Source organism: Nonomuraea sp. NPDC049141 (assembly GCF_040648415.1).
GTDB lineage: Bacteria > Actinomycetota > Actinomycetes > Streptosporangiales > Streptosporangiaceae > Nonomuraea.
Genome location: NZ_JBEZDR010000006.1, coordinates 536474 through 593485, shown reverse-complemented (window position 1 = coordinate 593485; position 57012 = coordinate 536474). Strand labels below are relative to the sequence as shown.

The 57012-nt window shown below is 69.1% G+C and carries 51 protein-coding genes and 2 pseudogenes (2 of these 53 only partly in view); 30 read left to right on the top strand and 23 right to left on the bottom strand.

What is annotated here, in order from left to right:
- Together AB0B91_RS21640 and AB0B91_RS21635 are read right to left on the bottom strand one after the other, a co-directional pair.
- Positions 1 to 40, bottom strand: the start of a protein-coding gene (locus AB0B91_RS21640) for an epoxide hydrolase family protein (RefSeq protein ID WP_358322221.1). Its footprint begins 1025 nt before the window's first position; only the first 40 of its 1065 coding nucleotides appear in the window; the start codon lies at positions 38 to 40; the stop codon falls past the left edge of the window.
- Positions 40 to 738: an alpha/beta fold hydrolase gene (locus AB0B91_RS21635; protein WP_358322167.1), complete on the bottom strand. Its 699-nt coding sequence runs from the start codon at positions 736 to 738 to the stop codon at positions 40 to 42. Before AB0B91_RS21635 ends, AB0B91_RS21640 begins: the two co-directional genes overlap by 1 nt.
- Before the next feature lie 85 nt (positions 739 to 823).
- On the opposite strand from AB0B91_RS21635, the gene AB0B91_RS21630 reads away from it, so the two are divergent.
- From AB0B91_RS21630 to AB0B91_RS21615, 4 genes and pseudogenes are all read left to right on the top strand, one after another.
- Complete coding sequence (locus tag AB0B91_RS21630; protein WP_358322164.1) at positions 824 to 1771, top strand: YafY family protein; 948 nt, start codon at positions 824 to 826, stop codon at positions 1769 to 1771.
- A gap of 15 nt (positions 1772 to 1786) precedes the next feature.
- Positions 1787 to 2347 (top strand): recombinase family protein, encoded by a 561-nt coding sequence (locus tag AB0B91_RS21625; RefSeq protein ID WP_358322218.1) that lies wholly within the window; start codon positions 1787 to 1789, stop codon positions 2345 to 2347.
- 477 nt (positions 2348 to 2824) lie between these two features.
- A pseudogene (locus AB0B91_RS21620) lies at positions 2825 to 3744 on the top strand (ABC transporter ATP-binding protein).
- Positions 3745 to 3772: 28 nt separating this feature from the next.
- Entirely contained in the window at positions 3773 to 4330 is a 558-nt protein-coding gene (locus AB0B91_RS21615) for an ABC transporter permease (protein WP_358322161.1), read from the top strand.
- 366 nt (positions 4331 to 4696) lie between these two features.
- On the opposite strand, the gene AB0B91_RS21610 is transcribed toward AB0B91_RS21615, so the two are convergent.
- Positions 4697 to 8890 carry a WD40 repeat domain-containing protein gene (locus AB0B91_RS21610; protein WP_358322158.1) on the bottom strand — a complete coding sequence of 1398 codons (4194 nt, stop codon included), beginning with the start codon at positions 8888 to 8890 and terminating at the stop codon, positions 4697 to 4699.
- A gap of 911 nt (positions 8891 to 9801) precedes the next feature.
- On the opposite strand from AB0B91_RS21610, the gene AB0B91_RS21605 reads away from it, so the two are divergent.
- Both AB0B91_RS21605 and AB0B91_RS21600 read left to right on the top strand, forming a co-directional pair.
- Positions 9802 to 10344, top strand: a complete 543-nt coding sequence (locus AB0B91_RS21605; RefSeq protein WP_358322155.1) for a sensor histidine kinase — start codon at positions 9802 to 9804, stop codon at positions 10342 to 10344.
- Positions 10341 to 10994 (top strand): response regulator transcription factor, encoded by a 654-nt coding sequence (locus AB0B91_RS21600; protein ID WP_358322152.1) that lies wholly within the window; start codon positions 10341 to 10343, stop codon positions 10992 to 10994. Before AB0B91_RS21605 ends, AB0B91_RS21600 begins: the two co-directional genes overlap by 4 nt.
- 233 nt (positions 10995 to 11227) lie before the next feature.
- On the opposite strand, the gene AB0B91_RS21595 is transcribed toward AB0B91_RS21600, so the two are convergent.
- Both AB0B91_RS21595 and AB0B91_RS21590 read right to left on the bottom strand, forming a co-directional pair.
- Entirely contained in the window at positions 11228 to 14275 is a 3048-nt protein-coding gene (locus tag AB0B91_RS21595) for a Tn3 family transposase (RefSeq protein ID WP_358322149.1), read from the bottom strand.
- Between the two features lie 414 nt (positions 14276 to 14689).
- Complete coding sequence (locus tag AB0B91_RS21590) at positions 14690 to 16234, bottom strand: SDR family oxidoreductase (RefSeq protein ID WP_358322147.1); 1545 nt, start codon at positions 16232 to 16234, stop codon at positions 14690 to 14692.
- A 217-nt stretch (positions 16235 to 16451) separates the two neighbouring features.
- On the opposite strand from AB0B91_RS21590, the gene AB0B91_RS21585 reads away from it, so the two are divergent.
- Genes AB0B91_RS21585 through AB0B91_RS21560 form a run of 6 tightly spaced genes read left to right on the top strand, consistent with a single transcriptional unit; the run spans position 16452 to position 22472 of the window.
- Positions 16452 to 17798, top strand: coding sequence for a sugar ABC transporter substrate-binding protein (locus AB0B91_RS21585; protein WP_358322144.1), 1347 nt, complete (start codon positions 16452 to 16454; stop codon positions 17796 to 17798).
- Complete coding sequence (locus AB0B91_RS21580; protein ID WP_358322140.1) at positions 17795 to 18715, top strand: sugar ABC transporter permease; 921 nt, start codon at positions 17795 to 17797, stop codon at positions 18713 to 18715. Before AB0B91_RS21585 ends, AB0B91_RS21580 begins: the two co-directional genes overlap by 4 nt.
- Complete coding sequence (locus AB0B91_RS21575) at positions 18712 to 19524, top strand: carbohydrate ABC transporter permease (protein WP_358322137.1); 813 nt, start codon at positions 18712 to 18714, stop codon at positions 19522 to 19524. Before AB0B91_RS21580 ends, AB0B91_RS21575 begins: the two co-directional genes overlap by 4 nt.
- Positions 19521 to 21269, top strand: a complete 1749-nt coding sequence (locus tag AB0B91_RS21570; RefSeq protein ID WP_358322134.1) for a glycoside hydrolase family 36 protein — start codon at positions 19521 to 19523, stop codon at positions 21267 to 21269. The genes AB0B91_RS21575 and AB0B91_RS21570 overlap by 4 nt, the downstream gene beginning before the upstream one ends.
- The gene (locus tag AB0B91_RS21565; RefSeq protein WP_358322131.1) at positions 21266 to 22258 is read left to right on the top strand and encodes a LacI family DNA-binding transcriptional regulator; all 993 of its coding nucleotides are present in this window, start codon (positions 21266 to 21268) and stop codon (positions 22256 to 22258) included. Before AB0B91_RS21570 ends, AB0B91_RS21565 begins: the two co-directional genes overlap by 4 nt.
- Before the next feature lie 19 nt (positions 22259 to 22277).
- Entirely contained in the window at positions 22278 to 22472 is a 195-nt protein-coding gene (locus AB0B91_RS21560) for a hypothetical protein (RefSeq protein WP_358322128.1), read from the top strand.
- A 403-nt stretch (positions 22473 to 22875) separates the two neighbouring features.
- Here AB0B91_RS21560 and AB0B91_RS21555 read toward each other — a convergent pair whose 3' ends face one another.
- Entirely contained in the window at positions 22876 to 24105 is a 1230-nt protein-coding gene (locus AB0B91_RS21555) for a transposase (protein WP_358322125.1), read from the bottom strand.
- Between the two features lie 142 nt (positions 24106 to 24247).
- Here AB0B91_RS21555 and AB0B91_RS21550 point away from each other — a divergent pair, with 142 nt between their 5' ends.
- On the top strand, positions 24248 to 24565 hold the full coding sequence (locus AB0B91_RS21550) for a hypothetical protein (protein ID WP_358322122.1): 318 nt from the start codon (positions 24248 to 24250) through the stop codon (positions 24563 to 24565).
- Positions 24566 to 24607: 42 nt separating this feature from the next.
- Entirely contained in the window at positions 24608 to 24847 is a 240-nt protein-coding gene (locus AB0B91_RS21545) for a hypothetical protein (RefSeq protein WP_358322119.1), read from the top strand.
- 7 nt (positions 24848 to 24854) lie between these two features.
- Here the strand turns inward: AB0B91_RS21545 and AB0B91_RS21540 are convergent, their stop codons facing one another.
- On the bottom strand, positions 24855 to 25871 hold the full coding sequence (locus AB0B91_RS21540; protein WP_358322116.1) for a substrate-binding domain-containing protein: 1017 nt from the start codon (positions 25869 to 25871) through the stop codon (positions 24855 to 24857).
- Positions 25855 to 28284: a glycoside hydrolase family 3 N-terminal domain-containing protein gene (locus AB0B91_RS21535; protein WP_358322113.1), complete on the bottom strand. Its 2430-nt coding sequence runs from the start codon at positions 28282 to 28284 to the stop codon at positions 25855 to 25857. Before AB0B91_RS21535 ends, AB0B91_RS21540 begins: the two co-directional genes overlap by 17 nt.
- A 195-nt stretch (positions 28285 to 28479) precedes the next feature.
- On the opposite strand from AB0B91_RS21535, the gene AB0B91_RS21530 reads away from it, so the two are divergent.
- From AB0B91_RS21530 to AB0B91_RS21520, 3 genes are read left to right on the top strand one after another with little or no spacing between them, the layout of a single operon-like run.
- Positions 28480 to 29898, top strand: a complete 1419-nt coding sequence (locus AB0B91_RS21530; protein ID WP_358322110.1) for an extracellular solute-binding protein — start codon at positions 28480 to 28482, stop codon at positions 29896 to 29898.
- A complete protein-coding gene (locus tag AB0B91_RS21525; protein ID WP_358322107.1) occupies positions 29895 to 30821 on the top strand; it encodes a sugar ABC transporter permease in 927 nt (308 codons plus the stop codon). The genes AB0B91_RS21530 and AB0B91_RS21525 overlap by 4 nt, the downstream gene beginning before the upstream one ends.
- Before the next feature lies 1 nt (position 30822).
- Complete coding sequence (locus tag AB0B91_RS21520; protein ID WP_358322104.1) at positions 30823 to 31713, top strand: carbohydrate ABC transporter permease; 891 nt, start codon at positions 30823 to 30825, stop codon at positions 31711 to 31713.
- Here AB0B91_RS21520 and AB0B91_RS21515 read toward each other — a convergent pair.
- Positions 31682 to 31951, bottom strand: coding sequence for a hypothetical protein (locus AB0B91_RS21515; RefSeq protein WP_358322101.1), 270 nt, complete (start codon positions 31949 to 31951; stop codon positions 31682 to 31684). The two genes, AB0B91_RS21520 and AB0B91_RS21515, sit on opposite strands and share 32 nt — an antisense overlap.
- Before the next feature lie 220 nt (positions 31952 to 32171).
- Here AB0B91_RS21515 and AB0B91_RS21510 point away from each other — a divergent pair, with 220 nt between their 5' ends.
- Together AB0B91_RS21510 and AB0B91_RS21505 are read left to right on the top strand one after the other, a co-directional pair.
- Entirely contained in the window at positions 32172 to 32798 is a 627-nt protein-coding gene (locus AB0B91_RS21510) for a helix-turn-helix domain-containing protein (RefSeq protein ID WP_358322098.1), read from the top strand.
- A 129-nt stretch (positions 32799 to 32927) separates the two neighbouring features.
- Positions 32928 to 33254 (top strand): STAS domain-containing protein, encoded by a 327-nt coding sequence (locus AB0B91_RS21505; protein ID WP_358322095.1) that lies wholly within the window; start codon positions 32928 to 32930, stop codon positions 33252 to 33254.
- A gap of 45 nt (positions 33255 to 33299) precedes the next feature.
- Here the strand turns inward: AB0B91_RS21505 and AB0B91_RS21500 are convergent, their stop codons facing one another.
- From AB0B91_RS21500 to AB0B91_RS21470, 7 genes are all read right to left on the bottom strand, one after another.
- The gene (locus tag AB0B91_RS21500) at positions 33300 to 33941 is read right to left on the bottom strand and encodes a hypothetical protein (RefSeq protein WP_358322092.1); all 642 of its coding nucleotides are present in this window, start codon (positions 33939 to 33941) and stop codon (positions 33300 to 33302) included.
- Positions 33942 to 34006: 65 nt separating this feature from the next.
- Positions 34007 to 34600 (bottom strand): TetR/AcrR family transcriptional regulator, encoded by a 594-nt coding sequence (locus tag AB0B91_RS21495; protein WP_358322089.1) that lies wholly within the window; start codon positions 34598 to 34600, stop codon positions 34007 to 34009.
- Between the two features lie 31 nt (positions 34601 to 34631).
- Positions 34632 to 35885 carry a cytochrome P450 gene (locus tag AB0B91_RS21490; RefSeq protein WP_358322086.1) on the bottom strand — a complete coding sequence of 418 codons (1254 nt, stop codon included), beginning with the start codon at positions 35883 to 35885 and terminating at the stop codon, positions 34632 to 34634.
- 220 nt (positions 35886 to 36105) lie between these two features.
- Positions 36106 to 37164 carry a hypothetical protein gene (locus tag AB0B91_RS21485; protein ID WP_358322083.1) on the bottom strand — a complete coding sequence of 353 codons (1059 nt, stop codon included), beginning with the start codon at positions 37162 to 37164 and terminating at the stop codon, positions 36106 to 36108.
- Positions 37165 to 37573: 409 nt separating this feature from the next.
- Entirely contained in the window at positions 37574 to 37963 is a 390-nt protein-coding gene (locus AB0B91_RS21480; RefSeq protein ID WP_358322080.1) for a hypothetical protein, read from the bottom strand.
- 218 nt (positions 37964 to 38181) lie between these two features.
- A complete protein-coding gene (locus tag AB0B91_RS21475; protein ID WP_358322077.1) occupies positions 38182 to 38613 on the bottom strand; it encodes a cupin domain-containing protein in 432 nt (143 codons plus the stop codon).
- 9 nt (positions 38614 to 38622) lie between these two features.
- Positions 38623 to 39177, bottom strand: coding sequence for an EF-hand domain-containing protein (locus AB0B91_RS21470; RefSeq protein ID WP_358322074.1), 555 nt, complete (start codon positions 39175 to 39177; stop codon positions 38623 to 38625).
- Positions 39178 to 39405: 228 nt separating this feature from the next.
- Here AB0B91_RS21470 and AB0B91_RS21465 point away from each other — a divergent pair, with 228 nt between their 5' ends.
- Together AB0B91_RS21465 and AB0B91_RS21460 are read left to right on the top strand one after the other, a co-directional pair.
- Complete coding sequence (locus AB0B91_RS21465) at positions 39406 to 40626, top strand: cytochrome P450 (RefSeq protein ID WP_358322071.1); 1221 nt, start codon at positions 39406 to 39408, stop codon at positions 40624 to 40626.
- Positions 40623 to 40829, top strand: a complete 207-nt coding sequence (locus tag AB0B91_RS21460; protein ID WP_358322068.1) for a ferredoxin — start codon at positions 40623 to 40625, stop codon at positions 40827 to 40829. Before AB0B91_RS21465 ends, AB0B91_RS21460 begins: the two co-directional genes overlap by 4 nt.
- A gap of 2 nt (positions 40830 to 40831) precedes the next feature.
- Here the strand turns inward: AB0B91_RS21460 and AB0B91_RS21455 are convergent, their stop codons facing one another.
- Positions 40832 to 41485 (bottom strand): TetR/AcrR family transcriptional regulator, encoded by a 654-nt coding sequence (locus tag AB0B91_RS21455; RefSeq protein ID WP_358322216.1) that lies wholly within the window; start codon positions 41483 to 41485, stop codon positions 40832 to 40834.
- Positions 41486 to 41651: 166 nt separating this feature from the next.
- Between AB0B91_RS21455 and AB0B91_RS21450 the strand changes: the two genes are divergently transcribed.
- Both AB0B91_RS21450 and AB0B91_RS21445 read left to right on the top strand, forming a co-directional pair.
- Entirely contained in the window at positions 41652 to 43106 is a 1455-nt protein-coding gene (locus tag AB0B91_RS21450; RefSeq protein WP_358322066.1) for an MFS transporter, read from the top strand.
- 42 nt (positions 43107 to 43148) lie between these two features.
- Complete coding sequence (locus AB0B91_RS21445; protein ID WP_358322063.1) at positions 43149 to 43823, top strand: helix-turn-helix domain-containing protein; 675 nt, start codon at positions 43149 to 43151, stop codon at positions 43821 to 43823.
- A 9-nt stretch (positions 43824 to 43832) separates the two neighbouring features.
- Here the strand turns inward: AB0B91_RS21445 and AB0B91_RS21440 are convergent, their stop codons facing one another.
- The gene (locus AB0B91_RS21440) at positions 43833 to 46709 is read right to left on the bottom strand and encodes an AAA family ATPase (RefSeq protein ID WP_358322060.1); all 2877 of its coding nucleotides are present in this window, start codon (positions 46707 to 46709) and stop codon (positions 43833 to 43835) included.
- Positions 46710 to 47096: 387 nt separating this feature from the next.
- On the opposite strand from AB0B91_RS21440, the gene AB0B91_RS21435 reads away from it, so the two are divergent.
- Positions 47097 to 48371: an MFS transporter gene (locus AB0B91_RS21435; RefSeq protein WP_358322057.1), complete on the top strand. Its 1275-nt coding sequence runs from the start codon at positions 47097 to 47099 to the stop codon at positions 48369 to 48371.
- 44 nt (positions 48372 to 48415) lie between these two features.
- Here AB0B91_RS21435 and AB0B91_RS21430 read toward each other — a convergent pair whose 3' ends face one another.
- Positions 48416 to 48823, bottom strand: a complete 408-nt coding sequence (locus tag AB0B91_RS21430) for a RidA family protein (protein ID WP_358322054.1) — start codon at positions 48821 to 48823, stop codon at positions 48416 to 48418.
- 96 nt (positions 48824 to 48919) lie between these two features.
- Between AB0B91_RS21430 and AB0B91_RS21425 the strand changes: the two genes are divergently transcribed.
- The gene (locus tag AB0B91_RS21425) at positions 48920 to 49300 is read left to right on the top strand and encodes a helix-turn-helix domain-containing protein (RefSeq protein WP_358322051.1); all 381 of its coding nucleotides are present in this window, start codon (positions 48920 to 48922) and stop codon (positions 49298 to 49300) included.
- Positions 49301 to 49314: 14 nt separating this feature from the next.
- Here the strand turns inward: AB0B91_RS21425 and AB0B91_RS21420 are convergent, their stop codons facing one another.
- Positions 49315 to 49524, bottom strand: a complete 210-nt coding sequence (locus AB0B91_RS21420) for a hypothetical protein (protein WP_358322048.1) — start codon at positions 49522 to 49524, stop codon at positions 49315 to 49317.
- A 137-nt stretch (positions 49525 to 49661) separates the two neighbouring features.
- Between AB0B91_RS21420 and AB0B91_RS21415 the strand changes: the two genes are divergently transcribed.
- Positions 49662 to 50060, top strand: a complete 399-nt coding sequence (locus AB0B91_RS21415) for a hypothetical protein (protein ID WP_358322214.1) — start codon at positions 49662 to 49664, stop codon at positions 50058 to 50060.
- A 286-nt stretch (positions 50061 to 50346) separates the two neighbouring features.
- Here the strand turns inward: AB0B91_RS21415 and AB0B91_RS21410 are convergent, their stop codons facing one another.
- Positions 50347 to 50916 carry a hypothetical protein gene (locus AB0B91_RS21410; protein WP_358322046.1) on the bottom strand — a complete coding sequence of 190 codons (570 nt, stop codon included), beginning with the start codon at positions 50914 to 50916 and terminating at the stop codon, positions 50347 to 50349.
- A 648-nt stretch (positions 50917 to 51564) separates the two neighbouring features.
- Between AB0B91_RS21410 and AB0B91_RS21405 the strand changes: the two genes are divergently transcribed.
- The gene (locus tag AB0B91_RS21405) at positions 51565 to 52716 is read left to right on the top strand and encodes a hypothetical protein (protein ID WP_358322043.1); all 1152 of its coding nucleotides are present in this window, start codon (positions 51565 to 51567) and stop codon (positions 52714 to 52716) included.
- Positions 52717 to 53748: 1032 nt separating this feature from the next.
- Positions 53749 to 54102: a hypothetical protein gene (locus AB0B91_RS21400; RefSeq protein ID WP_358322040.1), complete on the top strand. Its 354-nt coding sequence runs from the start codon at positions 53749 to 53751 to the stop codon at positions 54100 to 54102.
- Positions 54103 to 54710: 608 nt separating this feature from the next.
- Here AB0B91_RS21400 and AB0B91_RS21395 read toward each other — a convergent pair.
- On the bottom strand, positions 54711 to 54995 hold the full coding sequence (locus AB0B91_RS21395; RefSeq protein ID WP_358322038.1) for a hypothetical protein: 285 nt from the start codon (positions 54993 to 54995) through the stop codon (positions 54711 to 54713).
- A gap of 59 nt (positions 54996 to 55054) precedes the next feature.
- Here AB0B91_RS21395 and AB0B91_RS21390 point away from each other — a divergent pair, with 59 nt between their 5' ends.
- Together AB0B91_RS21390 and AB0B91_RS21385 are read left to right on the top strand one after the other, a co-directional pair.
- Entirely contained in the window at positions 55055 to 55249 is a 195-nt protein-coding gene (locus tag AB0B91_RS21390) for an S-4TM family putative pore-forming effector (protein ID WP_358322035.1), read from the top strand.
- A gap of 337 nt (positions 55250 to 55586) precedes the next feature.
- A pseudogene (locus tag AB0B91_RS21385) lies at positions 55587 to 55854 on the top strand (response regulator); the annotation flags it as partial.
- Positions 55855 to 56652: 798 nt separating this feature from the next.
- On the opposite strand, the gene AB0B91_RS21380 reads toward AB0B91_RS21385, so the two are convergent.
- A protein-coding gene (locus AB0B91_RS21380) for a hypothetical protein (RefSeq protein WP_358322034.1) crosses the window boundary here: on the bottom strand, positions 56653 to 57012 show its end. The gene runs 861 nt beyond the window's last position; 360 of the gene's 1221 nt are visible here — the last part of the coding sequence; its start codon lies off the right edge, out of view; its stop codon occupies positions 56653 to 56655.

The following is a 57012-nucleotide window of genomic DNA, read 5'->3' as shown; positions in this document are numbered from 1 at the left end:
CCAGGCTCTCCTGCGCAATCTTCACCCGATACGGCCGCATCATGACCGGGCCGCCTCGTCCAGCACCCGGGCCAGCGACTCCGGTTCGGTGATCATCGGCCAGTGTCCGGAGTCCAGCGTGATCACCTCCATGCCCGGCATGCGCGGCGGGCCGCCTGGGTCGGCCGCGCAGGCGATGTAGGTGCGGGGCAGCCTCTGCGCCGCGCTGAGGTCGGCCGGCGCCGGGTCCTGGTAGGTGCCGATGGGCTGGCCGGCGCCGCGTGCCCGCAGCCAGGCCCGGTCCTCGGGGGTGAGCCCGTGCTCGCCGAAGTTGGCGTCGATGACCTCGTCGTTCATCACCGGGATCCGCCCGTCCCGGACAGTCTGCGTGATCGCTTCGACGACGGGCGCGGGCGTGCTGTCGAACAGGCTCTGGCCCGGCTCGGGCAGCAGCGCGGCGAGGTAGATCAGCCGGGCGATCCGTCCGGGAATCGTGGTGGCGGCGATCGTGGCCGGGGCTCCGCCGTAGGAGTGCGCCACGAGTACCACCTCGCGCAGCCCGGCGTACTCGATCGCGGCCGTGATGTCGCGGGCATGCGTGGTGAGCGTCGTGTCCGGCGAGCCCAGATGCGCGCGGTCGCCGAAACCGGTGAGCGTCAGCGGATGCACCTGGTGGCCGTACGCGGTCAGCAGCGGCGTGACGCGCTCCCAGGCCCATGCGCCGAGGAACGAACCGCCGACAAGAACGATGGTCGACACGGGTCGACTCCTTTCGATCGATCTCTTACCGGCGCAAGGCTATGGAGGATTGTGGACGCTTTCTGCCCTCATTAGGATCTCGACCGTGTCCCGTCCCGCGACTCGCGTCCTGGCACTGCTGGAGATCCTGCAAGACCGCGGCCTGGTGCCCGCCGACGAACTGGCCAGGCGCCTGGACGTCGACGCCCGCGCCGTCCGCCGCTACATCTCCGCCCTGCGCGACATGGACATCCCCGTCGAGTCCGTCCGCGGACGCTATGGCGGCTACCGGCTGGCCCGCGGCGTACGCCTGCCGCCCCTGATGCTCGCCGATGACGAAGCGGTCGCCGTCGCGGTCGCGCTGGCCACCGGCAAGCAGCACGAACAGGTGGGAGAGCCCGGCCCGACCGACCGGGCGCTGGTCAAACTCAACCGCGTCCTGCCCGCGCCCCTGCGCCGGCGCGTCACCGCGTTGATCGCCGCCACCTCGGCGACGGCAGGCCCGCTGACCCCCGAACCACACCTGGCGCTGACGCTGGCCGCGGCCGTCCACGCGCGGCACACCGTCCGGATCGAGCACACGCGCGGCGCACGCGAGGTGGACCCGTACGGGCTCGTCGTGCACGCACGCCGCTGGTACCTGGTCGGACACGACCATCTGCGCGCCGCCATCCGCATGTACCGCCTGGACAGGATCAGCGGCGCCGCCGAACTGCCCGGCACATTCACCCCGCCCGACGGTTTCGACCCCGTCACCCACGTCCTGCGCACGTTGACGCTCGGCGCCTGGACCCACCGCACCGAGGTATGGCTCGACACCGACCTGGACACCGCCCGCGACCAGTTGCCGGCCACCTTCGGCGACCTGCACGCCTGCCCCGACGGCGGCGTGCTCCTGGTCAGCGGCGCGGAGAACATGCCCGCCATGGCGCGCATCCTCACCGGCCTGCCCTGGCCCTTCACCGTCCGCCATCCACCCGCGCTGGTCACGGCGCTCGCCGAGCACGTCACCGCGCTCACCCTGGCCGTCGCCCGCTCCCATCCCGCACCGTAGCCGTCGGCGCCTCACATCCCCGCTGAGCGGCGGCGTCATCGTCGCCGGCACTCTCGCCCACGAAACAGCGATCTCCATCTGGAAAAGGCCAGTGGCGCCAAGGCCTCCCGGCCCAGCCTCGACCTGGTTCTCAAGCTGCTGCGCGAGGGCGACACGCTGAAGGTCACCCGGCTGGACCGGCTGTCGCGCTCAGTTCTGCACTTGGTCACCCTCGGGGCGGGCTTGCGCGAACGCGGGGTGGGCCTGCATGTGATCGAGCAGGGCATCGACACCGACACGATGGAGGGTCGCGCGATGTTCGGCATGCTGTCGGTCCTGGCCGAGCTGCAGCGTGAGCTGATCGTGGCCAACACGATGGACGGCCTGGCCGCCGCCCGTGCCCGCGGCCGGGTCGGCGGACGCCGGCCGAAGCTCACCGCCGACCAGGCCGCCCTCGCCCAGCAGCTGTACGACACGCGGGACAAGACCGTCCAGCAGATCGCGGACTTGTTCGGGGTGCCGCGCTCGACGGTGTATGGGCACCTGAAGGGCGACACCGTGCCCCGCCAGCCAAAGAAGACCCTGTACAGGGCGTAGTCAGGGCGCGGGGTGTGTTTGTTCTGTTGTGGCCAGCGTCTAGCCGCATGCCCCGCGTGGCCAGACACCGGTAATCGCTGACCTTTGTGGGGCTGTTGCGCCGTACCTCGAACCCGAGGGCGGAGTCCCTCACATCGATCGCTCTGCTGGCCGCCTTCCTAGGGCAATCAGTGAACGTCGCGTAGTGATCAGGCTGCGTGTCTCACGCCTGTAGGCCGGTATTCCCATGCGCGTCTCACACGGCGCCCTCATCAGTCACCGGTGCCCGGCTGTCTACTGATCGTTACGGCCCTCGCTGTCTCGTGCCCATCGGCCTTACTCGTCATCAGGCCAGTCTCGCCACCTCATGGTGTCCGTCGTCTGGCGGACAGCGATCCACCGATCGGTGGATCGCCAGGTCCCGACCGCTGGTCGATGCCGGAAAAGCGCTGGTCATAGCAGGCTGAGGAGCCACAGCACATCGCCGGAAGGACAGGCATGCCACCAGTGATCGAGGTACGCAACCTCCACAAGCGCTATGAGGACAAGGTCGCGGTCGACGATGTCTCGCTCACCGTTCAGGAGGGTGAGATCTTTGGCATCCTCGGCCCGAACGGCGCCGGCAAGACGACGACCGTGGAGTGCATCGAGGGCCTCCGCATGCCGGATCGCGGTGAGATCAGGGTGCTCGGGCTCGACCCCTCCGCGACCATGCCGAGCTGACCCGGCGGCTCGGCGTCCAGTTGCAGGCCGGCCACCTCCCCGAGCGGCTCCAGGTCGCCGAGGCCCTGGAGCTCTACAGCTCCTTCTACCCCGAGCCCGCCGACTGGCGCGCGCTGCTGGACGGCCTCGGCCTGGCGGACAAGGCCAAGACCAGGTACGCCAAGCTGTCCGGCGGCCAGAAACAACGGCTGTCGATCGCGCTGGCGCTCATCGGCAGCCCCCGGGTGGCGATCCTCGACGAGCTCACCACCGGTCTCGACCCGCAGGCCCGGCGCGACACCTGGGACCTGATCGAGGGCGTGCGCTCTCGCGGGGTGACGATCGTGCTGGTCACCCACTTCATGGAGGAGGCCGAGCGGCTGTGCGACCGGCTCGCGCTGATCGACGCCGGCCGCGTCCTCATGGTGGACACCCCGACCGGTCTGACCGAGCGGGCGCGCATCGAGCAGCGGATCCAGTTCCGCCCGTCCAGGCCGATGGACGACCGCCTGCTGACGAGCCTGCCCGACGTCTCCAGCGTCACCCGCCAGGGCGATCTGGTCATCGTCAACGGCAACGACAACGCGCTCAACGCCGTCACCACCGTGCTGGCCCGCAACCAGATCGTGGCCGAACGGCTGCGCGTCGAGCAGGCAAGCCTAGAGGACGCGTTCGTCCAGCTGACCGGCAAGCGCCTCGAACCCGGCCCCCGGTAACACATCACAGAGAAAGGACCTCATACCCATGTCAGCCCTGCGCACCACCGCACCCCCCGTCACCGCCGAGCGAGGTTCCGCGACGTGGCGGCTCATCAAGGCCGAGAGGACGTTGTGCGTCCGGGACAAGGTCGCCCCCCTCTGGGGTATCGGCTTCCCGCTGGTCCTGTTGATCGTCCTCGGCAGCGTCTCCGATCTGCGGGAGCCCGTGGAGGGCGGCGGCGGCCTGACGTACTTCGACCTGTACGTCCCTGTTCTGATCCTGTTCAGTCTGGCCATCCTGGCCACGGCCTCCCTGCCGATCACGCTCGCGGGATACCGGGAGAACGGCGTGCTGCGGCGCATGCGGACCACGCCGGTCGGCCCGGCCCGCGTGCTCGCCGCCCAGCTCGTGGCCAACTTCGCCATCGCGGTCGTCGCGATGGTCCTGTTCCTCGCGGTGGCCGGGTTCGGCTTCGGCGTCGACCTGCCGAAGCACCTTCTCGGTTTCGCCCTCGCCTGGCTGCTCGCGGCGGCCGCGCTGCTCGCATGTGGGCGTTCCAGGACGCGTACGTGGGTCACTTTCCGTCCGCCGTGCCGCTGCTGACCCTGGCGGCCTATGCGACGGTGTGCGCGTTCATCGCGGTCCGCTGGTTCCGCTGATTATCTGGGGTGCCGAGAAGACGTCAGGCATGTCAGGCAAGTGGGCTTCAGACGAACATGCCTGACACGTTATCTGGGGTTGTCAGGCACGTTCGTTACCTGCGGAATCTCGTCAAGGCTCAGTCGATGAGTCGTACATCAGCCTTGCCGTGGTCACGCCACCTCAGGCGGCCAATCGATCGCCCCAGCCCGTACAGGAGCCCGGCCACCACCAGCGATCAAGCCCTGGAGGTGGCTGCCTTTCGAATGGAGAAGACGCACAGCCGTGCCTCCCCAGTAGGGAGATAGCGATCTGTCGGCCTCCGTAGTATCAAGGGCAGGTCATTATGAGTTCCCCCTGGCCCACATATTGATCCCATTCATCCTGAGTGAGCGAGCGCCGCCCGGCAATCGCACAAACTGCTCCGAAGAGGTTCGATGGAGAGGCCACGTCCCACAGCCGCACCGTCCCGTCGCCGCCGCTGCCGGAGGCCAGGATCGTGCCGTCCGGGTTGAACGCCACCGACGACACGCCGCCGGTGTGGCCGGTGAGGGGGGCGCCGAGCGGCCTGCGGGAGGCCACGTCCCACAGCCGCACCGTCCCGTCGTCGCCGCCGGAGGCCAGGATCGTGCCGTCCGGGTTGAACGCCACCGACGACACGCCGCCGGTGTGGCCGGTGAGGGGGGCGTCGAGTGGCCTGCGGGAGGCCACGTCCCACAACCGCACCGTCCCGTTGCCGCTGCCGCTGCCGCTGCCGCTGCCGGAGGCCAGGATCGTGCCGTCCGGGTTGAACGCCACCGACGACACGCCGCCGGTGTGGCCGGTGAGGGGGGCGCCGAGCGGCCTAAGCGAGCGCACGTCCCACAGCCGCACCGTCCCGTTGCCGCTGCCGCTGCCGCTGCCGCTGCCGCTGCCGCTGCCGGAGGCTAGGACTGTGCCGTCCGGGTTGAACGCCACCGACGACACGCCGCCGGTGTGGCCGGTGAGGGGGGCGCCGAGCGGCTTATGCGAGCGCACATCCCACAGCCGCGCCGTCCCGTCGTCGCCGCCGGAGGCCATGACTGTGCCGTCCGGGTTGAACGCCACCGACGACACCGGGGCGGTGTGGCGGGTGAGGGGAGCGCCGAGCGGCCTACGGGAGCGCACATCCCACAACCGCACCATAGCGTCGCCGCTGCCGGAGGCCACGACCGCGCTGTCCGGGCTGAACGCCACCGACGCCACCCCGCCGGTGTGGCCGGTGAAGGGAGCGCCGAGCGGCTTATGCGAGCGCACATCCCACAACCGCACCGTATCGTCGCCGCTGCCGGAGGCCAGGATTGTGCCGTCCGGGCTGAACGCCACCGACCGTACCCCCCTGGTGTGGCCGGTGAGGGGGGTGCCGAGCGGCTTATGCGAGCGCACGTCCCACAGCCGCACCGTAGTGTCGGTGCCGCTGCTGCCGGAGGCCAGGATCGTGCCGTCCGGGCTGAATGCCACCGACTCCACCGAGGCGGTGTGGCCGGTGAGAGGGGCGCCGAGCGGCCTGCGGGAGCGCACGTCCCACAGCCGCACCGTATCGTCGGTGCTGCCGAAGGCCAGGACCGTGCCGTCGGGGTTGAACGCCACCGACGACACCGGGGCGGTGTGGCGGGTGAGGGGGGCGCCGAGCGGCCTGCGGGAGCGCACGTCCCACAGCCGCACTGTCGCGTCGCCGCCGTCGCTGTTGCCGCTGCCGGAGGCCAGGATCGTGCCGTCCGGGCTGAACGCCACCGACGACACGCCGCCGGTGTGGCCGGTGAGGGGGGTGCCGAGCGGCTTATGCGAGCGCACATCCCACAACCGCACCGTATCGTCGACGCTGCCGGAGGCCAGGACAGTGCCGTCCGGGCTGAACGCCAGCGACGACACCGGGCTGGTGTGGCCGGTGAGGGGGGCGCCGAGCAGTTTGCGGGAGCGCACGTCCCACAGCCGCACTGTCCCGTCGTTGTCGGTGTCGCCGGTGCCGGAGGCCAGGACCGTGCCGTCGGGGCTGAACGCCACCGACAGCACCGGGCGGGTGTGGCCGGTGAGGATGGCTGGTCCGGGGTTCCTGAAGGCGGCATGCATGCCGGCTCGGGTTTCGGGGGTGGAACTGATCTTCTCGGCTGTTGCCGCGAGCATCGCGGACAGCGACGGGTCGGCGGCCGTCAGTTCGCTCTGTGTTACCAATCTGCGGGCGAGGGCGACATCGCGTTCGGTGGTCCTGGCCTCTTGGACGGAATAGGCCACGACCGCTGCGCTCACCGCCGCCATCAGGAGAATGACCAGGATGGTCAGCAGAGTTCGGCGGCGGCGGGTGCTCTGTTTCTCGGCTCCGGCGCTGGTGTGAAGGAAATCCTGCGGGATGGCAGGGAGCGGGGGGTAGCGGTGGGGATCGCTCCGCCAGCGGGCCAGGACCTGCCGGAGAGCGGTAAGGCGCTCCCCCCGATACAGGTAGGCCGTCTTCCTGCCGTGCTGCTCCCATTCGTCGGCGTCCTCGAGGAGCTGGCTGTACTGGGCGTTCTCGGTCAGATCGGTCTCAAGCCAGGAACGCAGCCGGGGCCAGGCCACCAGCAGAATGTCGTGGGAGATCTGCAGCGACTCCCCGTCGACGACCAGGAGCCGCTGCCGGGCGAAGGACTCCACGACCAGGTCGACATCATCGCCCGCTCTCCCGGCGCCGTCGGTGACTGAGGAAGTCCCGTCCTCATCAGCGGCGGAGGGAGCGGTCATCGCGCCTGGTGGAGAATGGGCCGATGACGTGTCGGCATGGAGGCTGCCGCTGTGAAGGGCCTGGCTGTCGTGGCGGGTGATGGTACGGCGGGTGAGGGCGCCGGTGCGGGAGACCAGCGTCAGCTGGTGAAACAGCCGACGGGTGATCTCCTGACCGGTGACGGTGAGGGCGGTGTAGGCGGTCTCGGCGCTGGTCGCGACGGCATGCTGCACACCGCCGGTGCGGGCGTAACCCCGGCTGGTGAGCCGGTTGCCCTGGCGGTGCTGCCAGATGGTGAGCAGCGCCTGCGACAACAGCGGCAGCGCACCCGCCTCATAACCGCCGCCCGGGGCCCGCAGTTCGGCCAAGATGGTATCGGCGAGGCCCGGTTCCAGGTCGAGACCGGCGGCGTCGGCCGGGCCGGTGATCACGCAGCGCAGGTCGATCTCGCTCATCGGGCCCAGGATGAACGGCCGGGCCAGCGCGGAGGCGAGCGGGGGGTGCTCGGCGCAGCGGTCGACGAAGTCACCGCGGACCGCCAGCACCACCAGCGCGGCGGGCATGTCGTTCGGCCCGCACACGTTGGTGGCCGCCGCGTGCAGGGCGGCGATGAATGCGGTCCGCTCCGCCACCGCGGCGGCCTGCTCGTGCGGTTCGCCGCGTTGGGTGAAGACCTCCTCGAACTGGTCGACGACCAGCACCAACTGGCAGTCCGCCACAACCTCCTCGCTGAGGCCGCGTCGGCGCGCGTCGGTCTCGACGGCCTGGCGGACCAGCAGATGCGCTTGCCCGGGGTGGTGGGTGAGACCGTGCAGAACGGTCAAGGCGTCCAGGCCCGCCATCCGGGCCAGCAACGTGGCCAGATGGGAGAGTGGGGCCAGGGTCGGCTGGTCGATGACATGCCGGGGCCAGTGACGAGCCGCGTCCGTCAGTTCGCCTCGACTGATCGCCGGCATCAGTCCCGCCCGCAGCAACGAGGACTTGCCTGCCCCGGAGGTGCCCGTCACCACCAAAATCCCGGGCTCGGCCAGATGCCGCGACAGCGTGGTGACGAGCTGGGCGGTGACGATCTCCCGCCCATAGAACACCTCCACATCAGCTTCATGAAAGGCCACCAGGCCCCGATACGGGCAGCCATCGCGCCAGCGAAGCCCCGCTACCGCCCCCGGCTCCTCACCATGTAGCCGGGTACGCCGCTCGATGGAGGACACCTGCTCGGCCATCAGCCGCAGATCGGTCGCCTGGCGATACTGCAATCCCATCGACAGCTGCAGATCCGCGCTCTGGCGATCGACGGCATCACGCACCAGCCGCAGCTGCACCCCCAGCTCCGCCAGCACGAAGCCGAACTCGCCGAACTCCGCCCCCAACTCCGCCAGCCCGGCGGCCAGCCGCGACTGCAGTTCACGATCACCACTGGCGACCGCCGCCTCGATCGCCGCCCCCACCGCCTCGGTCTGTCGCAACACCCGCGCGATCTCCGCGCGTAACCCGGCCGCCTGGTCCCCGCCGGCCAGCAGGATCTCCTCAATCCGCCGCTCCAGCTCGGCCTCCAACTCGACGCTGGAGGGCTTCACCCCGCGATCGTCCAGCCGGGCCACGCCCGCCTTCACCACATCGGTCAGAATGTTGCCCCCGACCGAACCGGCCACCCCGGCCCAGGCCACCGCCATCCCGGTGGCACCGACCGCCGTCGCCAGCACCGGCCCCAACGCGCCTGCCGCCAGCACCGCCACCAGCGCCGTCGGCGTCCATCGACGAGCTTTGCCCCCCACCAACCGCGCCACCCGAGCCCGGACTCCGGCCCGCATCAACCCCGACGGTTCATCTGGCCCCTCAACTCCCACCCACCCACTATCACCGCCGAGGAGGCGGTTTACGAGCCGATGAGCGAAATGTCGTAGCGTGATCAGGTGGGTCTGTGGCGTTACGACCGGGCTGCGGGCCTGGGCGTCCAGACTCGCCCGGAGTACCGAGCCGCGAAACACCCACCGAAAGATTAACGGGCTGGGCATACCTCGACATGCGCCCCGAGGACGGCGACCGGATCGGCCGGAAGCCGTTTCACTCCAGGAAAGGATCAGCCCATAATCGTTAGCGCCCCCACCGAAAGCCAGACTCTCGTTTCCGTTGGCGGCAAGGTCGCCCCCCCGTCATCGCGCGGTCGGCCGAAACACCTGGCCAGGTTATCGATGCAACATGCCTTCAAGATCGACGAACATGCCTTACATGCATGAAAAGATCATCTCACTCTGACCTGCGAGAAGAGCCAAGAACCCTAGATAACGATCGGAGTAGGCGCCGGGAATAGAATCTCGCGGGGAGAGGGAGTTTTGAGCAGGAAGATTTCGCAACAGCCGCCGTTCCTTCTGGTCAACGTGGTGCCGTACGCGCTGCTGGCGCTCCTCGTCGCGATCTTGATGATCGTGGAGGACTGGTCGGGCGGTGCCCTGCTCATCGACCTCGGCCTGTGCGGGCTGGCGGCCGCGTGGATGCTCGGCATATTCACCCTGCGTCCCGGCTGGTGGGACCAGCCACGGATCATGGGGGTGTTCGTCGCGGGACTGCTCGTGATCACCGCGGTCCTGGTGGCCCGTCACCCCGCTTTCGGGCTCTTCACCCCTGCCGCCTACATCTACTCCTTCACGGTGCTGCGCTGGCCGTGGCGGCTGCTGGGCGTGGCCGCCGCGGCGGTCAGGGGCTCACCGGGATCATCGCGCAGTTGCAGGCGGCCGAGCAGATGCACGAGGTCCCGGCGCCGTGGCGCCGGCCCTTCAACGCCGTCAAGAACCTGGCCAGGGAAAGCCTGGCCGAGGCACGGCGCTCGGTCGACGCACTGCGGCCCGAACCGCTGCAGACCGCGCGCCTGAGCGACGCACTCGCCGACGTCACCGACCGGTGGTCGAAGCTGCACGGGGTCACCGCCCAGGTCACGACGACCGGCACGGCGCGCCCGCTGACAACGGAGGCCGAGTTCGCGCTGCTGCGCACGGCACAAGAGGCGCTGGCTAACGTGGCCAAACACGCGCACGCGAGCAGAGCCGGGGTGACGCTGTCCTACCTGGAGAACGAGGTGGCACTAGACGTGCGCGACGACGGCAAGGGCTTCGACCTGGCGTGCCTTGAGGCCGGCGGGTTCGGCCTGACGATCATGCGGCAGCGCGTGGAAGAGCTGTCCGGCAGCCTGCGTGTCGAGTCCGAGCCCGGCGCCGGCACCGGCATCTCGGCCTGCGTCCCTTGTCCGCTGACCGGGAGCGGCGCATGACCGGCACCCCGATCCGGCTGCTGATCGCCGACGACCACCCTGTTGTCAGGGATGGGCTGAGCAGCATGTTCGCTTCCGCGCCCGGATTCGAGGTGCTGGGCGCGGCCTCTGACGGCGCTGACGCGGTGCGGCTGGCCCAGGAACTGCGGCCCGACGTAATTCTGATGGATCTGCGCATGCCGGGTATGGACGGGCTGGCCGCGATCATCGAGTTGACCCGGCTCGGCGTCACCGCGCGCGTGCTGGTGCTGACGACCTACGATTCCGACACCGACGTCCTGCCGGCGATCGAGGCGGGCGCGACCGGCTACCTGCTCAAGGACTCCCCCCGGGAGGACCTGCTGCGTGGTGCGCGGGCCGCGGCCAGGGGCGAGAGCGTGCTGTCTCCCTCGGTGGCGGCCCGGCTGATGAACCGGATGCGGGCACCCGCGCCGCAGCTGCTCAGCCCCCGCGAGCTGGAGGTCCTCGAACATGTGGCGGCCGGGAACACCAACCGCGAGGCGGCCGTCCGGCTGTTCATCACGGAGGCCACTGTCAAGTCCCACCTGCTGAACATCTACACCAAGCTTGGGGTGAACGACCGCGCCGCCGCCGTCACCGAGGCGTTCAACCGCGGGCTGCTCGTTCCGCGGACGCCCGGACAGCCGTGACCCGCGGACTCCTCAAGGTTTTCCGCTCAGGTGTTGAATCGGAAGATGGCGTGTGGGCGGTGCTGATCGCCGTCGTCCTCATGTTCGCGCAGATGTTCGCCCCTACCCTGCCTGAGGGTGCCTTTCTACGGCTGCGAGACGGGCGGCGGGGGACGCCGTCCCACGCCCTCCCCCAAGATCGCCGTTGTGGCTCATGAGGCTCGCCTCGGTCTAACCCCAAGGTCGCTCGTCGCTCAGAGCGGGTCATCTGACCGTTGGCCCTCGGTGCTCGGCCCCGGCCCGAGGTCGAGTTGTTTGCTCATGTCGAGCTCGAACCTGCCGTACAGGTTCAGATGGGACCAGAACAGAGCCGACAGGGCGCGCCGGTCGGCGTCGGTGAGCTTCTTTCGCCACTTTGGCTCGGCCAGGACGATCTGTACCATCCTGGTGTTCAGGTAGACGATCGCCGCCTGGACCAGGTGAAGGGCCAGCGCGGAGACCTCGACATGCTCACGATCGTCGCCGGTCAGATCACCGGCCTTGCCGTAGAAGATGTCCTTGTTGGCCGAGTTCCAGTTCTCCACCACGTTCAGGCCCTCGTGGATCTCGCGGCGCAGTTCCTCCGCGGCCAGATAGTCGCAGATGAAGACGGTGCGGATCACCCGGCCGAGTTCCTCGATGGCCCGGTAGGTGGGGTGCTTGGGGCCGCCGCGGGTGAAGCGGCGCAGCATCTGATGGGCCTCGGCGGTGCCCAGCCGTAGCGCCGTCGCGTACTTGATCATCTGGTCGTACTGGTTGGCGATCAATTCGAAGTCGATCGTCTCGCCCGACAACACGCTGTCCAACTGCGGCCAGACCTCGCCCTCGGTCAGGCCCGGCCGGTACAGGCGGGCCGAGCCGATGTTCTTCAGCCGGGGCAGCAGCTTGAAGTCCAGCAGGTGCGAGAACGCAAAGCCAACGATCGAAGCTCCGTGCGTATCGGTGTACTGGCGATCGATCTCCGCGCTGGTCAGATGACGCAGCAGGCCCTCGATCATCGAGGCGACCTCGGAATCCGTGGTTGATCGCACCTGGCTGTAGATGCACACGTTCTTGCGTTCTACGTGCCAATACACCATGATCCCGGCACCGCCGTAGCGCTGGTGCCACTCGGTCATGAAGTTCGCCGACCAGGAACCGAACTTGCGCGAGTCCGACGCGCACGCCGTACCCGGCCCCCACAGCGAGACGTCGCGCACCTCCAACGTCTTGTTGACCACCGTGCGGATCGCGGCACGCAAGTTGTCGCGGTTGACGAACAGCCGGCGGGTCCGGCGCAGCGCGGCCTCGGTGTCGGCCTCCATCCCTTCGATCGCCGCGGTGCCGTCGGCGACCCGTTTGATCCCCATATTCGTGCCAAGCCCGAACGTGCACAGCAGCAGCCGGCGGCGCAGCACCTTCTCGTCGGTCACCGTGCGCGAGGCCACCGAGGTGAACTCGCCGGTGAACTTCGTGGCGTGGTCGACGTTCTTAATCAGGTCTAGCAGGTCGATCACGCCCCAGCGGCGGGCGATCTCCTCCTTCAGCGCCTCCAGGTTCTCCGGCTCGATCTGTTTGCCCAGGGGCGGGACGCTGATCCACGGCTCGCCCTTTCTTCTGGTGATGCTCACGCCGCCCGTGGTGGCCTTCTTCAGGCCCTTGTTCAGCCGGTCCAGCGCCGCCACGTGCCGCTTCTTCAGGTCGGCGATGAAATCGGCCGGGTCGCGGGGCTTGGCCAGCGCCTCGTAGTGCACGTCCCGGTTGTCCTCGAAGTCAGCGGGCAGATCCTCATCGGGGTTGCGCCAGGTGTTGGCGCCCTCCACCCAGATCTCGCGGCGCCGGATGGCCTTGCGCAGCGCGACCAGCACGCACAGCTCGTACGGGATGCGCTCCACCAGGCCGCTGTCGGGGTCCAAGACCGCGTCACGCCAGTCCTCCGGCACCACGTGCTCCAGCGGCACCGCCTCGGCGGCCGCGTAGAAGTCGGCGTCGGAGCCGTCATAGCGCTTCAGCAGGTCCAGCGCGTCCATCACCGGCTTGAAGGTGTCGTTGCTGGAACGGAACCTCACCGCTTTGAGCAGCCCTCGCCGGTAGTGGTGGGAGTAGGAGCCGCGCAGCTTGGTCCGCACCCGGGTGCGCAACTCCTTCTCGTTCGCCTTGGCCTCGGCGATGACGTCTTCCAGCGTCCGCTCACCGACCACCGGATACAGGGCCTTGCGGACGATCTCCTCCGGCAGCGCCAGCGCCGCCGTGGCGAGCTTCACCAAGATCCCGTTCTTGCCCTGCACCCGCCGGAACTCGGCGTTGAGCTCGCCCTCGACCTTCTTCTCCGCCCGCACGCTGATCTTGTGCACAAGGTGGATCAGCAGCTCCACCAGCCCGTCGATCAGCTCAGCCTGCCGCACCTGGCACAACGCCGCCACCAGGGTGAGGCGCACCGGCGGCGCCGCCGCCTCGAAATCGGATGGGTACATCTTCATCGCCCGGGCCCGCCAGCCCGCCACGACCTTCTCCGAAACCCCCTCGAACAACGTGGCCGGCAGACCGACCGCCTTGACCCGCTCCAGCTTCACGATCTCCGCCAGCAGCGTCTCCAACTGCAGCGGCCCCGGATCCTCCTTCAGTTCCTGCAAGAACGCGCGCCGGCCGCCGCTGGCGACAGTGACGGCCTGAACCTGCCCGTCCCCTTGCGGGGCGTCCTGTCCGGCGACCGGGGCGCCGGCCCAGGCAGATTCGGCGACGATCAACTCTTCCAGCTTGCCGACCGACTCGAACGACAAGCGCTGCACGGTCGTGGCGGTGAAGTTCCGCTCGAACATCGCCTCGGCCGCGCCCAGCACACGTTCGATCCGGGTCGTCTTCGGCGGCTCGATCCGGTCTTCGCGGCAGCGCGCCAGCAGCGCCCCGCGCAGCCGATCCCGCGACATCTCCACCGGACAGATCTTGGTGGCCAGCCAGTCGGCGAGCTTGTCCTCATCGCCGACCGTCGGCTCGCGGAAGTCGTGGAACTTCCTGATCTGCGCCCGGTGGTACTCGATCGTGCGCCCCGACCAGTCGTAGGAGGCGAACAACTCCGCGTCCACCTTGACCTGTCCCGCCATGAACTCCACCGCTGGGCGAGGCACGTCCTCCCGGCGAGGGAACCTCGCTTCCAGCTCGAAGAACTTCAGCATCAGACCGAAGCCGAGCCGCGTCGCCCCGGACTTGTTCGCCAGTAGCGCGAACTCCTCCTCTTCCAGCGTCCAGCACTCAATCAGGTCCTCTAACTCCCATTCGCGCCGCATGTCCCGCACCCCTTCTCCCGGACCTTCAACGAAAGTCAGGAGAAACATGGTTTGTAATCACCCGGCTACCGACTGGTATGTCGCACCTGTGGTGGCGACGCAACGCGCCAGAGACATAACGCTTTGCTACTTTGCGGCCAGGCTCGCAATGGAATCCATGGCCAAATCGCACAACGTTGCTTACAGAGCGTTACTTTGCGGCTGGTGACGCGGACCCGAGTGGGGGGCCTCGTCGGGGGCGAGGAGGGCGGGCACCTTGACGGTGACAGCGTCCGGTTGGTCCATAAATGGCCAGGTTTGCCGAGCGGCAAAGCGGGCGTTGGTCTATTCCTGACACTGGTCGTCATGGCGCCGCCGCCGGGCCGGTCAACGTTGGAGTACCGTTAACCGGCCTGTCGCTGGTGGCGGGGCGAGCTACCTGGAGCTGAACCGTTCCGACCGCGCTGCCGCGGCGGCCATGTTGACCGGGATCCGTCCGAAGATCAGCCCGTGGAACGGCGAGATCGCCCACCAGTACAGGTGGCCGAGCAGCCCGCGCGGATGGAAGATCGCCCGCTGCGTGTAGAACGTGCGGCCCTGCGCCACGCTGACACCCAGCTCCAGCCAGGCGAGGCCGGGCAGCCGCATCTCGGCGCGCAGGCGCAGCAGCCGGCCCGGCAGCAGCTCCTCCACCCGCCAGAAGTCGACCGAGTCGCCCACGCGCAGCCGGTCGGGGTCGCGTCGGCCGCGCCGCAGCCCCACGCCGCCGACGAGCCGGTCGAGCAGGCCGCGCAGGCGCCACGCGACAGGCAGGGAGTACCAGCCGTTCTCGCCGCCGATGGCCTCGATGACCCGCCACAGGGCCTCGGGACTCGCGTCCACCGGGGTGCCGCGGCGGTCGATGTAAAGGCTGCCACCGGCCCAGCCAGGGTCCGTCGGCAGCGGATCGCTGGGCGCGCCCGGGGTGGACGCCGAGGACCAGCGGGTGGCGACGTCGGCCTCCTTGATCTTCATGAGGGCCAGGGAGACGGCCTGGCGGAACCCGATCAGCCCCTCCTCCGGATCGGGTACGTAACGGGCGATGTCGTGCTCGTGGCAGATGGCCGCGTTCCGCACGGACTCGACCAGCGGACGCGCGATGCTCGCGGGCACCGGGGTGACCAGGCCGACCCAGAGGCTGGACAGCTTGGGGGTGAGCACCGGCACCGGGATGATCACCCGCGGAGGCAGACCGGCCACGGACGCGTAGCCGTGCATCATGTCGGCATAGGTCAGCACGTCGGGGCCGCCGATGTCGAAGCCCCTGTTCACGCTGCCGGGGACGGCGGCCCACGCCACGAGACAGCGCAGCACGTCGTGTACGGCGATGGGCTGCGTGGAGCTGCGTACCCAGCGTGGGGTCGTCATGACCGGCAGCCGTTCGGTGAGATGGCGCAGCATCTCGAACGACGCGGAACCGGAACCGATGATCACTGCGGCGCGCAGCACCACCGCCGGTACGCCCGCCCGCAGGAAGATCTCGCCCACCTCGGCGCGCGAGCGCATGTGCGGGGAGAGCTTCTGGCCGGCGGTGAGATCGTCAGTGAGGTCGGAGGTGGGTCCGGCGGTGGGTCCGGCGGTGGGTCCGGCGGTGGGGTTGCCGGTGAGCCCGCCGAGGTAGACGATCCGCCGCACGCCCGCCCGCTCGGCCGCCGCCGCGAACGTGCGCGCGGCCAGACGATCCCGGTCGGCGAATCGGCCGGCGGTGCCCATGGCGTGGATCAGGTAGTAGGCGACCTCGACCCCTCGCAGAGCCTGGAACGTTCGCTCGGGATCGGTGGCATCCGCTTCGACGACCTCGCTCCGCCCGACCCAGGGCAGGTCGCGCAGCCTCGCCGCCGAGCGCACCATGCACCGGACGTCGTGACCGGCGGCCAGCAACTCGGGGACCAGCCGTCCCCCGATGTAACCGGTCGCCCCCGTGACCAGGCAGTGCGCCATCGACGCTCCCTCGCCGTCCGCAGCCCTCTGACCTGCTCCGTTCCCTGTCACTCCGTCCTCATGCCTTGAGGGCGGAGAGCGGCAGGGTGTCCGTAGCTTGCGTCAGACTTCCGGTTTCTGCCTGAAAGTTTTCGCTGAAGTATTGCAAGCGCGCGAAACGCGGATGTAACGTCACGCGGCAACAGGCCAAACCTCCTCATCCCCCAGGAGTTCGACCATGGCCCACCTCGACCGACGCCGATTCCTCCAGCTCAGTGCCCTGGCCGCCGGTGGGGCCGCGATGTCCGCCTGCGGTGGTGGCGGCGCCGCCCCGGCGGCCGCTCCGGCGGGTCCGACCGGCACGGCCGCCAAGGGCAACGTCACCGTCTGGAGCTGGCAGGGCCCGGCCGCGATGATGAAAGAGCTCGTGCCCGGTTTCCAGAAGCAGTTCCCCGGCATCAAGGTCGATGTCCAGGACATCGGCAATCCGGCCATCTGGGACAAGATCACCGCCGGGATGGCCGCGGGCGGTCAGGGGCTCGGCGACGTCCTGCACATCGGCGTCGACTACCTGCCCGCCTACATCGAGAAGTTCCCCGGCGGCCTGGCCGACCTCGTGCCGCTCGGCGCCGACCGGCACAAGACGGAGTTCGCCCAGGGGATGTGGGAGACCGTCAGCCGCGACGGCAAGGTCTACGCGCTGCCGTGGGAGGCCAACTCGGCCGGTTTCTACTACCGGGCCGACCTGTTCGAGAAGGCCGGGATCGACGCGGAGGCCCTGAAGACCTGGGACGAGGTCATCGAGGCCGGGGTCGAGCTCAAGAAGAAAACCGGCGTCCAACTGCTCGGCATCGACAAGCCCGCCTCCCAGGCCGACTCCGCCAACTTCTTCCAGATGCTGCTCCAGCTCCAGGACACCTTCTACTTCGACATGCAGGGCAACGTCACGCTCGACTCGCCGCAGGCGGTCACCGCGATGACGATCATCAAGCGGCTCAACGACGCCGGCCTGGTCGCCGACATGTCGGGCGGCTGGAACACGATGATCAGCCAGCTCAAGAGCGGCAAGGTCGCGGTCCAGTCCATGCCCACCTGGTTCGGCGGTGTCGTCGAGGAGAACGTGCCCGACCAGAAGGGCAAGTGGAAGGTCCGCCTCCCACCCGCCGTCACGGCGGGCGGCAAGGTGTCGGCGACGGTCAACTCCACGCACCTGGCCGTGGCGGGCACCAGCAAGGTCAGGGAGGCCGCGTACGCGTTCGCCGAGTTCGTGCTCACCCGGCCGGAGAGCCAGGTCGCGATCTATCGCGGGAAAGGCATCGCGCCCGCCCTCATGTCGGCGTACGACGACCCGATCTTCCACGAGACGTCCGCGTTCTTCAGCGGCCAGAAGAAGGGCGAGGTCTTCCTCGACGCGCTCAAGCGGCCCTCCTACGTGACCAACTACTCCGCCGACTACCCCCGCGCGCTCAAGGCCGTTACGGACGCCCAGACCAAGGTGCTGCTCAAGGGCGCCGACCCGGCCACCGTGCTCAAGGAGGCCGCCGACCTGATCGCCCAGCAGACCGGGCGCAAGGTGCTGCGGTGACCGCCGTCACCGAGCGGGTGGCCACTGTTCCGCCGGGCCGTCGCGTGCCCGTCCGTGGGTGGCAGGGGAGGGGGCTCGCGCCGTACCTGTTCGTGCTGCCCGCGCTGGCCCTGTTCGCCGCGTTCAAGCTGTACCCGATCGTGTGGTCGTTCTGGCTGAGCCTGTTCAGGACGGACGGCGCGCTGCAGACCTTCGCGGGAGCGGGGAACTACGAGCGGCTGGTCGCCGACCCGCTGTTCTGGACCGCGCTGCGCAACACCGCGGTCATCCTGCTCGTCCAGGTGCCGATCATGCTGGCGCTGGCGATCGGGCTGGCGGTGGCGCTCAACTCGCGGCTGCTGAGGTTCCGAGGGTTCATCAGGCTCGGGTTCTTCATGCCGATGGTCACCGGTCTGGTGGCGTACGGGCTGCTCTTCGCGGTGCTGCTGAACCCGCAGTTCGGCCTGGTCAACTGGGCGCTCGGACTGGTCGGCGTCGCTGCGATCCCGTGGCTGACCGACACGCTGTGGGCCCGCATCGCCATCGGCCTCGCGCTGACCTGGCACTACACGGGCTACAACGCGGTGATCTACCTGTCCAGGCTGCAGTCGCTGCCGCAGGACCACTACGACGCGGCCGCCGTGGACGGAGCCGGCGCCTGGCACCAGTTCCGGCACGTCACGCTGCCGGGACTGCGCCCGGTCATCCTGCTCACGCTCATCCTGTCCACGATCGGCACCCTCCAGCTCTTCGACGAGCCGTACGTCATGACCAACGGCGGCCCCGTCAACAGCACGCTGACCGTGGGGCTGTACCTGTACAACAACGGCTTCAAGTACTTCGACTTCGGCTACGCCTCGGCCATCGCCTACGCGCTCGCCGTGATCATCGGGCTGCTCGGCATGGCGCAGTTCCGCTTCCTGGGAGACCGGTCGTGACCCGCCGGCTGATGCTCACGTCGTCGCTGCTGATCACGGTCACCGTGGTCCTGGCACCGTTCTACTGGCTGGTCGTCGCCAGTACGCACAGCACCGCCGAGGTGTTCGGCAACCCGCCGCCGCTGCTGCCCGGCGGGCACGTGCTGGACAACCTGGCCACGCTGGAGTCGACCATCGGCTTCAGCAGGGTCGTGCTCAACTCCACCCTGATCGCCACCGTCTACACCCTGCTCGCGGGGCTGGTGTGCACCATGGCCGGGTACGGCTTCGCGAAATACCGCTTCCGCGGCAGGGAGCTGATGTTCGGGCTGCTCATGCTGGGCCTGGTCATCCCCAGCCAGGTGACGCTGGTGCCGCTGTTCAAGATGATGCTGGCGCTCGACTGGCTCAACACCTACCAGGCGATCATCCTGCCCAACCTGGCCCTGCCGTTCGGGATCTTCCTCATGCGGCAGTCGATGTCGGCGCTGCCCGACGAGCTGCTCTCGGCCGGGCGCGTCGACGGCTGCGGCGAGCTGCGGCTGTTCTGGCGGGTGGTGCTGCCGCCGATGCGGCCCGCGCTCGCGGCGCTCGGCATCTACCTCTTCCTCTACCAGTGGAACGACTTCGTCTGGCCGCTCATCGCGCTGCGCACGCGTGACGCCTACACGATCCCGCTGGCCATCGCGTCCATGCAGGGCGCCAACGAGACCGACTTCGGCGCGATCCTCGCGGGCACCGCCGTCGCCGCGATCCCGATGGCGGTCCTGTTCCTGCTGCTGCAACGCCATTTCATCTCCGGACTTCTCGCGGGAGCTGTGAAAGAGTGAGCGTCACGACCGCCGGGCTCGCGCCCGCGCCCACCGAGCCCCTGCTCGACGACGTACGGCTGGCCGTCCTGACGCACACACCGGGCGCCGTGGTTCGTCACGAGTGGTCGGCCGATGTGCTGGAGATCCACTCCGACGGCGACCTGGAGATCAGGCTGTCGGTCCCGCTCGGCGACGCGGCCGGCTTCTGGCACCCTGACGCCGGGTGGACCCGCACGATCGTCGCCGACTGGGCGGGGCTCGCGCGGGTCTCGCTGGTGAGCGGCGCCGTGGCCGGCTGCCTGTACGACAGCGGCGGCGCGTCCATGCTGACCTTCGCCGCACTGGACCCGGTGCCCGAGACCACCATGCGCTACGGGGTGTCGGAGGAGAACAAGACGTTCGTGGTCCACCTGCGCGTGCCCGCGGGACGCTCGCCGTACCGGATGGCCTTCGCCCGCACCTCGCCGACGGTCGCGACCGCCCTGCGCAAGGTGCGCGGCGCGCTGGGGGCGGGACCGGTCGCGGTGCCGGAGGGGGCGCGGGTGCCGGTCTACTCGACCTGGTACGGCTTCAACCAGGCGGTCGAGGCGTCGGCCGTGGAGGCGGAGGCGGGGCTGGCGGCCGAGCTGGGCTGCGGGACGATCATCCTGGACGACGGCTGGCAGGAGCTGGGCAACCGGCGTGGATACCACGGAGTGGGTGACTGGCGCCCCGATCTAACGAAATTTCCGGACTTCGCGGGGCATGTGGGCCGGGTCCGTGAGCTGGGGCTGAACTACGTCGCCTGGGTGGCCCCGCTGCTGCTCGGCACGGAGGCCGAGTGCTTCCCCGCGCTCGCCGCGTACGCCCCCGAGACCGGGGGAGTGCCCGGCGCGCACGTGCTCGACCCGCGCATCCCCGAGGTGCGCGAGCACGTCGTGCGGACCTGCGTCAGGCTCGTCCGGGAGTACGGGCTGGACGGGCTGAAGATCGACTTCCTGGACACGGCGATGACCTACGCGGGCACACCCTCGCCCGGCGACCTCGCCGACGTGGGCACCGCCATGCGGGCCCTGCTCGCCGAGCTGGTCGCGGAGGTCGAGGCGGTGCGGCCCGGCGCGCTGATCGAGCTCCGCCAGCCGTACGTGGGGCCGGGCATGACGCCGTTCGGCACCATGCTCCGCGCCAACGACTGCCCGGCCGACGCGGTGGCCAACCGGGTGCGGACCATCGACATCGGGCTCCTGGCCGGGGCCGGCGCCGTACACGCGGACATGCTCATGTGGGACCCCGCCGCCCCCGCGCGGGCCGCCGCCCGCCAGCTGATCGGCGCGCTGCACTCCGTGCCGCAGATCTCGGCGCGGCTGGGCGAGCTGAGCGGCGAGCACCGCCGGATGGTGGCGTTCTGGTTGCGGCGCTGGCGGGAGCTGCGGCCGGTGCTGCTGGACGGAGAGGTCGAGCCCGGCCGCCCGGACGAGCTCTACCCGGTCGTGCGCGCCTCGCTCGGCGACCGGTGCGTGATCAGCGTGACCGCCGACCGGGTGGTCACGGTCGACGCCGCCCGGCACGCCAAGATCACCGTGGTCAACGGCACCGCGTCGGATCGGCTCGTGCTGGAGGTCGGCGGCGGGACCTTCGACGTGGCCGCGATCTTCGCCGCGGACGGCTCCAGGGTGGACGACTCCGGCTCTAGGATCGAGCCGTCGGACCGGCGGCTGGGGCCGGGCCTGTGCGTGCTCGACGTCCCGCCCTCGGGACAGGCTGATCTGGAGGTGACGCGGTGAAGATCGGCATCACCGAGGTGGCGGCCATGGCCGAGGTGAGCGAGGCCACCGTCAGCCGGGTCGTCAACCGGCGCGCCGGGGTGTCGGCCAAGACCCGCGAGGCGGTCGAGCGGGCCATGGCCGAGCTGGGCTACGAGCGCTCCACCCGCGGCCAGCTCGTCGCGGTGATCACGCCGGGGCTGTCCAGCCCGTTCTTCACCGACGTGGCCGAGCTCATCGAGGCCGCGCTGGCACCGCACGGGCTCAAGGGAGTGATCTGCCCGGCTATGCCCGGCGGCATCCAGGAGCGCGAGTTCGTCTCCGCGCTGGCCGAGCACGGCGTGGCCGCGGTGGTGTTCCTGTCGGCCAGCAACACGCTCGACGACGCCGATCCCGAGACCTGCGACGTGCTGGCCGCGCGGCGAATCCCGTTCGTCGGGGTCAACGGCGGTTTCGACGGGCACGACATGCCGGTGCTGTCGACCGACGACCAGCTGTCGGCCGAGCTGGCCGTCGACCACCTCTGGTCGCTGGGCCACCGCAGGATCGGGCTGGCCTCGGGCCCCGCCGGCAACCGGCCGGCCGACCGGCGGGTGGCGGGGTTCCGGGCCGCGCTGGAGCGCCGGGGCGTCGAGGACACCGGCTCGCTGGTGGTCAGGCAGCACTACACGATCGAGGGCGGCCAGTCGGCGACGGCCGAGCTGCTCGGGCGGGGCGTGACGGCGGTCGTCGCGGCCAGCGACTTCATGGCGCTCGGGGCGATCAGGGCGGTGCGCAGGGAGGGGCTCCGGGTGCCCGCGGACGTGTCCGTCGTGGGGCACGACGGGTCGATGATCATGGAGTTCGTGGATCCGCCGCTGACCACCGTGCGCCAGCCGATCGACCGGCTGGCCAAGGAGGTGGCGCGGAGCGTCATCGCGCTGGTGGGCAACCGCGAGGTGCCCAAGGGCGAGCTGCTGTTCACCCCGGAGCTGGTGGTACGGGGGTCCACCGCGCCGCCGCGCCACTGAAGTCATCTGTGACAAGAACATGTTCCGGTCCTTCGCAGCCTCGGCGACAGAGGAGCACAAATACTTCCCGGTCTGGCCCCTAAGTTTCGACGCCAAGACCTACCTCGCCATCGACTACCGCTCGCCCACCAACTCCGTCCGTGAGCTGTCCGCCACGTTCCTGCTGGTGGAGAAGGCCAATCAGGCGTTCAGATGGACCGGCGACCGGGCCTAGCTCGACGACCCGGTGTTCTGGTCCTACTACCAGCACGCGACCGACGACTTCGTCACTTTGCACGACAGGCAGCTCCCAACGGTCGCGTAAAGGTCGCCGAGGGCACAGGCAAGGGCGTCTTCCAGGGCGCGGCCAGCTACAACGAGGTCAGCGGTGAGCCCCTGCCCGAGGCTGGCGACGCGATCGGCGCCCAGTACCAGGCGTACCCGGCCCTGGCCCAGCTCGCGCTCGACAAGCTCGACCTCAAGACTCACCCAAGGCGGCCAAGCAGGCCCGCGACCTCAAGGCGTACTTCAACCAGATCTGGAGCGTGCAGCCGGGCTCCGATGAGTTCGTCCGCGCGTACACGGTAGACGGACCACGCTGACCGGCTTCGGCAAGGAGAACAGCTGGTTCATGCCGATCAACTACCACCGGTTGAAGCCGGTGGTTTGCTCTCGCGGTCCCGTCTGGGTGAGGGGAGGCCGGTAGCGTGTGGCTGGTTGATGGCAGCCCAGCCCGCTGCGCCGCGTGTGGCGATGTTGCGGGCTGCGATGTGGTCGGCGTGCCCAGCGAGGCCGCACCGGGTGCAGGCGAACCGGCCCCGCGCCGGCCGGTTCGCCCTGGACACACACCCGCACCCCGGGCACGCCTGCGACGTATACGCAGGGTCGACCAAAACAAACGCGACCCCGGCACGGGCGGCCTTGTAGCGGGTGAACGTGATCTGCTGGGCGAACGTCCAGTTGTGCAGGGTGCGTCGCTGGAGCCGGTGAGCCCTGACCCGGCCGCGGATACCCTGGAGGTCTTCCAGGGCGATCCCGCGGCCGGTGCGTTCGGCTTCACGCACCACAAACGTGCTGATTTGGTGGTTGAGGTCGCTCATCATCCGGTGTTCACGCCCGGACAGGCGACGCAGCACCCGCCGCGCCGCCGAGGTGCCCTTCTTCTGCAGGCGGCGGCGTTGCCGGTGCCGTCGCTCCCGCAGGGTGCGCACGTGACCGTTACCGTCGATCGGCCCGGGCAAGGCGGGGCCGGGCAGCACCGCGCCGTCGCAGGTGACCGCCAGGTTCACCACTCCTTGATCCACCCCGAGAAAGCCGCCGACCGGCTCCCGCACCGCCGGTGCAGGCAGGGTGACGGCGACCTGCAGCAACCACACCCCGCGTCGGCAGATCAGATCAGCCTCTCCCACCGGCAGCACGTCCACGGCCTTGAGATCTTCCGGCCGACCGATGTAGGGCACGGCGACACGGCCGGTGGGAGTCCACAACGACACCGTCCGGGCATCACGATTCCAGCTCATCAGCCGGGCGTCGTAGGGGACAGCGCCGTGCGGGCGGAAGATGTGGGCGCGTTTCTTGCTGGCGCGCCGGCTGGCGTACGCGCCGGCGACCCGGGCGATCGCCCGCACCGCCGCCTGCGCGCCCAACCCGGCCACCTGCGCCCGCACCTCGTAATAGGCCAGCCGATGCAACTCCACCACCGCGAACACACGATGCTGCCAGGCCAGCCGGGACACGATGGTGGCCGCCTGATTGCACAGCAGCACCGCCGCGGCCAGCGCGTCGGCCTGAGCCGGGGCGGGCGTGAGCCGCAGCTGTACGACCGTGGGCAGGCCGTGGCGTTTGGTGGCGGAGCGGCGGATCGCCATCACGCACCTCCTGTCACAGCGCCCTCACCGACCGCACATGTTACCGAAGGTGACCGAGACTTTCCATACTGTTATCGAAAGGAGGGGTGGCGCTCCTCCCGGCCCTGAAGCTGAAGGACCGGGTCTCTGCGCCACCATTCAGATGAAAGGCATCATCGACGCCGGGCCGCGCCACGACGCCTACCTCGACTTCGTCGACGCCGAGGCGACCGGCGCGGGCCGGCCGGGCAACATCGAGGCGATCACGTACCTGCCCGACGCGTTCTTCCGGCACAACCGCGACGAGACCGCCTGGAAGTGGATGAGGTACGTCTACGAGCAGCGCGAGACCAGGCACGCCAACAGCCGCCAGGGACTGAACGGCGACTACCCGGAGGTGTCGTTCACCCTGGTCAGCCAGACCGTAGAGGGGCTCATGGGCATCCAGCCGGACGCGCCGCGGCACACCGTCGCCACCTAGTCGCGGCTGCCCGCCGACATCGGCTGGCTCCAGGTGGCCGGGGTGCCCGTGGGCGACGGCACGGTGACCGTACGGCACGACGGGCACACGTCCACGACCTTCACCAACGGCTCGCGTACGCCGCGCATCTGGGAGGCTCGCTTCGAGGGCGGGCGTCCGTGGCTGGAGGTCAACGGCCACCGCGTCCCGGGCCTGCCCAAGGTGATCGACGGAGTCAGGTACACCGTCGCCCTGGTGCCGGTGCCCGGCGGCCACACCGCCACCGTCAAGGTCATGAGCTGACCCGTTCTCAGAGTGCCGGCGCCGTCGACCCCCGTACGATCAGCTCGGTGGCGAGTTCGACGTGGTGAGAGTCGATCTTCTCCCCGGCCGCCAGTCGCAGCGCCGTACGCACGGCGACGCCGCCCATCTCGCGCAGCGGCTGGCGGACGGTGGTCAGCGGCGGTGAGGCCATCCGGGCGAGCTGGGTGTCGTCGAAGCCCACGATGCTGAGCTCCTCCGGGATGCGCAGGCCTCGCGCGCGGGCGGCCTCCATGATCCCGAGGGCCGTCTCGTCGCTGCCCCCGAAGATCGCCGTCGGCGTCTGGGCCAGGTCGAGCAGGGCCGCGCCGTTGACCACGCCGTCGTGGTAGCGGAAGTGCCCCGCCCGTACGTAGCCGGGGGGCACGGGCACCCCCGCCGCCTCCATGGCGGCGCGGTAGCCGTGCATTCGCGCCTGGTTGCAGGCCGCGGTCGCCGGCCCGCCGACGTAGGCGATGCGCCGGTGCCCCAGGGAGAGCAGGTGCTGGGTCGCGGCGAGGCCGCCGGCGAAGTTGGTGGAGCCGATGCTGGTCACGCGGGTGCGCGGCAGGTTCAGCGGGTCGATCAGGACCAGTGGCAGGCGGGCCCGGGACAGGGCGGCCAACTGCGGGGAGGTCAGTTCGCTGGTCACGGCGATCAGCGCCCGCCGCCCGGCGGAGATCAGGTCGCGCGCCCACGCGGCGGTACGGTCCTCACCCCGCCGGATGCTGAGGACGACCCCGACGCCGACCTCGGCCCCGGCTTCGACCGCGCCTTGGATGATCTCGGTGGAGTACGCGGTGAAGTCCGTGTCGAACTGCACTTCGATCGTGGCGCACGCGGTCGCCTCGACGCGGCGCGGTGCCGGGGCGACGTAGGCGTGCTGCTGCAGCAGCGACTGCACCAGCGAGCGGGTCGCCGGGGCGACGTCGCTGCGGCCGTTGAGCACCTTGGAGACGGTCGCGACGGACACGCCGGCCGAGGCCGCGACGGTGGCCAGCGTGGCCCGCCTAGGACTGTCCGGCATCTCGGCCCTCCTGTTCGCCCATGGCAGGGCTCACCTCCACGGGCGTGACGAGCCGCCGGCCCCGTCCGACGACCCGCAGCGGGCCGGTCAGCCGTACGACGGCGCGGCAAGGCAGGTCGGCCGCGGACGTGCCGACGAGCACCTCGAGGTCCCCGGGCTCGACGATCCGCCGCAGGTCACGGCCGGTGAAGGCGGTCCGGTCCGCGTGCACGCGGAACCGCACCTCCGCGCTCGTACCGGCCTCCAACCGCACCCGCGCGAACCCGGCCAACTGCCGCACCGGCCGGGTGACCTGGGCGAGAACGTCATGCAGGTACAACTGGACGACCTCCTCACCCGCTCTGCCACCGGTGTTCCGGACGCGGACCGACACGGTGAACTCGCCGTCGGTGGGCACCTCGGCGTCGCTGACGCGCAGGTCGCCGACCTCGAAGGAGGTGTAGGAGCTGCCGTATCCGAACGGGAACAGCGGCGTCGGGTCGAGGTTGCTGATGCCGTGGCTGTTCGCGCCCAGCGGCGGCTGCAGGTAGGTGCCCGGCTGCCCGCCCGGCCCGCGGGGGATCTGCACGGGCAGCTTGCCACCGGGCTGGACCCGGCCGGAGAGCACGCCGGCGATCGCCGCGGCGCCTTCCTCGCCGGGCATGAACGCCTGCACGAGCGCGGCGGCCCCGGCGTGCACCTCACCCAGCGCGTACGGACGGCCCGAGACGACGACCACGACGACCGGTGTCCCCGTGGCGGCGAGGCCGGCCAGCAGGTCCTCCTGCACCCCGGGCAGCCGGAGATCTTCGGCGTCGCAGCCCTCGCCCGAGGTCCCGTGCCCGAACAGGCCCGCCAGGTCGCCCACGACGGCGATGCACAGGTCCGCCTCGCGAGCCGCGGCCGTCGCGGCGGCGAAACCCGAGCGGTCCTCGCCCCGCACGTCGCAGCCGCGTTCGTGGACGATCTCGGCCTGCGGCAGCTCGGTCCGCAGGGCGTCGAGCAGGCTGGGCGCGTCGACGCCGAGCCCGAGGCCCGGGTAGCGGGGCAGGACGTGGTTGGGGAAGGCGTAGCACCCCATGAAGGCACGCGGCTCGGCCGCGGAGGGTCCGACGACCGCGATGCGGCGCGGCTCCGTTCCGTCCAGGGGCAGCGTGGTGCCGCCGTCGAGCAGGATGATGGACCGCTCGGCCAGCTCGCGGGCCAGCGCCCGGTTGGCCGGGGAGTCCAGGTCCACGGCGGCCGCCGCGGACACCGAGCCTTCGGGCGTCCAGTCCTGGTCGAGCAGCCCCTGTTCCGCCTTCTGGGTGAGCAGGCGGCGCGCCGCCCGGTCCACCAGGGATTCCGGCAGCTCGTCCCGCCGCACCCGCTCGACCAGGTGCCCGCCGAAGCCGAGGGTGTCGGGGAGTTCGACGTCGATGCCCGCGGTGAGCGCCAGGACGCCGGCCTCGCCGGTGTCGGCGGCGACCTCGTGCATGGTCGCGAGGAACGGGACGGCCCAGTAGTCCGAGACGACGGTCCCGGTGAATCCCCACTCCTCGCGCAGCAGGTCGGTCAGCAGCCAGGAGTCGGCCGCGGCCGGGACGCCGTCCACGTCGGAGTAGGAGTTCATCACCGAACGCGCGCCGCCCAGAACGATGGCCGTCTCGAACGGAGGCAGGATCATGTCCATCAGCTCGCGGCGGCCCATCGGGACGGGACCGTGGTTGCGGGCCGCGCGCGAGGCCGAGTATCCGGCGAAGTGCTTGAGGGTGGCGATGATCCCGGAGCTCTCCAGGCCACGGACATAGGCGGAGCCGAGCATCGAGACGAGATAGGGATCCTCGCCCATCGTCTCCTCGACCCGGCCCCAGCGGTAGTCACGCACGACGTCCAGCACGGGGGACAGGCCCTGGTGCACGCCCACGGCCCGCATGTCCCGCCCGATGGCGGCGGCCATCCGCTGCACGAGCTCGGGGTCGAACGTCGCGCCCCACGCGATCGCCGCGGGATAGACGGTCGCGCCGTAGGTCGTGAACCCGGTGAGGCACTCCTCATGCACCAGCGCCGGAACGCCGAGCCGGGAGCGTTCGACGACCACGTGCTGGAGCCGGACGACCTCCGCGGCGCCGTCCGGCGCGGTCACCGGCGCGCTGCCGAAGACGCGGGTCAGGTGACCGAGCCCGTGACGGCTCGCCTCCTCAAGGGGGATGGTCCCGGACGCGGCGAACACGTCCTGCATGGGAGCCACATTGATGCTCGCCTCAGGGTCGGGATCAGGCTGGTCGGTGACGCGCATGTCGTTGCCGACCCACCGGCTGCCGAGCTGGCCGACCTTCTCCTCCAGGGTCATCTCCGCAAGGAGGGCCTCGACGCGCTCGGCCACCGGCAGGGTCCGGTCCTGCCACGGGCGCAGGATCCGGTCCGCCGCGGGGGTCCGATCTACAGCTGTCATCTGGCGCTCTCCTTAGTCCCGCAATTGTTTCGCAATGTTTCGACGCCGTCGAATGATCTTTACGCGTAGGGGTCGCAGGCGGATTACTGGGTCTTGACACGTCAACAGCCGAAATCTAGATTGACGGCCGCGCGGTCATTTCGCAAATGTTTCGAGAACCTACTTATGGGCGGGTTGGAGGAGAGGCATCCGGGGGTGCTGATCCACGACCGCCGGCCACCGCATCCGATGATCAACGAGCCGCGGCGCAGCCCCCGGCATTCGAGTACGGAGATCAGCGTGGAGTCCAGGAACACCTCTCGCCGCACCTTCCTCAGCCTCTCGATGGGCCTGCCCCTGGGCGCCGCGCTCGCCGCCTGCGGCAGCTCCGGCCCGACCCGCCCCGGTACCGCCAGCGGTGGTGGCGCCAAGGCCACTTATTGGTATCTCTCCACACAGCCGCAGGAAGGCATCCGCACCGCCGCCATGGAGCGGTTCAACAAGGCCAACCCCAACGGCCAGATCACCGGGACGACCTTCCAGAACGACGCCTTCAAGACGAAGATCAAGACGGCGATCGGGGCCGGCCAGGCGCCCACCATCATCTGGGGCTGGGGTGGCGGCGGCCTGCGCAGCTACGTACAGGCCGGCCAGGTCGAGGACCTCACGTCGTGGTTCGGGCAGAACGCCGCGGTCAAGGACCGGTTGTTCCCGTCCTCGTTCGGGGCCGCGACGGTGGACGGCAAGATCTACGCGATGCCGTGCGAGACCGTGCAGCCGATCGTCCTGTACTACAACAAGAAGCTCTTCGAGCAGATCGGCGCCCAGCCGCCCCAGTCATGGGGCGACATCATGGACCTGGTGCCCAAGTTCAACGCCAAGGGCATCGCGCCGTTCTCCCTCGGCGGGCAGTCCCGCTGGACGAACATGATGTGGCTGGAGTTCCTCTTCGACCGCATCGGCGGCTCCGAGGTGTTCCAGGCCGTGTTCGACGGTCAGAAGGACGCCTGGTCCAACCCGGCCGCCATCGACGCCCTGACCAAGATGCAGGCCCTGATCAAGGCCAACGGGTTCATCAAGGGCTTCTCCTCGATCACCGCTGACTCCAACGCCGACCAGGCGCTGCTGTACACCGGCAAGGCCGCGATGATGCTCCACGGCGGCTGGACGTACGGGAGCATGTCCGCCGACGGCGGCGACTTCGTCTCCGGTGGCAGCCTCGGCTACATGAACTTCCCGCCGGTCGACGGCGGCAAGGGCGATCCCAGCGACACGGTCGGCAACCCCGGCCAGTACATGTCGATCTCCTCCAAGGCGAGCCCGGAGCAGAAGGAGATCGCCAAGAAGTTCTTCGCCTCGGTGCTCTCGGACGAAGAGGTCAAGGCGTGGGTCGGCGTCGGTTCGGTGCCGATCGTCAAGGGCGCTGACAGTGCGTTCGGCTCCTCGAAGGACGCGGAGTGGCTGAAGTTCGTCTACGGCATCGCCAGCAATGCCAAGACGTTCGCCCAGTCCTGGGACCAGGCGCTCAGCCCCACGGCGGCTGAGGTGCTGCTCGACAACATCGCCAAGCTGTTCCAGCTGTCGATCTCGCCGCAGCAGTTCACGTCGAACATGAACGCGGTCATCGGCAAGTGACCGCGCTCCCGACCTCCCACGGGCGAGGGACGCCGCAGGCCGACACGCGAGGGGCCCGCAACGGGTCCCTCGCGTGGCTGACCGTTCCGGCTCTGGTGTTCTTCGTCGGCTTCGGGGTCGTCCCGCTGCTCGGGGTCCTCATGCTCAGCTTCACCACCTGGGACGGGATCGGCGACATCCACTTCTCGGGCTTCACCAGCTGGCAGGCCGTCCTCGCCGACCCCGGCCTGCCGCACGCGCTGTATGTGACGTTCCTGATCATGGCCCTGTCCTGGTTGGTGCAGACACCGGCGAGCATCCTGCTCGGGGTGTTCCTGGCCGGCGCCCAGCGCTACCGCGCGCTGCTGTCGGTGCTGTACTTCATCCCGCTCCTGCTCAGCTCGGCGGCCATCGCCATCACCTACAAGGCGCTGCTCGACCCCAACTTCGGGCTCGGCGCCGGACTGAAGATCGGGCTGCTCACCCAGGACTGGCTCGGCCGGCCCGTCCTCGCCGTCGGCGTCGTGGTCTTCGTGGTGTCCTGGCAGTTCATCCCGTTCCACTCGCTGATCTATCAGGGCGGCGTACGGCAGATCCCGCGGTCGATGTACGAGGCCGCCGAGCTGGACGGCGCGGGGCGGATCCGCAAGTTCTTCAGTATCACCTTGCCGCAGCTGAAGTACACGATGATCACGTCCTCGACCCTCGTGGTCGTCGGCTCGCTGACCTTCTTCGACCTGATCTTCGTGCTGACCGCGGGCGGTCCGGGCGACGCCACCCGGGTGCTCGCCCTGGACATGTACAAACGGGGATTCCAAGCCAACCTCATGGGCCCGGCCAGCGCGATCGCCCTCATCCTCGTCTTCGTGGGCCTCGCCCTCTCGCTGCTGCTCCGCCGGATCGGCGGCGGCAAGTCCGACACCAGCCAGTTGGAAGGGGCCTGACATGGGGACGACCCTGACCACACGCCCTGCGCGGACCAGCGCCCAGCAACCCCGGCACGAACGCCGCACGGTCGCCCGCCACTGGAACTGGCTGGGCGGCGTGACCGGGTGGCTCTGGCTGGTGATCGTGGTGGTGCCCATCTACTGGATCGTCATCACCAGCTTCAAGACACAGAGCAACTACTACGCGACCAACCCGCTGGCGCCGCCGGCGGAGCCGACCCTGGCCAGCTACCGGATGGTCATCGAGTCCGACTTCGTGCAGTACTTCGTCAACAGCCTCATCGTCACCATCGGCGCGGTGGTCCCCGCGGTGACCGTCTCCTTCATGGCGGCCTTCGCGATCGTGCGGGGCGGCTCCGGCCGGTATCTCCGGTCGGTGAACTCCTTGTTCCTCATGGGCCTGGCCATCCCCCTGCAGGCGACGGTCATCCCGATCTACCTGATCATCATCCGGCTGCACCTCTATGACACCCTGCTGGCGATGATCCTGCCGTCGATAGCCTTCGCGATCCCGCTGTCGGTGCTGGTCCTGTCCAACTTCATCCGCGACGTCCCCAAGGAGTTGTTCGAGTCGATGCGGCTGGACGGCGCCAGCGAGTGGGGGACACTCTGGCGCCTGGCGTTCCCCCTGTCCCGGCCGGCCGTGGTGACGGTGACGATCTACAACGCCCTGACGATCTGGAACAACTTCCTGCTGCCGCTGATCCTCACGCAGAGCCCTGACAAGCGGACCCTGCCGCTGGCTCTCTGGTCCTTCCAGGGCCAGTACAGCATCAACGTGCCGGCGGTGCTCGCCTCGGTCGTCCTCACCACCCTGCCGATCCTGACCCTGTACGTGGTGGGCCGCCGCCAGCTCCTCAGCGGCCTGATGGCCGGGTTCGGCAAGTGACCATCACTTTTTGTCCGGCGCGCGGCGCGTCCAGGAACTGCGCGATCCGCGCCGCGCCGGTGTGGGCGAGCCAGGTGCGGAAGTCCAGCAGCCCGGGGTGCAGCCGGCGGGCGAGGGAGATGTCGGCGCGGTAGCCGCGTTCGTTGAGCCACTCGCAGGCGTACCCGACATCCTCGCCGGCCTGCCGGATCACCGCGAAGGCCCGCGCGGTGAACAGGCCGAGGTCGTCCATCGCCACTTGCTCACCACGTTCACCGGCAGTACCTCGCTGTCGTGCCGGCCCGCGCCGGTGCGGCCGCCGGGTCTCGGGTCGGCGCCCGGACCCGTCAGCCGTCGGCGAGCAGTCGCTTCGTCACCGCGCGGCCCTGCAGGCCGGTCGCCCCCACCACCAGGCCCCCGTTTTCTGTGGCGTTACAATATGGAGGACCACCCCATTTGGCACCCCGCTGGAGGAACCCGTGTCCTACCCCAGCACCGGACGGTCGCCCCGCGCTGACGCGCGCCGCAACCACGACCGGATCCTCGCCGCGGCCGGAGCCGCCATCGCCCAGTACGGGGCCGAGGCCTCCCTGGAGGAGATCGCCCGGCGCGCCGGGGTCGGCTCGGCAACCTTGCACCGGCACTTCCCTTCGCGTCAGGCGCTGTTGGAGGCCGTCTTCCGGGACCGGGTGGCCGAGCTCTGCGCGAAGTCGCGGGACCTGGCCGCCGACCTCGACCCCGGGCCCGCGCTGGTCGCCTGGCTCCGTGCCGTCGCCGCGCACGCCACCGCCAACCGGGGGCTGGCGGCGTCACTGATCCGCGGCGCCCGCGAGGGCGACCCGGCCTGGGGCGCCACCTGTCACACCATGATCGTGAACGCCGGCGACGAACTCCTCGCGAGCGCGCGCCGGGCAGGCGCCGTACGCTCCGACATCGCCATCGCCGATCTGCTCAAACTCGTCAACGCCATCTCCCTGGCCGTCGAACAGGAACCCGACGGCACGGCCGAGGCGGACCGGCTGCTCGCCCTCGCCATCGATGGCGTGCACCTGCGGAAAGATGCGCGCCAGGACCTCATTCCGGATGCCGGACTGGAATTGCGGTAAACTTAAGTGACCGAGGACATCTCGTGCGTTGGCATTCAGGTCAGCGTCGCCCACGGCGATCGACCATTCGCGGGTTCATTCGAGGCCTGGGCAGGCCCGGCCACCATGACGCCAACGCGGGAGAACATCATGACCATCACTCACACCATCCCGCTTCCCAGGGCCGGCCGAAAATCGGCCGAGACCACGGTCCACCTGGCCGGCGAGATCGACATCTTCACCAGCAAGGCGCTGCGCCAGAGCCTGATGGGCGCGCTGCTGACCAGCACCAGCACGCTCATCATCGACCTGTCGGAGGTGTCGTTCTGCGACACCGTCGGCCTGGGCGTCCTGGTCGGCATCCAGCACCGGGCCCGGGCGCAGGGCGTCACACTCGTCCTGGCCGGTCCACGCCCGCACATGATCAGCCTCCTGCACGTGTCCGGCCTGGACCGCAGCCTGCCGATTGCGCTGTGACCCGCTACGCGCAAGGGGCCACCGAAGTCGGTGGCCCCCGTTGTGTCAGTCGGCGAGGTAGCTGATCGACTGGACGTCGTACCCTCGGTTGACCGAGCCCTTCAAGTGCATCAGCATGGCGCCGCCATCGTAGGAATAGGCGCAGGAATAGCCCTTCGTCTCCTTCGTGCAGCCCTGGAAGTAGTACGTCACGCCCTTGGGGTCGTACTTGGTGCGGAAGAGCCTGGTGACCACCTTCTGGGTGGCGACCTCGAGGCCGAGGTTGCGGTCGCCCTTCTGCCACGCCGTGAGCAGGTGCTTGGCAACCACCGCCGGCTTGGTTATGAGGCGCGACTGGTAGACCGTGGTCACCTTCGACCCGGAGACGATCATGAGCAGGCCGTTGAGCCCGCCCGGCACCCGGACGCTGGTGTGGATGAACCGGCACGTGTTGCCCGCACAGCCCGCGAACTCGTCGGGTGCGCGGTAGACGTACGAGAAGATCGACTTGACCGCCGAAGGCGTGGCCACCTTCGCGGCCGCCGCGCGGTCGCGCCGCAGCCATGCGTGGAACAACGTGTTGGACACCTTCGCCGGAGTGGCCGCCGGGGCCGCCGTGTTCGCGTTCGCGCTCGCCGGAGAGGATGTGACCAGCAGCGCGGCGACCGCGGTCGCCGCGCCCGCACCGAATAACCATCGTCGTGACATACCGGGACGCTAACGACACCCGCTTGCACAGAGGTTGACGCGCGCTTGGTGGGAGAGCACGGCCATCATCCGCGGGTGGGTCGCGGAGCGAGCCAGTGGCGGGTGAGGTCGCGGATGGCTTGGCGCCATGGCTGGGGTTGGTCGCCGGAGGAGATCGCGTCCCCGGCACTGTGCAGGATGGCGAACAGGAAGGTGGCCGCGATCTCGGGGGATACGGGGCGGAAGACGCCCTCTGCCACGCCGCGGTCCAGCACCCTCGCGATGGCCGTGATGATATCGAGGCTGTCGTCGACGGGCGGGCTGACGGCCGTGTGAAAGATGGCCTGGTGCAGGCCGCCGGGCTGGGCGATGGAGTTGAGGGCGGCATCGCATTCGGCGTCGACGGTGGCCCACCAGTCGATCGGGTCGGTGGTTTCGGCGAGTTGCCGGAACCGGTCCACGTAGTTGCGCAGGACCCGGTCCCGTACGGCGACCAGCATCTCTTCCCAGGAGGAGAAGTAGACGTAGAAGGTCCCCTTGGCCGAACCCGCTTCAGCCGTCACGGCCTGGACCCAGTTGGTCACTTGCTGGCCGGACTCCAGGAGCCGGATGGCGGCGTCGATCAGCTCGCCGCGCCTGGCCTCGGGAGAAAGACGCCGACGACTCCTGGAAGTGACCACGGCGACAGGCTAACCGAACGTCAGCGGCAAGTCAGACCGCGCCTCTGTGGGAGATGCGGAGTTCGCTGACTCCGCGCAGGTTGAGGTGCTCGCGGTAGGGCGGCGGGTCGGCGATGAGCCGGGGATCCTGGACGCGTCGGGCGAATCCGGCCAGGGCCAGGCGGCCTTCCAGCCTGGCCAGCGGCGCGCCGAGGCAGAAGTGCGGGCCGAAACCGAAGGACAGGTGACGCGCCTGGGTGCGGTGCGGGTTGAAGCTGTCCGGGTCCGGATTCGCTTCCGGGTCCCGTTGGGCTGAGGCCAGCAGGAGGATGATCATGCTGAGCTTGGGGACGTCCACCTCTCCGATGCGCATGTCCTCGGCGGCGATTCGGGCGGTGAGCTGGACAGGCGGGTCATAGCGCAGAATTTCCTCGACGACCGCGGGTGCCAGGTTCGGATCGGCGCTGAGCGCGGTGAGGTGGCGGGGGTGGCGTAGGAGGGTCAGCACGCCGTTGGCGATGAGGTTGACCGTCGTTTCGTGGCCGGCCACCAGCAGCAGCACGATGGTGGAGACGAGTTCGTCGTGGCTGAGCGCGTCCGCGCCGTCCTTGGCCGCGAGGAGGTCGGAGATCAGGTCGTCCTGGCGTGGGCTCGTGCGCCTTTCGGCGATGAGCTCGTTGACGTACCTATGCATTTCGGTCATTCCAGGCACCCACTCCGGCGTCTCGCCGTCGCTGCCGGTGGCCGACAGGCCGTCCACCAGGCGGGTGAGCTGGGCGGACCACCGCTGGAACAGCGGCTCGTCCGCCACCGGGACGCCGAGCATGCGGCAGATCACCGCCACCGGCAGCGGGTAGGCGAAGTCGTGGAGCACGTCGAACGTGTCACGTTCTAACGCCCGGTCGAGGAGATCGTCTACCAACCGGGTGATGTACGGCTCCATCCGGGCGACGGTGCGGGCGGTGAACGCGCTGCTGGCCAGCCGCCGCAACCGCGTGTGGTCCGGCGGATCCTGGGAGAGGAACCAGGGCTGGTGCACCGAAGACGGCGCGTCGGGGGGATAGAGGAGGTCCGCCTGGTCGCCGCCGCGCCGCCAGCGCTCCGCGCTGAGTCGCGGGTCCCGGAGCAAGGTCTCGCACTCGTGGTATCCGGCCACCACCAAGGTCGTCATCTCCTCGATCCACACCGGGCCGCCGAGGTCGCGGAGATCGGCATAGATCGGGTACGGGTCGGCTCTCGACGCCGGGTCGAGCAACTTGCCGATCAGCTGAGAGCCGGACATTTTCTTGTCGTGCGCCTCTGACATCTACGCTCCCTGGGTGCGTGGTTAATGACCTCAGGTCATTAGTAATTGACCTGAGGTCAATATGTCAAGGTGGCGCGGTCGCAGGAGTGGAAGGAGGGCGCTACGTACGATGGCGGTCGCCGCCGCGCTGGTGCTGGCGGCGGCGACCGCCATGATCATTCGCGCCGGCGATCCCGGCTGAGCGAGGAGCCCGCACGGCTCCCCGCTCAGGGCTACGGGGTCAGCGGACGGAGACGTCGTTGAAGACGTTGATGGCGCCGTCACCGTGGTTCGCCGACTTCGCGACGATGTCGGTGGGGGCGTTGTTGGCGAAGGCGCGGTGGCTGTAGGCGCCGATGATGTAGCCCCAGCCCCGGCTCAGCTGCAGGTCTTGCAGCCAGGGGCCGCCGCTGGCGCCGTGGTGCATGTCGCAGTTGATCTGGATCAGGTCGTCGAAGGTGCCGACGCGGCTGGTGTTGCCGAAGCAGTACCACAGGTCGTTGCCGGTGAAGTCGGTGCGCTGGTAGCCGTCCTGCGGGAAGCCGAAGGTGTTGACGCCGGTCCACGCCTGGCCCTGGTTGAACTTGTAGCCCTGCGAGCCCGTCCAGTCCTGCAGGTTGCCGTGGGCGGGTTGCGCGTTGAACGCGATGGCGGCGACGTCATAGTGCAGGTTGCCGCTGTTCTGCCAGCCGACGGTGGTGTTGGCGTACTTCCATGTCCACCGGCCCCACGGCTCAAGGTTGTTGTCGGCGTCGGGGACGAAGATGAAGTTGCTGAAGTAGTTGCCGGAGCCGCCGCCTCCGGCGTGGATGCAGTGGCCGGCCGTCCACACCGTGCCCCTGTTGCCGGCGTTGATGACACTGCCGCTGCAGTAGCCGCCGGTGCCGTTGTTGCGCGTGTAGTAGATCTTGCCGATGGTGATGGCGGGCATGCTGTACTGCCGCCCCCAGCGTTCGGCGCGCTGGCCGGCCAGCAGGCCGGTCTTCGGGCTCGCCGGCGGGCTGAGCTTCCTCGTGGGCAGCGAGCCCTCGGAAGCCTTGCCCGGCAGGACGTTCTCGACCTGCTCCTGAGCCTGCTTGGCGTCCATCACCGGCACCGGTTCCGGTGTGGCCGCGCTCATGCGTTCCTTGGTCCAGAAGTCGAGCAGGCTCTGGGCGCGGGCCTTGTTCGCCACCCCCGTCGCCGGGGCGGATGGCTTCTCCGCCGCGGCGGACGCCTGTGTGGAGGCGGTCGCGCTCATCCCCGAGACGGCCAGCAACGTGGCTAAGACGATTGCGGCGTGCCTTGAGCGTGGCTGCATGATCTTCCTTTCTGAAAGCGAATTCGACGAACTTTTACATATTGAGTACGGATTCGCCGGTTGGGAAGAGTAATGTCCTTGATTTTTGCGGGCGAATTGGCCCTTTGCGCGCCACGTGATAGGGAAAGACGATCGGCAGGGGTTATCGACGCATGTCAAGTGAATTTCTGCCGTCTTGGTATTACGGCTGAGCTCTATAGCGGGTGCTCGTCAGGTGTGCCTGAGAAGGGCATTTTCCTGGTCGGATAGGGTACCCATCGGCGGGTTATGGGTCCGAGCGCGATGGGATAAGTCCGGCGCGATTATGCGCTCGGTGCCGTCTCGGGCGCTGCCATATGGGGGATAAGAGCTAGCCTGTTATCCCGTAATTGACGTAGTCGCCCGGTCGGCCAGCGACCTCCGAGGGGCGTCAGGAGTGGACGGCGCGGATCTCCGTGACGGTGAACTCGTCGACGATGTGCTGGTTCTGCAGCAGGAACCCGACCATGCCCGCCACCGCCTCCGAACCCAGACCGGCCCGTATCTGTCCGCTCAGGAGGTAGACCAGGGGAGTCGACGGCTGGTCGAGCGCGAAGCGGCGGCCATGGCGGTGCACGTCGTGCAGGGCCCTGATCGGGATGGGCCGCGCCGAGGTGAACCAGACCGCGACCTCCCACAGTGGCAACGCCGGATCGGCGTCGGCCGAGAACTCATAGCACGCGACGCATCCGTGCCCGGCGTGCTGCCCGTGCGGGCAGGTCCATTGGGCGATGTCGGCCCTGCTCTGATCGTGGCTGCTCAGGATCGCCGACTCGGTCACGCGACGGCGCGCCGATCGCGGCGGGTCTCCGAAAGGGGGAGAGTAGTCGTTGGCGATGATCGGGTCCCTTCACTGCCACATTCCGATCTATCGAGACTAGCTCCCGGGCGACCACATCACCCCACCGCACGGCGCCGCCACGCCCGCGGGCACGACCAGGTCGAAACCCTGCTCGCCGCCTGCCCGCGGGCGTGACCGGCCTTCACCGCGTCGGCGTCTCAGTCCGTCGAGAGGGGTCGCCGGCTCTCCAGGTCGGGCAGGAGCACCGTGCTCTCCTGCTCGCGCGGGTCGGTGCGGGCGAGGACCACTTCGGCGGGCTGACTGTCACTGAGGTTCACGGGCATGTGCGGGGTGCTGGCGGGGATGTAGATGAACTCCCCTTGGCGTGCTTCGAGGTAGTGCTGCAGGTCGTCGCCGTACCAGGCGCCGACGGCTCCCTTGATGACGTAGATGGCGGTCTCGTGATGGTCGTGCTTGTGGGCTCGGCCACTGCCGGAGGGAGGGATGGTCTGCAGGTGCATGCAGATGTTGCGCGCGCCCACGGTCTCGGCGGCGATGCCGGCGAAGAACTGGAGGTGCTGTTTGCCCTCGTACATCAGGGCGGAACGGATGACTCGGCAGTGGCCGTCCGGCTGCGGGGGGTGCTCCACGTCTCCTCCTCAGAGTCGGCCGAAGATCAGGTTGCCGGGCGCGTCCGGGTCGGTGCTGTGGTAGAAGTCGCGCTGCGCGGCGTGGATCTCGCTGATGTCGAGCTGCCCGCTGCCGTCGGTGTCGAGCCGGTCGAACACCTCGCGCCGCTCGTCGTCGGGCAGGGAGGAGATGCCGGGGATGGCGGCGAACTCCTGGAAGGAGATCTGGCCGTCGCCGTCGGTGTCGCAGACGGTGAGGACGGACTCCGCGATCCGACCGGCCGTCGCCGCGTAGCCGCTCGTGCGGAACTCCTCCCCGGTGAGGTAGGCGGTGAACTCCGCGCGCGTGAGCTGCCCGTCGCTGTCGCTGTCGGCGCTGTGGATCAGGGCGTTCCACATGCTCGCGTAGGCGGCCACCACGTCCCGGCCTTTGGCGGAGTCGATCGGCACGCCGAACGCCGCCAGGAATCTCGTGGCCGCGATCTGGAAGTCGTCCCTGGTGAGCACATTGTCGGCGTCGGCGTCGAACAAGGTGAATCTCTTGTCGAATTTCCGGGCGAGAACGTCGGGTACGGCGAAGGACACGGCTCTCCTCCATGGGGTGGGGTGTATGGGCACCCGCACACTAACACTACTTAAAGTTATCAACAATTACCCTTTGTGATTGACCCAGCGCTCTCGCCCACCCGTGCCCATCTCCAAGGGTTGGGTGGCATGATCATGGCGATGCGCCTTGGCGGTTTCAAGGAGGTTGCCTTAATAAGGCAGGCGACTTAGGGTGAGTCGGGTCAAGTTCCCGAGCTGGAGGACACGATGACTGCTGAGGCGATCCCAGACTTTCCCTTCGATCGGGCCACGGCCCTGGAGCCTCCGTCGGAGCTGGCCGAGCTCCGTGAGCAGTGCCCGGTGGCGCACGTCCGGCTGCCCAGCGGGGACACCGCCGCCCTGGTGACCCGCTATGACGACGCCAGAGCGGTGATGGCGGACCCGCGTTTCAGCCGCAACCTTCGCAGAGAGGGCGCCGCCCGGCTGTCCACCACGAAGGACGGCGGGCTGTTCAGCCGGCGCCGGATGGGCAGCGAGGACATCAGCGAAGGGCAGGGGCACCTGCGATGGCGGCGGCTGCTCAGCCGCTCGTTCACGGTCCGCCGGATGGAGGTGTGGCGTCCCAGGATCCAGGCGATGACCGACGAACTGCTGGACTCCCTCGTGGCCAAGGGTTCCCCGGGGAACCTGTCGGCCGGGCTGGGCCTGCCGCTGCCGGTGCGCGTCATCTGCGCGCTGGTCGGAGCGCCCAGCGAGGATCAGGACAAGTTCGCCCACTGGTCGCGCACCATGCTGACCCTGACGCGTAACACCCAGGAAGAGGTCGACGAGGCGTACCAGGGCTTCAACGAGTACGTCTCAGACCTGGTCGACCGGAACCGGGCGAACCCGGGAGACGACCTGCTCAGCGAGCTGACGCAGATCTCCGACAGCGAGGACGGCCGCCTCAGCCATGCCGAGCTCATCGCCACCGTACGCGGGCTGCTGCTCGCCGGGCATGAGACGACCTCCAACATGATCGCGATCATGGCGGCGATGCTGCTCTCCGAGCGCGAGCGCTTCGAGGCGGTCATCGACGACCCCGAGCTGATCCCGGGCACGGTCGAGGAGGTTCTGCGTCTGGACAGCACGCTGTCCGCGATCGGCGGGGTGCCCCGGTTCATCACCGAGGGCGTGAACCTGAGCGGAGTGGAGGTGCCCGCGGGGACGACCGTGATCCCCAACACGCCCTCCGCCAACCGGGACCCGCGCAAGTTCCCCGAGCCCGAGCGGTTCGACCCGCGCCGGGAGAACAACCAGCACCTCACTTTCGGCGCCGGCCCGCACTTCTGCCTCGGCCAGCCCCTGGCCAGGATGGAACTCCAGGTCGTGCTGGGCACCCTGGCCCGGCGGCTGCCGAGCCTGCGGCTGCGGGACGCCCCCGAGGACCTTCAGCTCCGTACTGGAGGGATCTCCGGCGGGCTGCAGGACGTCTGGGTCACCTGGTGACCGGGATCATGAAGGTCAGCGTCGATCAGGACCTGTGCTGCGCCAGCGGGTTGTGCGTGATGAAGGCCGACCGGGTCTTCGACCAGCGCGAGGAGGACGGCGTCGTCATCGTGCTGGACGAGGCGCCACCGCTGGATCAACACGAGGCGGTCCGCGCCGCCGCCGCGGCGTGCCCCACCTTGGCCATCCAGTTGTCGGAGTGACGTCAGGGCGACTCCGGCGCGCTGACCGGGGCCAGCCACAGCCCGGTTATCGCGTCGATCAGCCCGGTCGCGGCGCCGTCCCATGTCGGGTGCGGCGTGGCCGTGCCCTCGTGCAGCGCGCGTTCCCGCTCGGCGCACATGTGCACCAGCAGGTGGCGGATCATGTCGCTGCGTTCGCGTCGTACCTGCTCGGGCAGGGCGGGTACGAGCCGGGAGATCCCCTCGAGGGTCTGCCGCAGCGACGGCGAGGTGATCGTGTCGTCGGTGACGAGCTGGCGGAGGGCGGGGTCGGTGGTGATCTGGGCGGCGAACCGGGCATACCAGGTCGGATTGCCCAGGTCGGCGAGGTGGCCGGTGACAGGGCGTACGAGGCAGGCGATCCACTCGTGCAGGCCGGACGCCTCGGTGAGCGTCGCGAGCATCTCGGCGCGGCGCCGCTCCATCGGCGCGGAGTGCCGGCGGACGATCGCGAGCACCACATCGGTCTTGGTGCCGATGTGGTATCCGACCGCGGAGTTGTTGGCCTGTCCCGCCGCCTCGCTGATCTGCCGGCTGGACACGGCGGCCACGCCGTGCTCGGCGAACAGCCGCTCGGCGGTCGTCAGGAGCAGCTCGCGGGTCTCGCCGCCGCGATCGGGCCTGGTCGTGGTCACCATCACCTTCCCACGGTAGTGGCAGCAACCTAGAGTGACCGCCTCGATTAAGTCAACTGCTTGACTCGATTGAGGCGGTCACCTTACGGTTATCCTGGCCGCCGCCTGATTCCGCAGATCACCGAGTGGACCGCGTACCCCATTCCGCAACGATCGAGACAGGACGTCGATGACGACGGTGGTCCCCGGGACCCAGAAACAGGCGCCGAGCAGTGGCCTGACAGTGGCCGTGCTGGCGTTCGCCGGCATCGTGGTCGCGCTCATGCAGACCCTGGTCATACCGCTGATCCCGCAGCTCCCCACGCTGCTGCACGCCTCCCCGTCGAACACTTCATGGGCCATCACCGCCACCCTGCTGGCCGGCGCCGTGGCCACTCCGGTGTTCGGGGGGCTGGGCGACATGTTCGGCAAGCGGCGCATCTTGGTGCTCTGCCTGGGGCTGCTGGTGGTCGGGTCGGTCGTCTGCGCGCTCAGCGACTCGCTGACCCCGATGATCGTGGGCCGGGCCCTGCAGGGCGCGGCGGCCGGTGTCATCCCGCTGGGCATCAGCATCATGCGTGACGAACTACCCGCCGAGAAGCTCGGTTCGGCGATCGGGCTGATGAGCTCCTCGCTGGGCGTGGGCGGCGCGCTGGGTCTGCCCAGTGCCGCGCTCCTCGCGGAGCACATCGGCTGGCATGTGCTGTTCTGGGTCTCGGCGGGGCTCGGTGCCGTGGTCGCCGTCCTGGTGGTGGCCGTGGTGCCGGAGTCGCCGCTTCGCTCTGGTGGCCGCTTCGACGTGCTCGGGGCGGTCGGGTTGTCGGCCGGACTGGTGTGCCTGCTGCTGCCGATCTCCAAGGGCGGCGACTGGGGGTGGACGAGCGGCACCGTTCTGGGGCTGTTCGCCGCCGCCGTGGTCATCCTGCTGCTGTGGGGCCGGTGGGAGCTGCGGTCCCCGCGACCGCTGGTAGACCTGCGGATCACCGTCGGCCGCCGGGTGCTGCTGACGAACCTCGCCTCCGTCATGGCCGGCTTCTCGATGTTCGCGATGTCGCTGGTGCTGCCGCAGGTGCTCGGGATGCCGAAGGCCACGGGATACGGCCTCGGTCAGTCGCTGCTGGTGATCGGCCTGTGCATGGCGCCGGGCGGGCTGGTGATGATGGCCACGTCGCCGTTCGCGGCGCGCCTGTCGGCCGCGCGGGGCCCGAAGGTGTCGCTGATGGCGGGCGCGTTGGTGATCGCCATCGGGTACGGCCTGGGCGTCGTGCTCATCGGCGCGGTCTGGGAGATCATCGTGTTCACCTGCGTCATCAGCGCCGGGGTCGGCATCGCGTACGCCGCGATGCCCGCGCTGATCATGTCGGCGGTGCCCGCGTCGGAGACCGGCGCCGCCAACGGGCTGAACGCCCTCATGCGGTCGATCGGCACCTCCACCTCCAGCGCGGTGATCTCGGTCGTGCTGGCCAACATGGTCACCCGCTTCGGCCCCGTCGAACTGCCGTCCCTCAACGGCTTCCGGGTCGCCATGCTCATCGGCTGCGGCGCCGCGCTGGCCGCGTTCCTGATCGCCGCGTTCATCCCTGGTCGGCGCGATGCGGGTAGCCTGGCCTCGGTGGCGGCTGATGCCGCCTCCAGCGCGCGGTGAACTAGAACGAGGTCAGGGAACGGTCATGAAGGTCAGTGCTGGATGACACTCTCCGAGACGGCCGCCACGATCTCTCCCCGCTCCGCACTCGCCAGGGACAAGCTGATGCACACCGCGGAGCGGCTCTACGCGGAGCACGGGTTCGCGAACGTGTCGATCAGGAGGATCGGCGAGGAGGCGGGCCAGCGCAACAAGTCGGTGGTGCAGTATCACTTCAGCACCCGCGACGAACTCATCCACGCGATCCTGGCCCGCCACATGGCCGCCATCGAGAAGCACCGCATCTCGATGGTGGCCGCGCTCGGCGAGCCGGGCGCGTTGTCCCTCCGGGACTGGATCGCCTGCGTCGTCCAGCCGAGCATCGAACACCACATCGACCTGGGCACGCCGTCCTGGTACGGCCGTTTCCTGGCGCAGACCGTGGTGGAGCCCACTCTGCGCGAGTACACGATCCAGGCGCACCTGAAGATGCCCTCGTTCCGCCGCATCGAAGAGCTCGGTTACCCGTACGGGCCTGACAAGGATCGCGAGCTGGTCGTCCAGCAGGGCGCGATGATCCGGCAGCTCATCGTCCATATGAGCGCCGAACTGGAAGCCGAACTGGCCAACGGCCGAGCCGACCACGCGGCCGCGGAGCGGTCCTGGCGCCGGTTGGGGGACAACCTGATCACGGCCATCTACGGGCTCAGCTCCTCCTTGCTGGGAGAGCGCCGCTAGAGATCGCGGCTATCGGTGGTTCCAGCCGTCGCCTCGGCCGGCCATACGTCTGGTCAGCGCCACCCGGGAGCGCACGTCGAACTTGCTGAAAATGCGTGCGACATGGGTTTCCACCGTCTTCTGACTGACCTGGAGCCGCTCGGCCACCTCCCGGTTGGTCAACCCTTGGCTGACGAGTTCGGCCACCTGCCGCTCCCGCGCCGTCAGCGCTGTTTCCCGTGCCGTGTGCCGGGGGCCGCGCGCGGCGAGCTGCCGCTCCACCCGGGCCAGCTGACCGGCGAGCCAGTCGGCGCCCGACTCCCGGTAGGCGGCCTTGGCCCAGCCGATCTCGGCGCGGGACGACACCACGTCTCCCATGCGGCCGAAGATGGTGGCGAGAAGCTGGTGAGCCAGGCCGCGTTCGCCGACGGCGCCGCTCTCGGCGAACCGCTCGGTGGCGATCCGGGCGGCCACCGCGGCTCCGGCCAGGTCGTCGCGGCCGCACAACGCGCGGGCGCGGGCGTCGTACGCGATCCCGAGACGGTAGGCGGGACCGTCGGCGGCGGCGGCGATCGCGGCCGCCGACCGGTAGAGCGCGGTGCCGACGTCGCCCTCGGCCCCGGCCTGGATCGACTGCACGGCCAGCCGCTCCACCTCGGTGTCACGGGTGAGAACCGATGGCGGTGGCGCGTGACCAGGCTCGGCGCGGCCGGCGGCGAGGTGCACCCGGGCCGCCGACACGTGCGCCATCGCCTGCCACCAGGCCGAACCGGGAGCGGCCTCGGCGAGCTGGCCGGCCAGCTTCATGGCGGGACCGGTGCCGTGCCGCCACAGTACCGGCAGCAGCATGACACAGCGGGCCATCGCCAGCGTCTCGCTGCTCTGGATGTACTCCGACGCCGCGACGGCGTGCCTCGCGGTCTCGATGGCCTCCGCCAGGCGGCCGGCGCGGGCCCTCTGGTGGGCCTGGGCGATGAGCAGGTACGGCATGGCGTAGCTGCCGCCGGACATCGTCGCGAGGTCGACCCCTCGGGCGAGGTGGCGCGCGGCCTCGCCCGGCCGCTCCAGACAGGTCTCGCCCCAGGAGAGCGGCGCGATGAGCTCCACGTGCGGTATCAGGGCGTTGTCCGACGCGCTGTCCATCAGCCATCCGGCCCGCCTGCTGTACGCCCGCGCCGCGGTGATGTCGCCGTCCTGCAGGCAGGCCAGGGCCAGCACGGCGTGCGTCGCGGCGCCGAGCGCCGGATCGGCCGTTTCCGACAGGAGCCCGACGGCTTCGAGCGCGTGCCCGCGCGCCTCGCCCGGGTCCGCCCGCAACACCGCCACGGAGGCGCGCTCCAGCAGGAGTTGGGCGCGTACCCGCCGGTCATGCCCGGTCTGTCCGGTTCGCGCGCCCAACAGGGCACGTGCCTCGTCCAGCCGGCCGAGCAGCCGCGAGATCACGGAGGAGAAGGCCACCGCCGCCGTGGCCACCTCGTGCGGCAGGTGGATGACCTCCTGCAGGATGCGCCGGCTCTCGGTCAGCGAGCCCATCACGCCGGTGCCCTTCGCCAGGCAGGTGAGCAGGTGGCCGCGGTACGGCACGAGGTCGTCGCGTTCCGGCAGCACCCGCAGGGCGTCGCGGAGCAGCCGCACCGCGGTCGCCGGCGCCGAGTCCAGGTACGCGATGCCGGCGTCGCCCAGCGTCCGGGCGGCCTGCTCGTCACCGTGCTCGGCGTACCGCTCGGTGTGGTGGGCGAGCAACGCCAGCGAGCCGTCGTTGCGGCGCAGGTAGCCGGCGGCCCGGGCATGCGCCGCGACGCGCCAGCCTGGGCCACAGGTGTCGTAGGCGGCGCCGCGTACCAGCGGATGGTGGAAGGTGAACCGCGCGCCCGCCAGCGTGCCGAGACCGTGCCGGCACAGCTCGTCCACGGCGGTGGCGGCGCTCGCGGCGTCGAGCTCGGCGATATGGGCGATGACGACGAGCGAGGCCAGCTCCCCGGCGACCGCCGCCGCATGGGCCGCCCGGCGGGCCGTCGGCGTGAGCCGGTCCAGCTCCTCGCGCAGCACCGCCAGCAGCGTCTGCTCCAGGGCGAGCGCCGCCCCGGGCCGGCCGTCGGCCAGTTCCGTCAGGGTGTTGTCGTCGGTGTCCAGCAACGCGCGCAGGAACAACGGGTTGCCCCCGCTGACCTGGTACATCAACCGCCGCCTGCGCGGGTCCGCGTCCGACGGCATGAGCGACGCGACCGCGTCCTCGTCGAGCGGGGTCAGGCTCAGCCGGGCGACGGCATCACCCGCCACCGGTGGGATCATGCTCGATCGGCAGGCGATGGCCAGCAGGAATCCGGCGGCCGGCGGGCGACGACGGAGGAACTCGGTCAGCTCCAGCGACGGCCCGTCCGCCCAGTGCAGGTCGTCGAGCGCCAGTACGACGCCGCGGTCGGCGGCCAGGTGGGTCAGGAGCGCTCGAATGCCTCGGTAGGTGTGGTACCGGTCCAACCTGCCGCGATCGGTGTCGCCCGCCGCGCCCGCCGCGCCCGCTTCTCCCGCCGACAGCAAGGTACGCAGCGCCGCCTCGGCGAGCTCACCGGGTCCGGCATCGGCGGTCGGAGCGCCGCCCGGTGCGTCGTGCTCGTCTGACAGCCGGGTGAAGGCGTCTACGTACATACCGAACGGGACGAGACGCTCGAACTCGGTGGCGCTGCCGGCGAGCACGGTCCGGCCGGCCGCGTGCGCCCGCTCGATCAGGTACCTGAGCAGCCGGGTCTTGCCCACTCCCGGCTCACCGTCGATGAGGACCAGCCGGCATTCACCGGCCGCCGCACCGGCGATGGCCTCCTCGATCCGGGCCATCTCATGGGACCGCCCGACCAGCTCGGACCACGGCTGCCCGACAGATCCCCTCGCGGCCGACCTGTCATCGGTCATGGCATCCTCCGGTCCATCCGGCGATGACGCCAGGACCCGTCGCACGGTCAGTCAAGGGTGCGAGATGATGATCATATAGATTCAGGTCGCTGTCCAGGCGCCCGCTCACATGCCCCGGCATGCGGAGAATCGCGTTGTCCGCCACGACGGCCGGCGGCTAGGCTCGCTGACAGCGGATGATCCTTTTGAGGAGCTGAGATGGTCGGTCAACCGAGCACGCGCTGACGTTCTGGGCCACCCCGGCCTGTCACCGCGTGCCGCATCCCGACTGCGGCACAGCGCACCTTTCCCTGCCCAGATTCTGTGGGCGTTCTCAGCGACTCAAGGACACCCTGTGCCGTTCGTTTCTCCTGCCGTGCTCGCGCGCCCGCCGGCGCGAGGCCGTCGATGAAGGCATCCGACCCGCCTCCGCCGAGCCTGTGGCATGACCGCGACTTCCGCCGGCTCTGGATGGGCCAGACCGCCTCCCAACTGGGAGCTCAGGCCTGCCAGGTCGTTCTGCCGCTCATCGCCGTGGTCGCGCTCAGCGCCGACACCCAGCAGGTCGGCATCCTCCGCGCCGTCCAGCAGGTGCCGATCCTGCTGCTGTCGCTCTTCGTCGGTGCCTGGGTGGACCGCCGGCGCTCCCGTGACGTTATGGTGCTGGCCGACTTCGGCCGGACCATGGTGCTGGCCGTCGTACCCGTGCTCCACCTCCTCGGCCTGCTCGACATGCCGCTGCTTGTCCTGGTCGCCTTCCTCGTCGGTGCGCTGACCGTGTACTTCGACGTGGCCTACCAGGCCTCCCTCGTACGACTGGTGAGACGCGGCCAGCTCGCCCAGGGCAACAGCGCGCTGGAGGGCAGCAGGTCCGCCGCGCAGATCACCGGTTCCGCGCTCGGTGGCGCGCTGGTGTCGCTCCTCACCGCGCCGATCGCCATCGTGGCGAGCGCGTTCTTCTTCGCCTTGTCCTTCCTGTCGATCCGGCGGATCCGCCGCCCCGAGTCGATGCCCGGTCCCGCCGTACGGCAGGACCGGGTGTGGCGGCAGATCCACGAGGGGTTGCAGCTCATCGTCAGCAACCCCTTGTTGCGCGCTGTGGGGATCGCCTCGGCTCTCTTCCAGTTCTCCTTCGCCGCCCTGATGACCATCTATCTGCTCTTCCTGCCGCGCACGCTGCACCTGCCGGGCGCCGCTGTCGGGCTCGTGCTGGCGGCGATGGGTCCGGGCGCGCTGGTGGGCTCCCTGCTGTCGGCCAGGCTGCCGAGGCGATACGGCTACGGCGTCGTGCTGGTGTCCGCCGCGCTGATCGCCGATGGCGTGATGCTCTGCGTCCCCGCGCTACGCGGCTCCTCCGCCGCTACGATCGCCGCGCTCATGGCGGTCAACCTGCTGTTCGGCGTCTTCAGCCAGCTGGTCGACGTCACCATCACGACGGTACGCCAGGCCGTCACCCCGATCCCTATCCAGGGCCGAATCGTCGCGACGATCAACTTCATCGGCATGGGCCTGACCCCGCTCGGTTCCCTGCTCGGTGGCTATCTGGCGGGCGCGCTGGGGCTGCGTACGAGTCTGTTACTGACCGCCGTCACGCTGGCACTCTCTCCGCTGTTCATGGCCCGGTCTCCGCTCGCCCGCCTGGGAAGGGACCTTCCCCGTGCGGCGGGCGACCCGGACGGCTGATTCCGGGTCAGCACGTCGGTGCTCAGTGAGCGAAGGCCGGCTGTTCAGTCGAGGATGGCGGTGGCTTCGATCTCGACCAGGTGGTCGGGGACGTCCAGTGCCGCAACGCCTATCAGCGTGGCCGGCGGGGCCGGGGTGACTCCCAGTTTCGCGGCTGCCCGGGAGATGCCTTCCAGGAGTGGGGGCATCTTGTCGGGGGTCCAGTCGACGACGTAGAAGGTCAGTTTCGCCACATCGTCGAAGGTCCCGCCGACCTCGGCCAGGGCGGTGCCGATGTTGAGGTAACTCTGCTCGACCTGTGCGGCGAGGTCGCCTTCGCCGATCGTGACTCCCTCGGCGTCCCAGGCGACCTGTCCGGCGATGAAGATCAGCTTCGACCCGGATGCGATCGACACCTGCCGGTAGACATCGATCGTGGGCAATCCGCTGGGGTTGGCAAAGGTGATGGCCATGGTCCTGTCTCTCCTGCTCTCTTGCGGTTACTCAGGCACTATAGGAGACTGGCTCCTGACGTGGAAGAACGCACTTTTTCGTGACTGGAGAACCTCATGGTGACCAAGCAGCTCACAGGCTCGCCCGAGGATGCGGACCTGGCGCGTGCGGGCTCCTTGGCGCGGGAGATCTTCTCGGACGTGGCCAACAAGTGGGCGTTCCTGATCGTCGAGGGTCTCGGTGATCGCACCCTGCGCTTCAGTGAGCTGCGGAGTGAGGTCGAGGGCATCAGCCACAAGATGCTCACCCAGAACCTGCGCATGCTGGAGCGTTACGGCCTGGTCGAGCGCACCGTGTACGCCACCGTCCCGCCGCGGGTCGAATACACCCTCACTGAGCCGGGCCAGGCTCTGCGAGCGACGGTCGACGGGATGTGCGGCTGGACCCGCCGGTACTTCGGTCACATAGAGGCCGCCCGCCGTCGCTTCGACGCCTGACTTCCGCGGCCAACTCAGAATGGTCGGCCACGGTCACCGATGGAGGCGGATGTCCTCGATCGCGATGTCCAGCAGCCGGCAAGCCTGCTCGTCGTCATCGTGGCCTCGGTGGCCAGTGAGATGGCGTTGATGAGCGCGAGCAGGTCTTCGGAGAGAACGCCGGGACGTACGGCGGCCGCCTGTTGTGCTCGTTGCAGGAGTTCGCGCGCCGCATTGGTGATCATCGCCTATGGCAGATCCGCTGACAGTTGGCGGCGATCGAGGCGTTCGGCATCGACATGGCTCGCCGACACTGGGATCTGGGTGGATATGTCGGTAAGTCGGGTGACCAGGTACGTGGTACTTTCCCAGCCGCCAAGCACTGCTGGAGGCGGTCTTCCGCGAACGGATCGAGACCCTGTGCGCCCACGCCTTCGACCTGGCCGGCGGGACCGACAGCCGGGCCGCGCTGCTGGAGTGGCTGAGCGCCGTCACCGCGGACGTCGCGACCATCCGAGGGCTGGCCATCGCACTAACCCGAGAGGCCAGCCCCGACTCGGCGCATGAGCACTGCTGCACGGCTCAGCTCGCCGAGGCAGGTGACCCACTGGTGCGTCGCGCCGCGCACGATGGCGCGCTGACACCGGGCGTGACCATCGCCGACTTGCTCACCCTGATCACTGGCATCGCCCTGGCCACGGAACACCACCCGGACCCCGCCGCCGAGGCGGGGCGACTGCTCGGCCTGGCCACAGCCGGGGTCGGCCCCCATCGGGGGTGAGCGGAAGGAGCACGTACCCTGCCGTCGAGCGGCTGTCGCGTTGCCGATGACCATGAACTGGTGGGCGGTGAGGCTGCCGGCCTGGACAGTGCAGTCTGCGAGCGGGGCGCTGAGGGAGATGCCGACGTTGGTCACGGCACGACGGCAGGCACGGAATCGCCGTGGCCGGTGACCCCCGTAGTGTCGCGAGCGGACATCGGATCTGGCGGATGATCAAGGTGAGTGTGCCGGAGAGCGTGGAGACGGACTGACAGGGTGCCAAGCCAGGGACGGACCGAGCGATCGGTCAAGGGCTGTAAAGCTGGGCCAGCGTAGTGATCTCCGTGCCGTCGGCGGAGGCGACGAGGGCGGTCCTGAAGCTACGGAAGTAGGGGTCGAGCCCGCCGCGCTCCAGGCTCGGCCGGGACTTGGTGCGCAGCAGCGCCACGAATCCGTCGGCGGTGTACTGCGCGGGGACAGGGCCGTCGCTCATGTCCATCAGGACGACCGTGGCTTGCGGAGCCAGCCGGTAGGTTCGGGCGGCGCCGGAGGCGGGCAGGTGGTAGCCGTCGTTTTCCACCTTGGGGCCGCAGACCAGAATGGACGGCCTGGCACTCAGCACTACCCGACCGCCGTCGAGGGAGACGCGGCTGATGATCAGCACCTCGGGCCGGGGCACCCGGTGTTCGCCTGGGCGCTTGCAGACCTCGGGGCGGGGAGGGAGTTCGACGGCGATGCTCGCCGTCGGCCGCGGGAAAGCCGACGATTGGGACACCGTGGCAGGGACCAGCTGTGTGGTTGCGGGCTGCCGCTGCGGCGCGGCCTGTGCGGAACAGCCGACAGCTGCCGCCAGCGCGGTGGCCGACATTACGATCATGCGCAGTGCGCGCATGGTGCCCCCAAACCTCGATGCTCTGGTCATGGGTGTTCGACGATCGGCGCCATCGGGAAGTTCGCGCCAGGATCAGCGCCAGGAGATCCGGCGCGAGGAGGTCCGAGGTGCTGTCTGGACGCAGCGAAGATGACAGTGGGACCTGCTCCCGACCTGGACGCTGCCACTTCGATGGAGGTCGAAATACCGGCGCTCGCGTCATCGAAGCCGGCAGTACCCGATCGAAGATCAAGTGTCACTGGGTCGGACGGTCCGACGGTTCTGGCCCAGGGTTGCGGACGGAGCGTTCAGGGAGTCGGACACCGTGCGCTTGAAGCCGGGAGAGGATCAGCTCTCGGAGCTCGCGTTCTTGGGCGGCCCTGTGGTGGTGTCCCACCCGGTCACCGGTTGCGGCCCAGCGATCGAGGACGTCGATCGTGAGAAGCCATTGAGCGATCGTGAGTCTGGGTTTCACGATCTCGTCCGGTGGCGACCACGAGCTGGATCCGGGAACGCCGGGCGGCCAGTGAGCGATCTGATCCCAACCGGCCCTTCGGATACTGAGTGCGAGGCGGACCTGCCGACGATCGGCGTCCATCAGCTCGGCTTCGACGCTGGCTTGGTTGTCCATGCAGGCGTCGATGAGCCCCATTGGTGGAGAGACATGGCGATGATCAATCGAGCACGCATGCTGAGCATGGTGTCAAGATCATGAAATGCGTTCAAGGCGGCCGCGGGTCAACATCATCGACTCGCGACAGGCCCGACGATCATCGCTACCCTTCGACAATGTCATCCCCTTACCGATCGCTTGGCGTGGTAGCGCTCGCGACAGCCGCCTTGCTCACCACACCCTCGATCTCGCAGGCGCACCAAGCGCCCACGGTCGCGGAGGATCGCGTCTTACGGGTCTACGACAACAACATCGAGAACCTGGTGAGAAACAACGCCGACGGCACATGCACCCGAATCTCGGGCCCGGACCACCTCACGTCGATGCTCGTCGACGACAACGGTAAGACGGGCACCTCTGACGTGAAGGCTCCCGATCTCCTGATCGTGCAACAGGTGCGTGGCACCGGACAGGCCACGGCATACGCCGACCAGCTCGGGGCCAAGTTCGGCTATCCGGCGGGCACCTACAAGGCGCTCGTGGCCTGGGACGGCCCCGAGGAGTGGGGCAGTACGCACAAGTGCAGCCAACAGGCGCTCGGCGACCTGAAGAAGAAGCAGACCAACGGGATCATCTACAACACCAGAACGCTGAGCCTCGCGGCAGGCGACATCTCCAAGTACTGGAGCGCGGGCTGGTTGAAGCCTGGAACACCGTACAACGGCGGGGCCGGGTGCACTCTGTACAAGCCGCCGGACAACGACGACGGCGCCACCAACGACTACAAATGGAAGCGCACCAGCGCGATCGCGGCGAAGTTCACGCTCAAGGAAACGGGGACGACCGTCTTCGCCGCGACCATGCACCTCCCGGAGGAGAACGGGGGGAACGCCTGCGCGGGCGATGGCTACACGGGAATCGCCAATTCCGGCATCCACGTCGGCGCGGACGCCACCACCCTGATGAACGCGTCAACGATCCGTGTGATCGGGATCGACGCGAATCGCACGGGCATCGCCGCCACAACACTCGGTGGTTTCGGCATGACCGGCTATGGAGCAAAGGCAACCGACGGGTCCAGGAAGATCGACTACCTCTTCGTCAAGGGCACCGTGCGGTCGTCGAGCGTTGATCACACGGTCGGCAGTACGAAGTCAAACCATCTCGCGCTGTACGGGTTCATCGAGTTCTGAACCCCCACGGCGCCGGTAAACGCTGGATCAGGCCAGATCGTGGCTGAGGTGAACAAGCGGAGCAGTGCCCCAGAAGCCGACCGGCCGGGGGAGTAGTCCAGTGGCGTTTCCCCAGGCGCGGGGGTCCGCCGGACGTCCGAGAGTCCAGGTGGGGCGGAAGCGCAGCACGCGAGCTCCCTACACCGGTGTACTCGTTGCGGTCCTCTCGCCGGTCGCCTGACGGTAGCCGTCGAGGGTGGCCGGGACGCCGGTGTGGGGCACCTCGGCCAAGTCGACTTGGTCCGTGGGATGCGCAGGACCAGGCCGTCTCCGGGCGATCCGTTGAGATGTGGCTGTGCACGATATTTGGCCACAACGCTGGGGCCTCGATACTGACCGGTGCGACGCCCAGCCGTAGGTGGCGGACACGCCGTTGGCCTGCCCGTGCTCTTCCCAGGTAGAGGCCTCCGAGGAGGCTGGTTCCAGTCCGCGTCCAGCTCTGACTACAGACACGGCGCCTGGCCCCCGGCCGACCACACCCGGTCGAGCCAGGCCGGCAAGCGATCACATGATGGGCATGAGCTTGCCGCCGGGCCGGCGGGACTGGCGGAGCTCGGCCGCCTCCTGGATCTGGTCGAGGGTGTAGGTGCGGGCGACCGATACGACCAGGACCCTTCGCCGGCCAGCCGGGCGAACTCGCCCAGCAGGTCGAAACGCAGGTCGATCTGGGTGATCCGGACACCCAACCCGGCTGCGGCGGCGAAGTCCGAGACGGTGAGGACGTGGTCGGGTCCCCGGCCGGCTCGATCAGGGCCGGCAGCGAGCCGCCGACGAGCTCTTGCGCCCGCGCGAGTTCCTGTTGCGACGCGTCGGGGTGATCGCCGCCAACCCGGCACCGGCCGAGCGCGACCTGATCAAGCTCGCTGAGTCCCCCGCGAAGAGGAGCAGCGCCCACCCCGCCCACCGCTCCGGGACCGGTCCCCGAGGAATGGGCGCATACTGGGCGCGCTCAGGACATTCCGTCCCATCCGCAAGCGGAACTCAAGGAGGATCATGTCCGCCACGATCAGGATCGCCGCCCTGGCGGTGGCCGCGTCCCTCTCTCTCGTCCCCGCCGTCGCTCCCGCCGCCTTCGCCGCCGCCAAGCCCAACCTGCGTGCCTGCTACGACGGCAACTGCAAGATCACCATCACCAAGAAGGTCTCGTTCCCGGTCGACCCCAGCTTCGGCATCACCAGGCTGACCCTCTCCTTCAAGGCCGGCCGCGTCTACGTGAAGGACAGCGGGCCGGGCGTGCGAGGCTCGGGGTACTTCGACGAAGGCGGATCGAGCACGATCAACGGCATCCTCATCTACGACCTGTCGGTGTCCAAGAAGAAGGCGGTACTGGTGCTTACGACGGGCTGAGACGCCCTGTGCCTCCGGTGACCGTCCGGCTGGAACGTCCGGGGCCGTCCGTTCGTCATCTGAGAGGTGCGGACGCGCGGGCGATCTACCAGGTCGGACAGGCCGCGCTCAACGCGCTGGCCCAAGTGCTCGGCTTCCTCGGCTCGGCCAAGGGTGCCTCCACTTGGGACCTTTTGGGAGGCGGCCTGATCGCCGACGCCCGTCGAGCACAACCGGCTGCGCTTCGCCGACGAGGTCGCCTGGCACGCCCGGCTGGCCCTGGACGTCTTCTCCCGCGAACTCGCCGACATCGGCGTCTCCGCACGCGTCAGGCTGCCGGAAGTGGACACGCGGTGGTTCGTCGACACGTTCTTCGACAACATCATCACCGATGTGATGAAGCACCAGCGCATCGAGAACACCCGCGCCGAGGGCGAGCGGACGTCCCGATGGATCAAGGACATGGGGGTGCACCTGCGGCACCGTTGTCCAGACAACGATCGCAGCTGCTGGCCAGGGAGGAGGAACTGCTGCGTGGCTGAGGCGTCGAAGCGGGCGCCTTGGCATGGAGCTTCCTGAAGCCGAGAGACGTCCGCGGCCCGGCCGCAGACGCCCTGTTCACCTACGGTTCAGGGGATGTAGATGAGGAAGTAGTAGCCCGCCTGACGGTACCGGTCACCTTTGTACCAGCGGCAGGAGGCGAGCCCGGTGTACTGGCCGTTCTCGGCGGCGTCCAGGAGGCCCACTTCGCAGTCGTCCATGGTCGCGTAGTGACTGGAGTAATACCAGTCCGGCGGCAGCGGCGCCAGGACGTGCCTTGCGGCCGAGGCGGACGCGGGTGCGGCGCCGGCCAGGACGGTGGCGCCCAGAGCTGTCGCGAGCAGGGCTGCGGCGGATAAATCACGGATCTTCACGGAGGCTCCTCGACGGCCGGGGTGGGAGGACACCTTCAGATCAGCACTGATCGTCGGGAATGGGAAGCCCTCCGTTTTCCATATCCCGGTCGTATGACCCCCTGCCTGTAACGGAATGTCGCCAGATCCAGGACGCCGCCTTCCTGCTACGCCGCGACGGGCCACGAGTCCCCGGCTTCTTCTACCGTCTCCGCCGCACACGATCCTCGACGAGCACTCAAGCCCTCCTCGACGACGCTGCCGACTCTGGTTAAAGGGAGGCAAGCAGTCACACCCCGGCACCCCTTGCGCACCTGAGCCTGCCAAGCAAGCACAGTTCGTGATCATTAGCTTCGGATTCGCGCACGCCTCGCTACCGTGGGCTGGCCTTGACGTCGATGCCTGACGTGCACTCGACGCCCATTCGGTCATTGGGCCGCCGGAGGTGTGGGTGCGGGCGCCCGGCGGCGGCCAATGGCTACCGTCCCCCTGACAGGCTCGTCCTTATGGGCGCGGCCTAACGGGACTGCGGACCGCATATCGTCCGGCGAAACGCCCCAGGAGGTGCGATTTGCAGGCGGCCGCAAATCCTCATCGTCGAGGACGAACCCCCTGATCCGGCTGGACCTCGCTGAGCTGCTCACCGACGACGGCTACCAGGCGGGCGACGGCGAGACTGCGGTCTACCTCGCCAGGCCGTTGGCTTCCCGATATCGTGATCATGGACATCAAGCTGCCGATCTGTGACGGGATCGGCGCCGCCGCGCGGATCCACGCCGAGCGACTGACACCGATCAGGGTCCTCGCCGCCTTCTTCCAGCGCGACCCCGTTGACAAGGCGCGAGACGCGGGCGGCTACGCCTACCTGGTCAAGCCGTTCACCGTGGTTGAACTCCGGCGGCGAGGGGAGGTCGACCGCGTCCCAGGCCGAGGGCTACCTGAACGGCCGGTTCGGCCTGTCGACGGGATGGCGGACTGGCAGCAGGATACCGCCATCGATCAGTGGATGCTGATCTCCCAGGTTGCCGCATAGGTCGTTGCCGGCAACGTGGTGCGAGATGCCGACGGTATACCTGCGCCGGCCACGACCCAGATGGGTCCCGAGACGATCATCGTCGACGCTTACCTCACGATCTGCGACGAGCAGGCCGCCCGCCAGGCCTTCGAACTGACCACCACGGCCACCGTCCTAGACCTCCGGCCACGCTCCGCCGGGCTTGTCCCGCACCACACCTTTCGAACCGAAGCGCCACCAGCTCATTCACCTGGCAGGGCGTAGGGGAAGTCCTGCCCGACATGGGACAGCCATTCCTGCCAGGCAAATCGGGCGCAAGCAAGCGTACGATCTGCCGGATCGACGCTGGCCCATTTTGGGGGCACCTGGTTGAAGCTCCGAGGCCAACTACGGTCTCAGATCGGCCAACGTCAAGGCGTCCGGACAGAGGTTGTCTGGCGTCACTGAACATGACATCGGAGCCTGCGGGCTGACCTGGGCACTGTTATTTAGATCAGCATCTCATTTGTTCGACTGAACGACGTTCAAAATGACAGTACGGTCCAAGCCCTGCGTGGTCAGTAGGCGCCGGGTGTCGCGGCGCCAAGGACCAGCCGACGAAGGTGCTGCAGGGTGATCATGACGTTGGCACGACGGTTTCGGGGTGGGTGCAGACCCCGGCTGTCAGGTGTCTCGTCCGGTCGTCCACACCACGGCGAGTCCGTCGTCGGTTCCCACGCCCCAGACCGTGGTGGAATCGGGCTGCCGGGCGATCGCCGCCAGGTCCGCCGGCAGCCGTAGGGTGGTCCGCTGCCGGCCGGACACATGCGTGAGCCGCCGCGCCGGCCAGTTGTTCAGCCACAATCCGCCACGGCCGTCGGGGACCAGTTCGCGGCCCTGGGGCTCGTCTTCCGCCGCGCCGAACCGCCACGACCAGCCGGACCCGTTCCAGCGCATCAGGAGTGGCTGGACGTGGAAGTCGTCGCAGTCCTGTCCGCACCAAACGAGCTGACCTGCCACCCATACCTCGCGCGGGCCGAGCAC

Coding starts and splice junctions, on each gene's coding strand:
- AB0B91_RS21615 (WP_358322161.1), top strand. CDS start 3,773: ATGTCAGCCCTGCGCACCACCGCACCCCCCGTCACCGCCGAGCGAGGT.
- AB0B91_RS21610 (WP_358322158.1), bottom strand. CDS start 8,890: ATGCGGGCCGGAGTCCGGGCTCGGGTGGCGCGGTTGGTGGGGGGCAAA.
- AB0B91_RS21600 (WP_358322152.1), top strand. CDS start 10,341: ATGACCGGCACCCCGATCCGGCTGCTGATCGCCGACGACCACCCTGTT.
- AB0B91_RS21595 (WP_358322149.1), bottom strand. CDS start 14,275: ATGCGGCGCGAATGGGAGTTAGAGGACCTGATTGAGTGCTGGACGCTG.
- AB0B91_RS21590 (WP_358322147.1), bottom strand. CDS start 16,234: ATGGCGCACTGCCTGGTCACGGGGGCGACCGGTTACATCGGGGGACGG.
- AB0B91_RS21585 (WP_358322144.1), top strand. CDS start 16,452: ATGGCCCACCTCGACCGACGCCGATTCCTCCAGCTCAGTGCCCTGGCC.
- AB0B91_RS21560 (WP_358322128.1), top strand. CDS start 22,278: ATGTTCCGGTCCTTCGCAGCCTCGGCGACAGAGGAGCACAAATACTTC.
- AB0B91_RS21555 (WP_358322125.1), bottom strand. CDS start 24,105: ATGGCGATCCGCCGCTCCGCCACCAAACGCCACGGCCTGCCCACGGTC.
- AB0B91_RS21550 (WP_358322122.1), top strand. CDS start 24,248: ATGAAAGGCATCATCGACGCCGGGCCGCGCCACGACGCCTACCTCGAC.
- AB0B91_RS21540 (WP_358322116.1), bottom strand. CDS start 25,871: ATGCCGGACAGTCCTAGGCGGGCCACGCTGGCCACCGTCGCGGCCTCG.
- AB0B91_RS21535 (WP_358322113.1), bottom strand. CDS start 28,284: ATGACAGCTGTAGATCGGACCCCCGCGGCGGACCGGATCCTGCGCCCG.
- AB0B91_RS21520 (WP_358322104.1), top strand. CDS start 30,823: ATGGGGACGACCCTGACCACACGCCCTGCGCGGACCAGCGCCCAGCAA.
- AB0B91_RS21505 (WP_358322095.1), top strand. CDS start 32,928: ATGACCATCACTCACACCATCCCGCTTCCCAGGGCCGGCCGAAAATCG.
- AB0B91_RS21500 (WP_358322092.1), bottom strand. CDS start 33,941: ATGTCACGACGATGGTTATTCGGTGCGGGCGCGGCGACCGCGGTCGCC.
- AB0B91_RS21490 (WP_358322086.1), bottom strand. CDS start 35,885: ATGTCAGAGGCGCACGACAAGAAAATGTCCGGCTCTCAGCTGATCGGC.
- AB0B91_RS21485 (WP_358322083.1), bottom strand. CDS start 37,164: ATGCAGCCACGCTCAAGGCACGCCGCAATCGTCTTAGCCACGTTGCTG.
- AB0B91_RS21465 (WP_358322071.1), top strand. CDS start 39,406: ATGACTGCTGAGGCGATCCCAGACTTTCCCTTCGATCGGGCCACGGCC.
- AB0B91_RS21455 (WP_358322216.1), bottom strand. CDS start 41,485: ATGGTGACCACGACCAGGCCCGATCGCGGCGGCGAGACCCGCGAGCTG.
- AB0B91_RS21450 (WP_358322066.1), top strand. CDS start 41,652: ATGACGACGGTGGTCCCCGGGACCCAGAAACAGGCGCCGAGCAGTGGC.
- AB0B91_RS21445 (WP_358322063.1), top strand. CDS start 43,149: ATGACACTCTCCGAGACGGCCGCCACGATCTCTCCCCGCTCCGCACTC.
- AB0B91_RS21440 (WP_358322060.1), bottom strand. CDS start 46,709: ATGACCGATGACAGGTCGGCCGCGAGGGGATCTGTCGGGCAGCCGTGG.
- AB0B91_RS21435 (WP_358322057.1), top strand. CDS start 47,097: ATGAAGGCATCCGACCCGCCTCCGCCGAGCCTGTGGCATGACCGCGAC.
- AB0B91_RS21430 (WP_358322054.1), bottom strand. CDS start 48,823: ATGGCCATCACCTTTGCCAACCCCAGCGGATTGCCCACGATCGATGTC.
- AB0B91_RS21425 (WP_358322051.1), top strand. CDS start 48,920: ATGGTGACCAAGCAGCTCACAGGCTCGCCCGAGGATGCGGACCTGGCG.
- AB0B91_RS21420 (WP_358322048.1), bottom strand. CDS start 49,524: ATGATCACCAATGCGGCGCGCGAACTCCTGCAACGAGCACAACAGGCG.
- AB0B91_RS21410 (WP_358322046.1), bottom strand. CDS start 50,916: ATGATCGTAATGTCGGCCACCGCGCTGGCGGCAGCTGTCGGCTGTTCC.
- AB0B91_RS21400 (WP_358322040.1), top strand. CDS start 53,749: ATGTCCGCCACGATCAGGATCGCCGCCCTGGCGGTGGCCGCGTCCCTC.
- AB0B91_RS21390 (WP_358322035.1), top strand. CDS start 55,055: ATGGGAAGCCCTCCGTTTTCCATATCCCGGTCGTATGACCCCCTGCCT.